This window comes from Streptosporangium minutum, assembly GCF_002149035.1.
Classification (GTDB): domain Bacteria; phylum Actinomycetota; class Actinomycetes; order Streptosporangiales; family Streptosporangiaceae; genus Streptosporangium; species Streptosporangium minutum.
In genome coordinates this window covers 1-51,367 of the sequence record NZ_NGFP01000031.1, presented here as the reverse complement: position 1 = coordinate 51,367, position 51,367 = coordinate 1, and the positions used below count along the sequence as shown (strand labels likewise).

Genomic DNA, 51,367 nt, shown 5'->3' with positions numbered 1-51,367 from the left:
GGCGAACACCGTCAGCGTCGTGGGCTCACCACCGGCGGAGGAGGAGGCCGCGGGGGCGGTGGAGGCCGCGGGGGCGGCCTGGCCGCCGGTGCCGCACCCGGAGAGACCAGCGGTCAGGGCGAGGGCGAGCGGGACCGTGACGGTCCACCGGGAAAGACGCCTGAACAACGGGGCTCCTTACTGGCTCGCCGCGCGGACGCGGTCGGGGATCTCCACGACGACGTTGGTGGACTTGATCACGGCGACCGCCACCACCCCCACCTCCAGGCCCAGCTCGTCGGCGGCCTGGCGGCTCATCAGCGAAACCACCCGGTACGGCCCGGCGGCGATCTCCACCTGGGCCATCACCGCGTCCCTGATCACCTCGGTCACGATCCCGCGGAAGCGGTTACGCGCCGAGGAGTGCCCCGAGCCGTTCTCTTCCTCGATCTGCGAACGCGCGAACGCCGCCAGGTCCGCACCCGCCACCGTCCGGTGGCCCTGCTCGTCCCGGCGGGCCGGGAGGCGGCCGGCGTCGACCCATCGGCGGACGGTGTCGGAGCTGACCCCGAGCAGCGCGGCGGCCTCACTGATCCGGAACGTCGTCACGACAACCACCATACCCTCGTATATTCCGGCCCTGATACCCATATTGCATGGCAATCACGCGATCGATCTGCGTATCGCTCTCGCATCTGCGATATCTGAGGTCGGCCCCCGACCAGCCGTGCCGGCAGCGCCGCGGGTCAACGCATCCAGCCGCGGGTCAACGCATCCAGCGGACGGCCTGCCGCTCGGTCAGGGCGGCGTACCTGCCGCCGAGCCGCATCAGCTCATCGTGGGTGCCCCGCTCGGCGATGCCGCCCGCCTCGACGACGAAGATCTGGTCGGCGTCGCGCACGGTGCTCAGCCGATGGGCGATCACGATGCGCGTCTGGGTCAGCCGGGCGAGGTTCTCCTCGATCGCGGCCTCGGTGGCGGTGTCGAGATGGCTGGTCGCCTCGTCCAGCAGCAGGACCCGCGGCCGGGAGAGCAGGGCGCGGGCGAGGGCGATCCGCTGGCGCTGGCCGCCGGAGAGGCCGCTGCCCTCGGTGAGCATCGTCTCGTATCCCATGGGCATGGTCATGATGTCGTCGTGGACACGGGCCAGCCTGGCCGCCGCCACCACCTGCTCCAGCGACGCGCCGGGAACGGTCAGGCCGATGTTCTCCCTGATGGTCCCGGTGAAGAGATGCGGCTCCTGGGTGACCACGCCGAACCGGCTGCGCAACCAGCGCGGGTCGAGTTCGGCCGCCGGCACCCCGTCGTAGCGGACCTCGCCCTCCACCGGCTGGTACAGGCCCAGCAGGACCCGCCCCAACGTGCTCTTCCCCGACCCGGAGGGTCCCACCAGGGCGATCTTCCGCCCCGGGCCGACAGCCAGGGACACGTGCCTGAGCGTCCACGGAGAACGCGGATCGAAGCGGAATCCCACATCCCGCAGCACCACCTCCCCGTGGAGGACCGGCAGCTTCCGGCCGCCCCGCTCGGGCTCGGCCTCGACGATGTCGGCCAGGCGCTCGAAGTGCGCCCCCGCCTCCTGAAGCTCCTGCAGGCTGGTCAGCAGCGAGGTCAGCGGGGTGAGGGCGGAGACGGCCAGCGCGTTGAGCGCGAGCATCGTCCCCAGGCTCAGCTCCCCGTCCAGCACCTGTGACGCGCCCACGAGCAGCAGCATCGCGGGACCGAGGATCCTGACCCCCGACAGGGCCGCGTCCAGGACCCCGCGCGTCAGTCCCAGGCGCATGTCGGCGTTCATCTGGGCCGTGAACATCCCGGACCACCGCTCCACCGCGCGCCACTCCGCGCTGGACGCCTTGAGCGTCTCGATCCCCCCGATGGACTCGATGAGACGGCCCTGAGTCGTGGCGGCGGCGGTCAGCCCGCGCCCGGTGAGATCCGTGATCCGCCTCCGGGTGGCCAGCAGCAGCACGACCTGGACGGCCGCCACCGCGGCCAGGCACCCTCCGAGGACGGGGTCGCGCAGCAGGATCAGGACCATGAAGACCACGGCCAGCGGGCCGTCGAGCAGCGCGGAGAGCAACTGGCCCGACATCATGGCCCGCAGGTTGGCCGCGCTCTGCGTGCGCATGACCAGGTCGCTCGTGCCGCGGACGGTGAAGAACCGGTAGGGCAGCGCGAACAGGTGGCCGATCACCCCCGCCGTGAGCTCGGTGTCGGCCCGCGCCCGCAGCACCAGCAGCACGGCGCTACGGAGGTAGCCGAGGACCGACTGGGTGAGCACAACGAAGCCGAGCCCCACCGCGAGGATCCGGACCAGGTAGTGGTCCTCACCGGGGAGGACCTCGTCGACGACGAGCGCGGTGAACGCCGGTACGACGAGGGCGAGCACCTGCAGCAGGAAGGAGGCCAGCAGCGCCTGGAGCAGCAGCCCGCGGTGGCGCGCCAGGGCGGCGCGGACCAGGTCCCGGCGCCACGGCCGGCGCTCCGGCGCCTCGACGCTGAACCCTGGGCCGGGCTCGAAGGCCAGGACGACCCCGGTGAACCCGGTGTCGAACTCCTCCGGCGTGAGCCTGCGCCGGCCGGAGGCCGGATCGACCACCTCGACGACGTCCGGACGCCAGCGCTCGACGACCAGGAAGTGGTTGAACTCCCAGTGCACGATGGAGGGGCCCGGCACCGCGGCGAGCTGCTGGGGAGTGAGGGAGAGGGCCTTGGTGCGCAGGCCGTACGACCTCGCGGCCTCCGCGATCGCGAACGCGGTCAACCCGTCCCTCGACACCTGGAGGTGCTCACCGACCTCGCGGACCGTCGTACGGCGCCCATGGTGGCCGAGGACCATCGCCAGGCAGGCCGCGCCGCAGTCGGCGACCGTGCTCTGCCGGATGACCGGCACCCGCCGCCTCATCGCCCCGCCCCGGACATTGTCCCCGTCATCGCCGTCCCCGTCATCGCCCCGGACCCGGTCACCGCGCCGGCCCGAGCACCGGCAGGATCCCGAGCAGCACCACGCCGGTCATCGACAGCGCGAGCAGTCCCACGTAGACCCACAGGCCGAGCAGGACCTTGCCGGGGACCGTGCGCAGATGCTCGACGCGCCGCCGGGAGGCCAGGTGGTGGTGGAGGGCCCTCTCCCGGAACGGAAGCCCGCTCACGTCCCGGTCCGCTCGGCCGTACCCCAGAACCACTCGATCTTCGCGGTGCTCCTGCGCCGCTCGACCCATTCGGCGAAGATCCTCCGCTCGGCCAGGTCACGGACGGCGTCGTCGAGGACGGCGGGCTCCACCGCCAGCACCTTGATCAGCAGCCGGCCCCCCTCGGTCTCGAAGGGCCCGGCCACCGTCCCCGGCTCGGCGCCGAAGACCAGGTCGGCCATGGCGGGGTCCAGTTCCTCCCTCCGCAGGGAGGCGAACACCTCCCCCGGCCTGGCCGTGCCGTCCGCGAACGCCCGCTCCACGCTCTCCAGGAATCCATCGGAATCCGGCACGTGCGGGCCGGCCCCGGCGTCGAGCACGACCTTCGCGACGCGGACGACGTCGAGCCCGCGACCGTGCTCGGCGAACCAGTCCTCGACGTGCCCGGAGGCCACCCGCGAGCGGAGCCGCGCCACCGACGCCTCGACCGCGACCAGCTCCTCCAGCTCGTCGTGGGAGACGCGGTTGCGGTCCATCCACGCCCGGGTCTCCCCGCCGGTCAGCAGCCCGCGCGCCCGGCGGAAGGCGTCCATCGCCCCCTGCAGCTCGGCGTCGGTCAGCGGCTCCGGCTCCTCCTCCATCACCTCGCGCACCAGGCTGTCGGTGACGAGGCGGTCGGCCAGCCGGGAGTCGTCCCAGATGAAGTCCAGGCAGGCGACGGCACGGGCCACGGAGGTCTCGACACCGTTGACCCGGAGCAGCAGATGCTCACCGGCCCGGTGCACCCCTCGCAGCGGCCAGGGCAGCGCCCGTTCGGGACACCAGGACAGGGAGACCGTGGCGCCGTCGCCCTCCTTGAGGAGCAGGGCGTGCTGGAGCGATCCGTCGTACTCCTCCCGCTGGCTGATCAGCCGTACCCGCACCTCGGGATGGGCCGCCCTGAACCCGTCCAGGTCCCGCTCCGCCGTACCGCCGCTGAGCAGGCCGACCGCGTCGGCGAGCATCCGCCCGTCCGCCATCACCTCACCCCGCTCATGAGCAGATCGCCGATCGCCGCGCCGATGGGCAGCCCGGTCGCGTCCTCGATCCAGAGGAACTGACCGTTCGGGTTGATCTCAAGGAAGACGTGGCGGCCGTCCGGGGTGAGGATCAGGTCGATCGCGCCGTAGGTCAGCCCGAGCCGCTCGACCAGTGCCGCGCACCGCACGGAGATCTCCTCGGGCAACTCGTGCGCCCGGATGGGCGTGGCCCCCGGGTCGTAGTGCCGCCAGTCGTAACGCGTGTGGTTGCTCACCTGGGAGTGGATCTCCGCGGCGAAGACCTCCTGCCCGACCACGGTCACCCGCAGCTCGACCCGCTTGGGCACGTAGGCCTGGACGATGACCGGGCAGAAGCGCAACGCGTCCGCGTGCGCGACGTCCGCCGTCGAGACGGGCGCCGCGAACCGGCCGAACCGCTCTCCGCCCGCCTCCAGCCGGTTGCCGTGCACCGGCTTGGTGATCACGCGCCCCTCATGACGGTCGTAGAAGTCGAGGAAGCTCTCGGGGTCGGTCGTGACCAGCGTCGCGGGCAGCTCGAAGCCCAGCCGCCGAGCCTGTTCGAGCTGGTACGGCTTGTGCCCGGCGCGGTCGATGACCGGCCGGGAGGCGGGGACCGTGAGGCAGTCGAGGCTGTCCCAGAGGCTCTCGGCCATGATCTGGCACTCCTCCTCGACGTAGGCGCGGGCGGCGACCCGCGGATGCGCCACCGGGCTCAGCGGCCGGCGGTACCAGAGCGCGGCCAGGTCGTCGAGGACGAGCCGCCGGCCGCCGGCGTCGAGCACGCGGCCGGTCGAACCGTCCCCGGAGTGGCTGATCTCCAGGGTGGCGGCGGTCGGGTAGGAGGCGGGGTCGAAGACGACGACGTCCGCGCCGGCGGCCGTGAGCGGTTTCACGACCCGGTCGGCGTGGTCGTCTCCGTCAGAGGTCAGGACGAGGATCATCGCTACGGCTCCCACGGGTCGTCGCTGCGGCCCGGCGCGGGGGCGCGGCGCGCGCGCCCCCGCGGCGGATCAGTTGCTGTCGCCGGAGGTGTGCGAGTGGTTGCCGTGGATCGTGATGACCTGGCTCTTCGCCCCACCGCTGACCTGGAGAAGCTGCCCCTCGTCGAGCTCGGGACCGAGAGCCGCGATGTCGTCGAGCGTGGTACGCGTCCTGCTCATATGTATCCCCCAACTTTCTGCCGGCCGGATCACACGGCGTGATCCGTCTCGCCGAGCAAATTAGGCGGGGAGAACGCGACGGGGCGTCCGCCGCGCGATTGATCCTCCGTCATCCTGGCAGCGGACAAGGGTGGGAGGCCCGGGACCGGCGCCGCGTCCCTCCGGGGGCCGGGTCCCCTCACCGGGTCACCACGGCTCTCCGGGCGCGAGTTAGCCTGGAACGGTGAGCATCACCGCTGGCAGCCACCCCTTGGGGCCCGAATCCGGCCGGCTCCTCGTGCATACGACCCGCACCGGACTGGGCGCGAAGGCCGGTCATGACCTCACCATCGAGGTCACCCGCTGGCGCGGCGACGCCACGGTCGACCCCGCCGACCCGGCAGGCTCCTCGGTGACCGTCGAGGCCGACGCCGAGTCGTTCGAGGTCCGGGAGGGGACCGGCGGCGTCAAGCCGCTCAGCGACTCCGACCGCCGGGAGATCAAGAGGATCCTCCAGGAGAAGATCCTCAAGGTCGAGCGCCACCCGACGATCACGTTCCGGTCGACGCGGGTCAGCGGGACCGCGGAGTCGTTCCGCGTCGAGGGCGATCTCACCATCGTCGGCGTCACCCGGCCCGTCACGGTGCAGGGCGCGCTGGCCGAGGGCCGCGTGCGCGGTTCGGCGGTCATCGCGCAGACCGGATGGGGGATCCGGCCCTACTCGGCGTTCTTCGGCACGCTCAAACTCAACGACGAGGTCGAGGTGCGGTTCGACGTCGGCCTCACACCGGAGCGGTGACCCGGCCGGGCTGAACCGGCCCGCACACGCTTGCGGGAAGGACGCGCGCTTCCGGGGAATCCGCACGTGCTTCCGGCGGACATGTGCTTCCGGGGAACACGTCCTTCCGGGGATGACGTGTGCGCTTCCGAGCGCGCCTGTGGAAAGGCGTGGGGCTTCCCCGCGCGCCTGAGGGAAAGGCGTGCGCCGCTGAGGCGGCGCCCTACAACCTCTCCACCCGGCGCAGGAACCCGCGCACGTCCAGGAAGTCGGCGAGCGGCCGGCGGTGCTCCTCGCAGGCCGCCCAGACCTTCTCCCGCTCCGGCGTGTGAATCCGGGGATTGTTCCAGATCACGGCATACGACGCCGCCGCCCGGCAGCCCTTCGCCGAGCAGACCGCCGGCTCCACCGGCTCCACCTGCTCGCTCATCCGCGGCGTCCCTCCGCCCGCGAGACGGCGACCCGGCGGTGCCGCCCGTAGGCCCTGACCGCCTGGAGAACCTCTGGCTGAAGCGTCGACTCGTCCACGGGCTCAGCCTGCCACGTCAGCGAGGAACCCGGCCACGGCGGGTCCGGGCGCGGTCCGGTGCGACGGCTCGGAGGCCGAGCCGGCCGCGCAGACCTGCGGCACGGCGCCGGGGCGCCCGGTCGTGTCCTACGCGGCCGGGTCTCCGGTCCAGACATCGACGAAATCGAGCATCGTCACGGGCGGCTCGGGCGGGCGGAAGCCCAGTGCCTGGGTGACCACCCGGTCGACGACCGGATGGAGGCGTTTGTCCACGAAATCGAGATAGGCCTCCTTGGACTCCCACACCTCCACGTAGCGCAGACCCTGATCGGTGTTGTGGGCGAGGTGAAGGATCATGCCGGGCTGCGAACCGGGCCCCAGCTCGTCCTTGATCCGGGCGTAGGTGTCGGGGCCGATCGGGACTTCGTAGGTGAACGCGTACGGCATCGCGACTCTTCCATAATTTGATCCGAGACTGTCTCGGATCAATAATGCGAGCATGACCGCTGACGACAAACGCGTCAAGAGGCGCTACGACACGAGCCTGCGACACGCGACCGCGGGCCGTACCAGGCAGGCCATCCTCGACGCGGCCACCGCGCTGTTCCTCGAGCGGGGCTACGCGACCACCACCATGGCCGCCGTCGCCAGGAGCGCCGGGGTCAACACCGACACCGTCTACGCCTCGGTCGGCGCCAAACCCGCGCTCTTCCGCCTCCTCGTCGAGGCGGCGATCTCCGGAGAGGACCACGCGGTGCCCGCTCCGGAACGCGACTACGTACGGGACATCCGGGCCCAGCCCGACGCGGCACGCAAGCTGGCCGTCTACGCGGCCGCGATGAGCCGGATCCACGCCCGGCTCGGGCCGCTGTTCGGCGTGCTGCAGACGGCCGCACCGGCCTCACCCGAACTCGCCGAGCTGTGGCACGAGATCGCGGAACGACGGGCCGCCAACATGCGCCTGCTGGCCGCCGACCTGGCGGCGACGGGCCGGCTGAGGGTCGAGGTCGAAGAAGCGGCGGACGTCATCTGGGCGACCAACTCCCCCGAGCTCTACCTTCTTCTCGTCCGCGACCGCCGGTGGACGCGTGAGCATTACGAGCGATGGCTCGCCGACTCCTGGTGCCGGCTCCTGCTCGCCTGATCCCCGGCCTCGCCGAGGGCGCCGTCGGCGTCGATCCGGTGCCGCGCCGGACGCGAGCGCCGCGGCAGCGGTGGGCGCGAGCGCCGCGGCAGCGGTGGGCCGGGCGGGGCGCGTCCGAGGAACGGGCCCCGCCCGGCGGCGGATCAGAGCTCGCCGCTCTCGATCGCCTGCTTGAGGGCCGCCTGCGTCTGCTGGTGGGAGGCGACGCCGTTCGTGACGACGAAATCGATCAGCGAGGTGTCCGCGTCGAAGGTGAGACGCTCGGTGACCTCGGTCTTCCCGTTGTCCAGCTCCTTGAAGAGGATCTTCTGGTGCGTGACGACGCCGGGCAGCGACCAGGTGTCCGTCTCGTACCTGAGGCCGGCGAGGTCAATGCGCTGTTGCGCGTGCGTCTTGCTGGTGACGATCGCGCCCTCGTACGGGATCTCTTCGATGGCCGTGAAATCGATGGTGCGCGTGCCGGCCTGAGACCGGTCGCCGTGGGTGACGACGCGCTTCAGGAACGAATGCATGCCGATGTGATGGTTGATATCCGAATACGCGGCGAACACGTGCTCCACCGGGGCGTCGATCTCGATGGAGATGCGGGCCTTGTCCCGGCTCCGCCCCGACCCCGGAAGGGGAGGGGGTGCGGAGTCGTAGAACCTGTGGGTGTCCCAGGCGGTCTGCCACTCGACGGCGAGTTCGGCGTCGCTCTCGGGGACGTCGGCACTGGCGGGGCCGGAGAACGCGGTGAGGACGAGGGCCGCGGCGAACAGCGGGGTAGCAAGAAGTCGAAGGAGCTTCTTCACATGTACCTCAAAAAGAGATGATAAGGACAAACGATCTTTTATCGCATCTCATCGTGATTTAGAACCCTCAGAGGGATTTAGACCCCTCGGCTCCGAAAATGCGTCCCGGCGAGGCGCCGGACCCTCGTCGGATCTACCGCTGTTCCGCGAGCCACTCGTCGAAGGTGGTCGGCGCGATGCGGGCGCCCTCGCCGGGCAGCAGCACGTTGCCGGCCATCGCCGGGCCGAACAGCGCCGACCACGTCGGCACGAGCTTCACCGCGCGGCCGCGCGCCTCGTTGCTGCGCCGGGCCATGTCCACCAGGTCCTGCGGTTCGGGCCCGGCGACATCGGCGTAACGCCCCTGCGGCTCGCCCACCGCGATCTCAGCGAGGATGCCGGCCACGTCCGCTGGCGCGATCGGCTGCACGAGCAGCGGCGCGATCGTGGCGACACCGTCCCGCTCGGTCCAGCTCGCCACCATCGCGGCGAAGTCGTGGAACTGCGTGGCCGGGACGATCGTCCACGGCACCGGCCCCGCGGCCACGAGGCGCTCCTGCTCCCGCTTGCCGGCGTAGTGCGCGTTGCCCTCGACGCGGTCGATCCCGACGATCGAGAGCAGCACATGGTGACGGACACCGGCCCGCTCCTCGGCGGCGAGCAGGTTCCGCGTGGTGGTGCCGAGGTACGCCACCGTCCCGGCCCGGTCGGTCACCGGCCCGTTGGTCGCGTCGACGACCGCCTCGACACCGGCCAGGGCGTCGTCGAGCCCGTCACCGGTCGTCAGGTCCACGCCGAGGGAGCGGCTGACGCGTACGACGTCGTGTCCGCCCCGTTCGAGGGCGGCGACAGTGAGGGCCCCGATGTTCCCCGTCGCGCCGGCGACTGCGATCCGCATGATGATCTCTCCTTCTCTCGCTGTCGAGCAGACGGTATCATGGACTAAACGGGTCCATAATATCTGCGATAGACTCGGGACCGTGAAGCTGCCTGTGAGCACCGAATGGGTTCTGCACTGCGCCACGACGCTGGCACAGCTCGATCCGGGAGCCAGCGCGTCGGCGGCACAGCTCGCGCAGTACTACGACCTCCCGGTGGCCTATCTCACCAAGCAGCTGAAGGCGCTCGTCAGAGCCGGCCTGCTGGCCGCGACCACGGGCCCGCGGGGAGGATTCCGGCTCGCGCGACCCGCCTCCGAGATCACACTCCTGCAGATCGTCGAGGCCGTCGACGGCACGTCCTCGCCGTACGAGTGCCGTGAGATCCGCCAGCAGGGACGGGGGGCGCTGTCCCCGGAGGAGTGCCGCCGCACTTGCATCCTCGCCGAGAAAATGGCCGACGCGCACGAGGCGTGGCGGCGCAGCCTCGCCGGGGTCACCCTCGCCGGCATCCTCGCCGCGCTGCCCCCGTCGGCGCCGTCCCGCACCCGGCTGCGCCTGACGGGGACGGCGGAGCCCGTCCACGGCTCTTCGGGACATCAGTAGCTGAAGGCGGTCGCGCCCTCGTCGCCGATCCACTGCCACAGGCGCGGCAACCGCCGGTTCGACGGCCGTTCCTGTCGTAGGCGGTTGCTAGCCTCCGGCCATGTTGAAGGTCGGGGATACCGCAGCCGTGCTCCTGCCGCTGGGGGGATACGGTGCCTGCCAGGTGAGCGGGATCGACGCCGACGGCTGGGTGACGGTGTGCGTGCTCGACTGGTGCTCCGACGCGATGCCCACGCTGGACGATCTGTCCTCGGCGGGTCCCCTGCTCCGCGACCACCACAGCTGGTCGGCGGAACCGGAAGCCCTCAGGATCGACGGCTCCGATGCCCCACCGCCTGATTTCGTATGGCTCGGACAGCTGCCGATTCACCCGGACGTCCCGCGCGAGATCGATTCCTTCGGTGGCTGGGAAGGCCTGCCGCTGCAGATCGTCTACCAGCGGCGATGGGATCTGCAGGTGCCCGCGGAGGCCAAGGCGGCCTACAAGGACTCCGCCAGAGGCCCGGTCGTGGTCGATCTCGGTGACGCGCCGCGGACCATGGACGCCACGACGTCGAGTATCGACCTTCCGGCTCACCTCGCGGAGGTCCGCTGGTCGGGCCTGGACGCGCTGCCACGTCTGACCGGCCTGAGATGGTCGGGAGCCGATCGCGGTCTCTCCGAGGCCGTCGCCGGCCGACCCATGATCCAGTCTCTGATCTGGGACGACCCACCGGCCGTCGTGGATCTGAGCACGACGCACCTGACCGAGCTCGCCATCTGGGGCGCCGGGCTGCGGCACCTCCGTCTCCCGCCCGGCCTGATGGGTCTCCGGCTGACCGCCGAGCCACCCGAGGTCGTCGAGGCGGCCGAGGAGGGCCGATGGATCCAGCTCACCATGACCTCACCCGCTCCCGTCCCGAGCGGCCTGCGCGGGATCCGTGACCTCGACCTGCGGGTGACAGGCGACCTGTCCATGGCCGCGCTGGGCGCCCTGACCGACCTGGAGTCGTTGCAGATCTGGTGGTCCCGACCGTACGGCCGGCTGCTGGACGCCGCCGACCCGGGCCGACTGCAGCGGTTGCACACCCTGCGGCTCACCGACGCGTACGGCGTCGACGCCTCCTCCCTGCCGCTCCCCGCGCCGTCCCTGCGCCGTCTGAACCTGGCGGGGATCCGGCGCAGCCAGGTCAGACCGATCAAAGCCCGCTACAAGGACGCGCCCGTGTGCGTGACCATCCGGGGCGCCAAGTCCGACGCCTGGCTGGCTGCCAATGTCGACAACCCGCTGCGCGACTGGGTCGATGACGACGAACGGGCAGGCAATGCCGCGTGCAAGGCCTACGCGTCCGCACTCCGCGCCGTCGAACGCCTGCCTGCCTGCGATCCCGCCAGAGCGGCCGGCGCGCGGCCGATCCTCCAGAGCCTCGTCGAGAGACTCAACGCGATCGACGGACGCTACGAGATCATCGACACGGTCAGACGGGAGGAGGCCGCGGACGCGTTCTTCGAGCTGGCACGGCGCGCCGGTGTCCCGGACTCCGAGACGGCCGCCTGGTTCGACGAGTGGCGCGACTTCTAGGACCGTGGCAGCCGGGCGGTGGCAGACGGAGCGCCAGGAAGCAGGTGTGCGTGACGCGGAGCCGGCCCCGCCACGACACCGGCTCCTGGCCCCGCTGAACCGCCGCTCATGTCGTGCGTGGTAATGGCCGACGGACACGAAATACTTCGCCTTTATCACCCTTTGAGGCATAATAACGACACGTCCGTATTGAGCGGCGGTGGACGCAAAGGGAACGGGCCACAGGTGAGCGCTGAACCAGCCGGGCTCCACTTCTCCGTCCTGGGCCCGCTGATGGTGACCCGCGAGGGAGCACGACTCGACCTCGGGGGCGCCCGTGTCAAAGCCCTGGTCGCCACACTGCTCATCGCGCAGGGCAAGATGGTGACGACCGACCGCATCGTCGACGCGGTATGGGGAGAACAGGCCCCGAACAGCGGCATGGTCACCCTGTATTCGTACATCAGCAAGTTGCGGAAAGTCCTGGAACCGGACCGGCCTCCACGTACGGCCACGGGCCTCCTCGACCGCCAGGGTCCGGGCTACGTCCTGCGTGTCAGGCCGGAATCGGTGGACTCGGAACGCTTCGCCGCTCTGGCGGAGCGCGGCGCGAGACTGCTGTCCGACGATCCGGCGGCGGCGGCGGAAAGCCTCGCGACCGCGCTCGGGCTGTGGCGCGGCCCCGCCTACGCCGACCTCGGCGGCTCCGACGTGGCGAGCGCCGAGATCGCCCGGCTGGAGAACGCCCGGCTGGCCGCCCGCCAGGACCATGCGGCGGCCCGCCTGGCGATGGGCGCGGCCGTCCAGGCAGTGGGCGAACTGGAGTCGCTGGTCCGCGAGCACCCCCTGGCGGAGCGGTCCTGGGAGCTGCTCGCGCTCGCCCTGTACCGGAACGGGCAACAGGGGGACGCCCTGGCCACCCTCCGCGCGGCGCGCGAGCGGCTGATCGAGGAACTCGGTGTGGACCCCGGCCCCTCGCTGCGCGCCATGGAGGCGGCGGTGCTCCGGCAGGACCCGGCCCTGGACCTGCGTGCCCCGAAGGAGGCGGCGACGGTCACCGAGCCCGCCGAGCCGAGGGAGCCCGCCCGCCCGCGGCTTCCGGCGCCGCTGACCCGCCTCATCGGACGTGACGCCGCCGTGGGCGCGGTGAAGGACCTGCTCGCCGCGGACCGGCTGGTGACGATCACCGGTCCCGGCGGCACCGGCAAGAGCCGCATGGCCCTGGAGATCGCCCGGGAACACCCGGACGGGGACGGCCCGTGGCTGGCCCTCCTCGCCGACGTGACGGACGCGGGGCTGCTGCCGGCCACGGTCGGCGCGGCGATGGGTACGGCCATCACGGGCAGCACCGACCACCTCGCCGCGTCGATCGGCGACCGGGAGACCCTGCTGGTCCTCGACAACTGCGAGCATCTGGTCGACGCGGTCGCGCCGCTGGCGGAGACGTTGCTGTCGCGCTGCCCCGGCCTGCGGCTGCTCGCCACGAGCCGGGAGCCGCTGGGCGTCGCAGGAGAGACGACCTGGGACCTGCCGCCGCTGGACCCCGGCGGGGCGGCCGTCGAGCTTTTCCTGGAGCGGTCGCTCGCGGTCCGTCCGGACCGGCGCCCACGGCACGACGAGCGGGAGCTGATCTCCCGGATCTGCCGGGAGCTGGACGGCCTCCCCCTGGCCATCGAGCTCGCGGCGGCCCAGACCCGGGTCCTGTCCCTCGAACAGATCGCCGACGGGCTCCACGACCGGTTCGCGTTGCTGGCCACCGGCCCCCGTACCGCCCCGGCGCGCCATCGGAGCCTGGAGGCGGCCATCGCGTCAAGCGTGCGCCTGCTCACCTCGCCCGAGAGGGAGCTGCTGGGCTGCCTGAGCCTCTTCGAGGGCGGGTTCGATCTGGAGGCGGCCGAACGGGTGGCGGGGCCGCCGGCGGTGACGCACAGGCTGGGCGGCCTCGTCGCCAAGTCGCTGGTCACTGTGGACGGCTCCGCCGTACCCCGGCGTTACCGGATGCTGGAGACCATACGGCAGTACGCCCTCCGCACCCTGTCCGGCGACGAACGGGCCCGGTGGGCCGGCCGCCATCTCGCGTGGGCGGTGGAGCTGGCCGAGACGGCCGGACGGCGTCTGCGCACCTTCGACGGGGAGCTGTGGCTGCGCAGACTCCGGCACGAGCAGGCGAACACGCGGGCCGCTCTCGGCCACGCCCTGGCCACGGGCGACGGGGACTCCGCGCTGCGCATCGCCAGCGCGCTGTCGTGGTTCTGGTACCGCAACGGCGACGTGCACGAAGGCATCGCACGGCTGTCCGAGGCCCTCGACCGCGCAGGCGCCGACCATCCCGCGAGGGGGCAGGCGCTGATCGGGCGGGCGCTGCTCCGCTACCTGGCGGGCGACCCGTTCGCAGGGAACGACGACGTCGAGCTGGCGCTGCGGCAGGCCGAGGCCATCGGCGAGGTCGAGGTCATGGCCCGCGCCCTGCCGTACCGGGCGTACTTCCTCCAGCTCAGCGGCGACCCGAGCCAGGCGCAGCTCGCGCTCACCGAGGGCTGGACGCATGTCCGGGCGGCGGGGCTGACCTGGGTCGAGGCCGAACTGATGATGGTGCGCGGGCAGATCACCAGGGTGGCGGGCGATCCGTTGCTCGCCGCCGGGCAGCTCGTGCAGGCCGCCGACATCGCCCAGGCCTGCGGCCACGACTGGGCGTACTGCTCCTCGGGCTGGATCGGGGCGAAGGTCGCCATGGACCTGGGCGACGCCGGTCGCGCGGTGCAGCAGGCGGCCCGCCTGGTCGTGCACCTCGACCGCATGCAGGACATGACCTCCTGGCTGGCCTGTGCCCACGTGCTCGCCGGAGCCCTTGGCATGGCCGGCCGGGCGGTGGACGGCGCGGTGCTCCTCGGCACGGTCTCGGCCATCGGTTCCCGGATGGGCTACTCCCCCGAGCTCATGGACCCGCTGGACGGCCCCCGGAACGTGGCCGCCGTGCGCGCCACCCTCTCTCCGGAGGCGTACGACGAGGCGACGGCCATGGGGGCGAGCCTCACGAAGGAGGACGCCACCGCGATGGCGCGCCGCCTCATCGTGACCGCCCCGGGCGACGACGGCCGGCGGACGGTCCTGCGCCACGACCGTTCCTGAGCCCCAGTCCGTGCGGCGAGCATGCCGGCCGGAGCTCGATGGGATTCCTTATGGATAATCCAGAACGGAACCAGTGGCTACCCTGGAGGTATGACCGCCATGGCACCCGCCCGTACCGCGCCGGATCTGTCGTTCCTGCTGGACCACGCCGGCCACGTCCTGAGAACCCAGATGGCGTCGGCGCTCGCCGAGATCGGACTGACGGCACGCATGCACTGCGTGCTGGTTCACGCCTTGGAGGAGGAGCGCACGCAGATCCAGCTCGCCGAGATCGGCGACATGGACAAGACCACGATGGTGGTCACCGTCGACGCCCTGGAGAAGGCGGGGCTCGCCGAGCGCCGCCCGTCGAGCACAGATCGGCGGGCCCGGATCATCGCGGTCACCGAGAAGGGCGCGGAGGTCGCGAGGCAGAGCCAGGAGATCGTCGACAGCGTGCACAAGGCCGCCTTGGGCGCGCTGCCCGGAAACGAGGGCGAGGCGCTCGTGCGAGCCATGAACCGCCTGGTGACGGGGCATCTGGCCACCCCCGTCGAGGCGCCTCAAGGGGTACGGCGGGCACGGCAGCGCACAAAGTAAGTCCATAGAGGATCGTCTACAACAAAACTATCTGCTACGGTCACTCCTGTTCCCTTCCGAACAGGAGCCGACGATGTCGCACACCCCACCTTCCCTTCGACCGACCCGCACCGGCACGCCCCGGTCGCGCCGGCTGGCGCTGACCGTGCTGTCCGCCGCGATGCTGATGACGATCCTGGACGGCAGCATCGTGACCGTGGCGATGCCGGCCATCCAGCGGGATCTGGGCTTCTCGCCCGCCGGGCTCAGCTGGACCGTCAACGCGTACCTGATCGCTTTCGGCGGGCTGCTGCTCCTGGCCGGCAGGCTGGGCGACCTCGTCGGCCGTAAAACCATGTTCCTGGCAGGCAACGCGGTCTTCACCGCCGCGTCGCTGCTGGCCGGAGCGGCCACCGGCCCCGGCATGCTGATCGCCGCCCGGTTCCTGCAGGGCGTCGGCAGCGCCATGGCCTCCGCGGTCGTCCTGGGCATCCTGGTGACGTTGTTCACCGGGGCCGAGGAGCGCGCGAAGGCGATCGGCGTCTTCAGCTTCACCGGCGCGGCCGGGGCCTCGATCGGCCAGGTCCTGGGCGGGGTCCTCACCGACGCCCTCAGCTGGAACTGGATCTTCTTCATCAACCTGCCGATCGGGCTGGCCACGATCGTGCTGGCGATCCGGGCACTGCCGGACGAGCGCGGGGCCGGACTCGCCGCCGGGGCCGACATCATCGGCGCCGTGCTGGTCACCGACGGGCTGATGCTGGGCATCTACACCGTGGTCAAGATCGAGCAGTACGGCTGGCTCGCGGCGCACACCCTCGGCCTCGGCGCGGTGTCGCTCGCCCTGCTGACCGCGTTCGTCGCCCGTCAGGCGACCGCCGAGACCCCGCTGATGCCACTGCGGATCTTCCGCTCGCGCAACGTCTCCGGCGCCAACCTGGTCCAGATGCTGACGCTGTCGGCCATGTTCGCCTTCCAGATCATCGTCGCGCTCTACATGCAGAAGGTCCTCGGCTACGGCGCGCTCGCCACCGGTCTGGCGATGCTTCCCGCGGCGGTGGCCATCGGCGGCGTGTCCCTGTCCGTCTCCGCCCGGCTCAACACCCGCTTCGGCGAGCGGGCCGTCCTGCTGACGGGCCTGGCGCTGCTGCTCGGGGCGATGGGCTGGCTCACCCGCGTCCCGGTGAACGCGGACTACGTCACCGACCTGCTCCCGGTGATGCTGCTCATCGCGGGTGGCGGGCTGGTGCTCCCCGCGCTGACCACGCTCGGCATGTCCGGCGCCCGGGCCGACGACGCGGGCCTGGCCTCCGGGCTGTTCAACACCACCCAGCAGATCGGCATGGCCATCGGCGTCGCGGTGCTGTCCACGCTGGCCGCCTCGCGTACCGAGGAGCTGCTGTCGGCCGGCAGCGACGAGGCGGCCGCGCTGACCGGCGGCTACCACCTGGCCTTCGGCATCGCCGCCGCGCTGCTCGTCGCGGCCTTCATCGTCGCGCTCATCGTGCTGCGGCAGCCCAGGCCGGGCACAGCCGGCCGGAACGCGGCCCTTGCCGAGCCGGCGGGCCGGTGAACCGGGGTCCCGTGTGCGGCTCGACTGCTCGCGGGCGACGGGGAACGGGCCCTCAGGAGTTCCGGTGGCCGGTGCCGTCGTCGGGCAGGGAGTCCAGCCAGCGGATGAGGCGGCTCCCCTCGCGGGTCATGATCTCCGGGTCGCGCAGGGCGTTGGCCAGCAGCGACATGCCCTGGTAGGCGCCGACGAGCGTGAGCGCGAGGTTGTCGGGGTCGGACAGTCCCAGCTCGCGGAACTGGCGTTCCACCCAGTCCAGCAACAACCGGATGACCCTGCCCGCCTCCAGGTCCATGCCTCCCTCGGCGCGTTTGTCGAGTTCGACGGCCAGGGTACCGGTGGGGCAGCCGTAGCGGGCCGCCACGTCGCGCTGGCCCACCCACAAGCCGACCAGGGCCTTGAGGCGTTCGAGCGGGGAGGGGAGCTTGTCGAGCTCGCCGGTGAGTTCCGCGAGGTGCCCGGAATGCTCGGCCAGGGCGGCCTGGACCAGCGCGTCCTTGGTCTTGAAGTAGTAGTACACGTTTCCGACGGGAACGCCGGCGGCGTGGGCGATGTCGGCGATGGTGGTGCGCTCCACGCCCTGCTGGTGCAGGACCCGGGCGGCGGCGGCCATCAACTGCCGCCGCTTGTCGGCCCCCCGCGTCCGGGTCTTCGTTGAGTCAGACACCTCACTGACTATAGACATGCGACCGCCGTACTGTGCTACCGTCCAACTAAGTCATTCAACTAACTAACTAGGGATCGACATGATCGTGGTAACAGGAGCGACCGGGAACGTCGGGCGGACGCTGGTGCGGTTGCTGACGGAGGCGGGCGAGCCGGTGACGGCCGTGTCGCGGAACATCACCGGGTCCGACGTGCCGCGGGGAGTGCCTGCCGTTGCCGCCGACCTGGCCGACCCGGCGAGCCTGCGGCCGGCCCTCGACGGCGCCGACGCGATGTTCCTGCTGATCTCCGGCAACCTCACGGCGGCCGTCGGCGACCCGAGCGGCGTCGTCAGCGACCTCCTCGACGACGCGAAAGCCCGGGGAGTCGGACGGATCGTGCTGCTGTCCTCTCAGGGAGTCGCGACCCGACCGGATTCGCCCTCCCACGGGAGCATGGGACAGTCCGTCGAGGACGCCGTCCGGCGGTCGGGCATGGACTGGACGATCCTGCGGCCCGGCGGCTTCGCCTCCAACGCCTACGCCTGGGCCGAGTCGGTCCGCACCCGGCGGACCGTCGCCGCTCCGTTCGGTGACGTCGGCCTGCCGTTCATCGACCCGGCCGACATCGCCGAGGTCGCCGCCGCGGCCCTGCGCGTGGACGGTCACGCGGGACAGGTCTACGAGTTGACCGGGCCCGCCCTCACCACGCCCCGGCAACGCGCCGAGGCGATCGGTGACGCGGTCGGCGAGCCGGTCCGGTTCATCGAACAGACCCGGGAGGAGGCGCGCGCGCAGATGCTGGAGTTCATGCCCGAGCCCGTGGTCGAGACGACCCTGGCCATCATCGGCGAGCCCACCCCCGCCGAGCAGCGCATCAGCCCCGACGTCGAGCGGATCCTCGGCCGCGCGCCCCGCGCCTTCGCCGACTGGGCCCGGCGCAACGCCGCCGCCTTCCGGTAGGGCCGGCACCCGCGCCGCCGGCATCGGCCGAGGCGTCCTCGGGGCGGTTGCCGTCACCCCACCGCGCTTGCCCGAGCGTCGGCGGTGACGTCGGACGATGACCGCGTCTCCCGCCTCACCTCCGACATCTCCCGCTTCACCCCCGACGAAAGTCGGGGGTGACCGATGTCGATCGTGCGATACGACCCTCCCCTCCCGCTTCCTATGGTCGTCCCGTACGGAACAGTGAACGGAGGACATCGTGAGGAAGTTGGCGGCCTGTGTCGGCCTGTCCGGCGTGACCCTGGCGTCGTTGGCCCTGGCGTCCGCGGCGGCTGCCGCTCCACCCGGCGGAGCCCTCGACGCGACCGCCGTCGACAGCTACATGAACGACTATCTGGAACGGACCGGCCTGCCCGGGGCCGTGGTCGCGGTCACCAGAGGTGACCAGGTCATACGTGCCGCCGGATACGGGCACGACGCCGACGGCAGGGCCCTCACGGCGGGGACGCCGATGCCGGTGGCCTCACTCTCCAAGTCCTTCACCGCCCTGGCGGTGATGCAACTGGTCGAGGCGGGCAAGGTGAACCTGGACGCACCGGTGCGTCACTATCTGCCCGAGTTCGAAATGGCGGACCCACGGGCCGGCAAGATCACTGTACGGCAGCTGCTGAACCAGACCTCGGGCATGGCCGACTCCGCCTTCCCCGACCTGACCCTGCCACAGTCCGACACGCTGGCCGGCGCCGTCGCCAGGATGCGCGGCGCGAAGCTGTCCGCCGAGCCGGGCACCAAGATGAACTATCACAACCCCAACTACTTCGTCGCCGCACGGCTGGTAGAGGTCGTGAGCGGGGTTCCGTTCGCGGACCACATGTCCGGCGAAGTGTTCGGGCCGCTCGGCATGAGGGCCAGCAGCACGGTCGACACCACCAAGGACATGCCGGGCGGCGCCAAGGGCTACATCCGCGCCTACGGCCAGGTGATCCCGCGTTCCCATCCTTACTGGTTCGCCAACGGAAGCCAGGGCGTCGTCACCACGGCCGGCGACCTGACCCGCTGGTTGATCATGCAGAACGGCAAGGGCAGGAGCGCGGACGGCCGGCAGATCGTCTCCCCCCGGAGTATCGAGACCATGCGGGAACCCGCCAAGGGCAGCAGCTACGGAATGGGGTGGTCGACCAACAAGCCCGGACAGGGTCCCGTGCGGATCCAGCACACCGGCTGGCTGCTCACCCACAACGCCATGCAGACCCTGCTCCCCGCCGGCGGCTACGGCATCGCCGTCGTCACCAACACGGGGATGAGCCTCGAAGACGACAGCGCGCTCATCACACAGGGCCTGGTGGATCTGACCGAAGGCAAAGCCCCGGAACCCACCTCGCCCTTCACGATGACCACCGACCTCGTGCTCGCGGCCCTCACGTTCCTCGCCCTCGCGCTCGGCGTGCTGGGCGTCCTGCGTTCACGGTCCTGGGCCGGGCGAACGACAGGGCGGCCGTTGTGGCGGGTCGTCCTGCGGCTGGTGCCGTACACGCTCCCTGTCGCGATCTTCGCCGCGCTCGCCGACCTGTTCGGGCTCCTCCTCAACCGGGCGGGCACCATGGATCAGATCACCTACGTCTGGCCCGCCCTCTACGTCTGGCTCGGGACGACCGCTCTGGCAAGCGCCGCAGTGATCACGGCGCGTGGCTTCCACACGGTCCGAGCACGCCGTCGACCAGCCGGTATCACGTCCGACGACTCCCCCGTCGCCGCCGGCGCCGGCCGAGTTCGACGGTGATGCCGGGCTGCCGTCGTGCGCCCGTGGGGGCCGGCGCCGTCGTCAGTCCCACATCCCGTATACGGCGGTGCGGTCCCGGAGCGTTCCGGGAATCCCCGGTGTCAACACCAGCCGCCGCCGTCCGTGATGGAAGAGCTCACGTCCACGTCGTAGTCGTCGCCGCCCTCCTCCGGGAACCACACCGAAAGGTCGCCGGTATGCAACCGCCTGCCCCGCGCGCTCGAAAGCAAGGTCAGGAAGAGCGCGGCGCGGCTCGCAACACGTCGAGTTCCTCGTTCATAGCGTCGAGAAAGGCGGCCACGGCGTGCAACTCCTCCGGACTGAAACGCCGCAGGGCGTTGTCCGTGCTACGGCCGAGCGGGCGGAAGAAGGCCGCGGCGAATTCCTGCGCCGCGTCGAGGTAGTGCAGGTGGACCACGCGCCGGTCGTGTACGTCACGGACCCGGCGGATGTGCCCGGCCCGCTCCAGCCGGTCGAGGCACGCGGTGATGGCACCCGACGTGAGGTTCAGCTCCTCCCGCAACCGGCTTGGAGTGATCGGCGACGGCGCGTCGAAGATCTTGATGAGGGCCTGGACGTCGGTGGTGTGCAGCCCGTGCTCATGGGCGAACTCGTGGGCGATGCGGTTGAACTCGGCGGTCATCCGGCGCAGCCGTACCGCGAAGGAGTGCAGGTCGATGCCCCCCTGGTTATCGCCGTTCATGCCGTCATGCTACATTAACTCAACAATTGAGTATCTTAATAATCGAGTTATATGGCATCACGGAAAGGCGATCTCATGGCGCGGCAACCGATCCGCTGGCTCGTTCCGGCGCTGCTGGTGCTGGTCTGGCTGGCCGTCGGCGGAGGGCTGGGGCCGTTCGCCGGCAAGCTCACAGAGGTGTCCACCAACGACCAGGCCGCTTTCCTGCCGCAGAGCGCGGAGTCGACGCGCGTGCTGGAGGTGCAGGAGAGTTTCCGCGAGGGCGAGACGCAGCCGCTCATCGTGGTGTGGACCGCGGACGGGAAGAGCATCACTCCCGAGCAGAGCGCCGCGGCGACCCGGACGCTCGCCTCGCTGCGCGGCACGGCGGGCGTCGTCGGGACGCCCACCCCCGCCATCGGATCGGACGACGGCAAGGCGCTGCAGGGCGTGGTCCAGCTCGGCGCCGACCTGGAAGGCTCGCTCGGGGAGAGCCTGGACCGGATCGGCTCGGCGCTGGCGGTCGACGGCCTGCGCGCTCAGCTGGCGGGACCGGCGGCCACCCGGGCCGATCTGTCCGACGCTTTCGCCGGGATCGACGGCCTGCTGCTCGGGGTGGCGCTGATCACCGTGTTGATCATTCTGCTGGCGGTGTACCGGAGCGTGCTGCTGCCGCTCGTCATCATCATCGGTGCGGTCTTCGCACTGGGCCTGGCATGCGCCGTGGTGTACTTCCTGGCCGACCGCGACATCGTCCGGGTCGACGGCCAGGTGCAGGGCATCCTGTTCATCCTGGTCATCGGCGCGGCCACCGACTACGCGTTGCTGCTGACCGCCCGCTTCCAGGAGGAACTGGCCGCGACCGGCGACCGCTTCGCAGCGGGCCGCGTCGCGCTGCGACGCTCGTTCGAGCCGATCGTCGCCAGTGCCGCCACGGTGGCACTGGCCCTGCTCGCACTGCTGCTCAGCAACCTGACCAACAACCGCGCGCTCGGCCCGGTGGGCGCCATCGGCATCGCGTGCGCCGCCCTCAGCGCGCTCACCTTCCTGCCCGCGACTCTCGTCCTGCTGGGGCGCGCCGCCCTGTGGCCGGCGAAGCCGCGGCCGGCCGACGCCAAGGCCCGTGGGATCTGGGGCCGCGTGGCCGCCCTGGTCGACCGCCATCCGCGCCGGCTCTGGATCGTGACCGTCCTGCCCCTCATCGGCCTCGCCCTCTTCGCGCCGCAGCTGAACGCCAGAGGCGTGCCGCTGGACGAGACATTCGTGAACGACGCGCCGTCGGTGGCGGCCCAGGCGGCGCTGAGCGAGCACTTCCCCGGAGGCTCGGGGCAGCCCGCGGTCATCGTCGCTCCGGTCGAGCGTGCCGCGGCCGTGGAGAAGGCGGCCGGCGGCGTCGAGGGAGTGTCCGATGCCTCCGCGGTGACCCGGAGCGGACGGCCGGGCGACACCCCCAAGGTCGTCGACGGACGCGTGCTGGTGGAGGCGACGTTGCGCGACGCGCCGGACAGCGACGCCGCCCAGGACACGGTCAAGCGCCTGCGCGCCGCGCTCGCCTCCGAGAGCGGCGTCATGGTCGGCGGGTACAGCGCCCAGCGATACGACACGACAGAGACCGCGAAGAACGACACGCTGCTCATCGTCCCGGTCGTCCTGGCGATCATCCTGCTCATCCTGATCGTCCTGCTGCGCTCGCTGATGACGCCCGTGCTCCTGGTGGTCACCGTGGCACTGAACTTCCTGGCCACCCTCGGCGTCTCCACGCTGGTCTTCACGCACGTGTTCGGATTCACCGGAAGTGACGCGTCCGTGCCGCTGTACGGCTTCGTCTTCCTGGTCGCGCTGGGCGTGGACTACAACATCTTCCTCATGTCCAGGGTGCGCGAGGAAACCGCGCACCACGGGGCGCAGGAGGGTGTGCTGCGCGGGCTCGTCACCACCGGCGGGGTGATCACTTCGGCGGGCGTCGTGCTCGCCGCCACCTTCGCCGCGCTGGTGGTGATCCCCCTGGCCTTCCTCGCGCAGATAGCCTTCATCGTCGCCTTCGGCGTCCTGCTCGACACCTTGGTGGTGCGGTCCCTGCTGGTCCCGGCGCTGGTACGGGACCTGGGCCCGCGGGCCTGGTGGCCCAGCCGCCTGGGCCGTTCCGAGGTACGGCAGGCGTCCCGGGAACTGACCGGAGCGCCGAAGTAGGCGCCCGGCCCGGGTGACGGCCGCGGCCCCCTATGTGGCGAGGCCGCGGCCGTCGAGGCGTTCGAGTTCGACGTGGACGTCCTCGACATCGGATGCATCAGCGAACGGATCCTTCACAAGGGCAGCCGTCACCGACTTCGAACCGCTGCCCTTCGACGGCGACGCCGCCGCCCGCTACGGGACCCTGGTGGCCCTGTCGTCGTCAAGCACAACGAAATCAGCGCTGCTGTCACGGCTCCGCCGGGTCCTGCCGGACCGTTCCGGTCTGGCAGGACCCTGTCCTCATGTCGGTGACCGAGTCCGCCGCCGTGACCGGCGGCACCGCGTGCCTGAGCGGACCGTCCCGGCGGGAGCCCGGACCGGCGTGAACCTCTCCAGCCGTTTCCAGGGCGCGGAGGTTTCCGAAACCGGTCGTTGACCGACGACACGCCACGCCACGCTATAAGAGGGCAAACACCGCCTGAGACGACATAAGACTTGGATCATTTGTTGTCTTGAATCGTTCGTTTTTATGGGGATAAGTTGGCGCCATGATCGCATCCCTGCCCCCGACCACCGCCGAGGAGCTACGCGGGGCCGGCCTGCGTGTGACGGCCGCCCGCGTCGCGCTGCTCGAGACGGTCCGGGACGGTGACCACCTCGATGTCGAGACGATCGCCTCCGGGGTGCGCGATCGCGTAGGTCACATCTCCCTCCAAGCCGTGTATGAGGCCCTCTACGCGCTCACCGCGGCGGGGCTCGTTCGCCGCATCGAACCGGCCGGCAGCCCGGCCCGGTTCGAGGGACGGGTCGGGGACAACCACCACCACGTCGTGTGCCGGTCGTGCGGTGCAGTCGCCGACGTCGACTGCTCGGCCGGCGAAGCGCCCTGCCTGACCGCTTCCGACGACCACGGCTTCTCGATCGACGAGGCAGAGGTCATCTACTGGGGCCTGTGTCCCGGCTGTTCCACCCCCCACGGTGCCTGAGCACAGTGATCAGCTGTCCGGAAGGATTCCCATGTCCGAGAACCATGATGCAATCGTCACAGACGCGAAGACGGAGGGCGGAAGCGGCTGCCCGGTCGCGCACGAGCGCGCCTCGCACCCGACTCAGGGCGGCGGAAACCGCCAGTGGTGGCCGGAGCGGCTCAACCTGAAGATCCTCGCCAAGAACCCCGCCGTGGCCAATCCACTCGGTGAGGGGTTCGACTATGCCGAGGCGTTCAAGAGCCTCGACCTCGCGGCCGTGAAGCGGGACATCGCGGAGGTGCTGACGAGCTCGCAGGACTGGTGGCCGGCCGACTACGGCCACTACGGCCCGTTCATGGTCCGGATGGCGTGGCACAGCGCGGGCACCTACCGGATCAGCGACGGCCGCGGCGGCGCCGGGGCCGGCCAGCAGCGCTTCGCCCCCCTCAACAGCTGGCCGGACAACGGGAACCTCGACAAGGCGCGCCGCCTGCTGTGGCCGGTCAAGAAGAAGTACGGCCGGCAGCTCTCGTGGGCCGACCTCCTGATCCTCACCGGCAACGTCGCCCTGGAGTCGATGGGCTTCACGACCTTCGGCTTCGCCGGCGGTCGTGAGGACGTCTGGGAGCCCGAGGAGGACGTCTACTGGGGCCCCGAGTTCACCTGGCTCGACGACCAGCGCTACACCGGCGACCGGGAGCTCGAGAACCCTCTCGGCGCGGTCCAGATGGGCCTCATCTACGTCAACCCGGAGGGCCCGAACGGCAACCCGGACCCGCTCGCCGCGGCCCGCGACATCCGTGAGACGTTCCGCCGGATGGCGATGAACGACGAGGAGACGGCCGCCCTGATCGCGGGCGGTCACACCTTCGGCAAGACCCACGGCGCCGGCCCGGCGGACCACGTCGGCGCCGACCCCGAGGCCGCCCCGCTCGAGGACCAGGGCTTCGGCTGGAAGAACACCTACGGCACCGGCAAGGGCGGCGACACGATCACCAGCGGTCTTGAGGGTGCGTGGACGAACACCCCGGTGACGTGGGACAACAGCTTCCTTGAGATCCTTTATGGCTACGAGTGGGAGCTGTCCAAGAGCCCCGCCGGCGCGCACCAGTGGAAGCCGAAGGACGGCGCCGGGGCCGGTACCGTCCCCGACGCCCACGACCCGTCGAAGAGCCACGCCCCGACGATGCTGACGACCGACCTCGCGCTCCGCGTGGACCCGGTTTACGAGCAGATCACGCGACGCTGGCTCGAGAACCCCGCCGAGTTCGCGGACGCCTTCGCCCGGGCGTGGTTCAAACTGACCCACCGCGACATGGGCCCGGTCGTGCGCTACCTCGGCCCGGAGGTCCCGGCCGAGACGCTGCTGTGGCAGGACCCCCTCCCGGCGGTGACGCACGAGACCGTCGACGCCGCGGACATCGCCTCCCTCAAGGGCCAGGTCCTCGCCTCGGGCCTGTCGGTGTCCCAGCTCGTGTCCACCGCGTGGGCGTCGGCCTCGTCCTTCCGCGGCAGCGACAAGCGCGGCGGCGCCAACGGTGCGCGCATCCGCCTCGAACCGCAGAGCGGGTGGGAGGTCAACGATCCCGACCAGCTGGCGACCGTGCTGCGCACCCTGGAGGGGATCCAGGAGTCCTTCAACGCCGACCGGACCGACGGCAAGCGGGTCTCGCTCGCCGACCTGATCGTGCTCGCCGGTGGTGCGGCCGTCGAGCGGGCCGCCAAGGACGCCGGCTTCGACGTCGAGGTCCCCTTCACGCCGGGCCGTGTGGACGCGTCGCAGGAGCAGACCGACGTGGAGTCGTTCGCCGCGCTCGAGCCGACCGCCGACGGGTTCCGCAACTACCTCGGGAAGGGCAACCGGCTGCCGGCTGAGTACCTGCTGATCGACCGGGCGAACCTGCTGACCCTGAGCGCCCCCGAGATGACGGTCCTCGTCGGTGGCCTCCGCGTCCTGGGCGCGAACTACCGGCAGGCACCGCTCGGCGTCCTCACCACGACCCCTGGGACGCTGACCAACGATTTCTTCGTCAACCTGCTCGACCTGGGCACGACGTGGAAGGCGACATCCGAGGACGCGAACACGTTCGAGGGTCGCGACGCCGCCACGGGCGAGGTCAAGTGGACCGGCAGCCGTACCGACCTCGTCTTCGGGTCGAACTCCGAGCTGCGCGCGCTCGCGGAGGTCTACGCGAGTGACGACGCGAAGGAGAAGTTCGTGAACGACTTCGTCGCGGCGTGGCACAAGGTGATGAACCTCGACCGGTTCGACCTCGCCTGATCAGGGCGTCCAGGTCGGCCCTCACCGGCCGACCTGGACCCGGGCAGCGTCCTACCGGCAGGTTCTCGTCTCGGGCGAGCAGTGCTTGACCTCGGGGTAGCGGGCCGACGGCTTGTCCAGCAGGGGCTGGGATCTCTTGCGCAGGTGCAGGTCGAAGAAGGCCGCGACGTACCTGCGGGTGATGTCCATCGCGCGGACACCGGGTATGTCGGCGCCGGTGTCGATGCCGATCTGGTCGGCCAGCACGCCCAGGTCGGTGAAGGACGTGTGCTCCGCCCCGGTCACCAGCAGCCAGCGCTTCCAGCCGTTCAGCTGCTTCCAGTCGCGCTCCCAGGTGGCGGCCGCGTCTCCCTCCCCCGGGGTGTAGGTGGCCGGCTTGCCCAGGAACAGGAACGGCCGCGCCAGTCCGCTGTCCGGGATCCGGACCTCTGTGGTGCCGTCGATGTCGATGCCGGCGCGTATCCGGGAGTCCTTGAGCATGGCCGCGATGGTGCTCGCTCCTCCGACGGAGTGGCCGGCCATCGCGATCCTGGAGGTGTCGACCAGGCGGGCGCCCTTCCATTTCGGGTGCGACCCGGTCAGCTGGTCGAGCACGAAGGAGACGTCGGCCGCCCGGCTCCTCGCCAGCTTCTCCCACCACGCCGGATTCTTCTCGATTTCACACGTGACGCAGGTGGTCACCCGTCCGTCGGGGAAGGTGGTGGCGACATTCTCGTAGGTGTGGTCGATCGCGGCCACCACGTAGCCTCGGCTGGCCAGGTCCTCGGCCGGCGCCGTGAGTTCGGTCCGGGGCTTGGTGTGGCCGGGGGAGAGCACGACGAGGGGTAGACCGTGCTTGCGCCCTGCCGGGTCGGCGTCGGTGAAGGCGTTGGTCCGCGTCTTGCTCAGCGTGTCGGCCGGCACGCTGGTGATCCCCCCGCTCTTCAGAAGGAGCTCGGATTCCTTGGGCGTCATGTACGGGGCCCGCTTACGGCCCGGCGACTTGGCCGGGTACCACAGGGAGACCATGAGTTCCCGGGCTTTGACCGAAGGGACCCAGGGGTCGGGGCGGGAGGTGTCTTTCAGGTACAGGGACGTGGTGCCGACCGGATGCGAACCGGTCGGCTCGGGCAGGTAGGGCGTGCTGCTCGATGTCACCGAAAGGCCGGCGGAGGCAGGCACGGACGCGGCCGACGTGGTCGCGGCAGGCCCGGACTGCGCCGCCGTGGCCGACGTGGTCGCGGCAGGTCCGGAGTGCGCGGACGCGGGCGACGTGGTCGCGGCAGCCCCGGACTGCGCGGACACGGCCGACGTGGTCGCCATGGAGGCGAGCAGTCCGGCGGCGACCACACCGACGCGCAGGATCCGGCCCCTTTCGCTCCGGGGGACGCCCCGCTCGGTGGCGGCCGCCCCTCCCCCGGCGGCGTGCACCGGGGCACCCGCGCCGCCGTACCGCCTGCGCCTGTCCGCCGGCGCTGTCACATGACCCATGAACGTGTCCGTCCTTCGATCTAAACGGCCGCTCAGGCGGGAAGTCCCGCGGCGGCCTGATGGCAGGGACGAGGCTAGAAGCGGCCGGTGTCCGTGCGCGTCGGCCGTCGTACCCATATCGGCTACCTCCGGAGGACGGCCCGCCTGCGGTGTCATCCTTGCGATGTACGCCCAGCGGACACCGCCGTGGTCACTGAAGCCGATGTGCGGCGGGTCACGCGAACGCGACAATGTGCCGGTGGCAGCAGACGAACGACGGCTCTGGCGGCAGTACGTGCAGAACATGTTGCGGCCGGAACCACGAACCACCCGTCCGTCTCACAGGGCTGTCGCCGCCGACGTACTGCTCGCGATCTTCCTGACCGTCACCGCGTTGATGGCGGCGGGAGGACTCCAAGGCCCGGTCCATCGCGTCGACGTGCAGTCGCGCCCTCTGATCGAGTTGCTGCAACTGCGGCCTTCTCCGGCGGTTCCGCTTCCTCCGGCGGTTCCGTCTCCCCCAGCGGTTCCGCTTCCTCCGACGGTTCCGTCTCCGCCTGCGGTTCCGCTTCCTCCGGCGGTTCCGTCTCCTCCGGTGTCATCGGGCGCGAGCATCGGCGTCCAGCCGCCCGTCCCCGTGCGGATCAACCCGCCGCACGGCGCCGTCTCCGAGGAGTACGAGCCGCCCATGCTCCTGGTGGCGCTGACCGCCTTGCCGCTGGCGGCCCGGCGCAGGTATCCGCTCACCACCTTCTGGGTGGTGGTGTCCGCGGCGCTGGCCACGAACGGCGGTGAGACCTGGATCACCGTGCTGACCTGCGCGATCGCCGGCTACAGTGCCGTCGCCCACAGCCGCAACCGAGTGCCCGCGGTGGCCGGTCTCCTGCTCGCGGCCGTGCTCGCCGGCGCCGTGGACCGAGACGTCGCGTCCAGCCTCCCCAGTCTCCCCAGTTGGCTGGGGCCTTACGTCGTCCTGCTGAGCGCCGGGGTCTGCGCGAGCATCATCCGGTTCTTGCGGCGGAACCGGGATCGGCTCACCGAACTTCAGCAGGCCCAGGAGGGCGCCATGCGGAAGGCAGTCGAGGCCGAGCGTTCCCGGATCGCCGCCGAACTCCACGATGTGGTGACCCACAATGTGAGTGTGATGGTGATCCAGGCGGGCGCGGCGCGCAAAGTGATGGACGCCGAGCCGGAACTGTCCAAGCAGGCGCTGCTCGCGATCGAAAGCAGCGGTCGAGCCGCCATGGCCGAACTGCGCAACGTCATGGGCCTGCTTGCCGGGCCGGAAGGCGGACGCGTGGACAGCCGGGGCGACGGGCTCGAACCGCAACCCGGACTCGACCAACTCGACGGCCTCGTCGAGCGGGTACGCGCCGCGGGGGTCCCGGTGGACGTCACGCTCTCGCCGCCGAGCCCCCTGCCCGACGGGGTCGGCCTTACTGTCTACCGCGTCGTGCAGGAGGCTCTGACCAACACGATGAAGCACGCGGCCGGCGCGGCGGCGTCCGTCGCGGTCGGCCACAGCGGCGACTGGCTGGAGATCGAGGTCACCGACACCGGCGGCGCGCCGGGCCCCCAGTCGCGGGCCGGCAACGGCCGCGGGCTGATCGGGCTACGTGAGCGGCTGGCCGTCTACGGCGGAACCCTGGTCGCCGGGCCCAGGGGCGGGGGCGGGTATCGGATCACGGCCCGCATTCCGTGGACCGCCGTATGAGCGGGCCGCTGCGCGCGGTCATCGCCGACGACCAGGCGCTGGTCCGCACCGGGTTTCGGATGATCCTCTCCGCCGACGGCATCGAGGTGGTGGCGGAGGCGGCCGACGGAGCCGAAGCGGTCGCCGCCGTGCGGAGCACCAGGCCTGACGTCGTGCTCATGGACATCCGGATGCCGCAGATGGACGGCATCGAAGCCACCCGCCAGATCATGAGCGGTGGAGCGGACGGGACCCGCGTCGTCATCCTGACCACTTACGATCTCGATCACTACGTCTACGCCGCCCTCACCGCCGGCGCCAGCGGCTTCCTGCTCAAAGACGTCAGCCCCGAGCACCTGGTGGCCGCGGTACGTCTGGTGCGCTCCGGCGACGCCCTGCTCTCACCGACCATCACGCGCCGCCTCATCGAGCGTTTCGTACCCCGGGACGAGGCGAAGGCCGATCTCCACCGCGATCTGTCCGAACTGACGCCACGGGAACTGGAAGTGCTACGCCTGCTCGCCACCGGCCTGAGCAACGCCGAACTCGCCGACCGGCTGACTCTCAGCGCGACGACGGTGAAGACCCACGTCGCCCGCATCCTGTCCAAACTCGGCCTCCGCGACCGTGTCCAGGCTGTCGTGCTGGCCTACGAAACCGGACTGATCTCCCCGGGCGGCCCGTCGGGCGCCATCTGACCGGCCTTGCCGGCCACTGAGCTTCCCCCGTAGCCCGGACACCGGCGGTGTGGCGCCAGGCTTCCGGGCCCGGCAGCCAAGCTTCCCGAGCCCGGCGGCCGGGCGTCCTCGACGAGTCGGCCGAGTTCCGGCCCGTCATCTGATTCCTGCTTACTCTTCGAGTAACAGGTAGGGCTGCAGGACCGTCGCCCTGCCCAACCTGCTCCACCCGCACGCCGAAGCGGCACCCCGGTGGAGACGGACGATGTCCGGTGGAGCCGGGGAGCCGTCCACAGTGCCGCCGACCTCGGCGACATGCGCTTTCACGACCTCCGGCACACCTGCGTGCCCCTGCCGCTCAACCTCGGCGTACCGCCCCAGGTCGTCCGCGACATCATCGGCGACAATCGCATCGCGCCGCGCCTTCTCCCTGGTCAGGGCAGGACCACCATTACTCAGGCCGTACCCGTACAGTCGGCTTTCCCTTGGAGCTACAACTGACGCAGCACCTGCATGGCGTCCCTCTCGATACGTGAAAGGTCGTGGAGGATGACGCCGGCCTGCTCGAGGTACCCCGCGTCGCCGCTCTCTCCAGCCTTCGCGATCAAGGTGGACACGTCCGTCCACAGGTCGGCGGCCTCGGCGTACAGCCTGTGACCGGTGCGGAGGTTGCCGTCGTCGATCAGCCGGGTGCACTCGTCGAGGAAGTCGCGATAGAGGGCGCGGAACAGGGCACCGCCGGTGCCGCCCTTCTCCATCAGGAGGGCGGCCTGCGGCAGGTCTTGCTGCGGCTCGCCGGCGCGTAGCAGCCATCCGGGCACCTGTTTGCCGGCTTTCTCGATGCCGCGGTGGCCCAGGTTCGCGATGGGAGCGGCGAGGAAGGCGTCGGCGCAGTCTTTGACGGCGGGGATGATCCGGTCCTGCCAGGAAAGCGGGTGAGCCGGCAGGGTGATGGTGAAGGATCGGTTCCTGGCGGTCATCGGGCCCCGTTCGGCCCGCGCCATGGCGAGGCTGGCCCGGCTGGTGCGCACCGCTCCTCCCTGCTGGTCGGTGTCCACAAGGTGGACGTCGTGCTCGTCGTAGCCGTACATGGCGACGACATGACCGCCGAAGTGCACCTTGGCGCGGAAATAGTCCAGGTGGTAGCAGTCGAGTTGGAGGCCGACCGGCCGACCGGCGTCGATGGGGGCGGCCACGTTCTCCCACGCCTTGCGCGGTGAGGTGGTCTCCTCGGCCGTCAACGTCAGCCCCAGCCTGGCGGCCAGGTTCCTGGTGAGTTCGAAAGGCTTGACGCGGCCTCCGAGAAAGGGGAACGCCATGCTCTTGCTGTCCCAGTAGATGAAGGACAGGCCCGAGCCCAGCCCGAACAGCATGGGCTCGGACAGATCAAGTCCCTCATGCCGCAACAGCACCCCCAGCGCCGTCGTCTCACAGTGGTGCGTGCCGCGGGCCTCGATGTCCTTCACGATGGTCATGCGTCGCTCTCCTCATGCTGACACGGCGAAGGGTCACACCGTCCCCACCCCCGACACCTTCATGATCAACCACTGGGGACCGACGGGAGTAAGCATGAGGCCTCCCACAGGGGGAGAGTCCACCCGAGACCGGACTCACCCTCGGCACTCCGGCAAACCCATGACCGGCTCCACGAATTCAACCTGTGTGACGGCTGAACTGCTCGATCATCCACCGCCGGAGCGTTCATCAACGTCGAAGACTTCCTCAAGGATGTACTCGTCCGGATCCTCTTTCGGCTGGACGTGCCTCTCAAAGCTCTTTCGACTGGACGTGCCTCTCAAAGCGCCGAAGCGGATCGAACTCGAGATCTTCGCCTGGTCTGTAGACCGCACAGCGGATGAGCCATTCACCAGCCGCCTGATCGTGAATGCCATCGCGAGACCCGCCGACCTTCCGGATGCCCGCCGACGACCAGGGCTGGTGCAGGCTCGCCCATGGTTCGCCGACCGGTTCTCCGATGCTCGACGGCGGCGAAGTTGTCAAGCCGGCCCAGCGGCTCGACCGCGCGTTCCCTCACTACCTCATCGACGCCTCAGCGGCACCCTGGAACCTTACAGGTTGCCAAAATCGCAACTAAACAGTGATCGTTATCTAGGTTCCACAAGGCAACAGTTAATCCTAGAAAGGATCAACGAGTGATCACCCGTCGAATCAGCGCTATCGCGCTCACGGCAGTGTGCGCCGCTGTGCCGCTGACCACCTTTTCCGCATCCGCGGCCCAGGCCGACACCAGCAGCACGGCAGCCGCTTTCGGCTCGGTGAAGTGTGTCCCCATCGGGGACAACGAACTGTGCGCGCGCGGCATCACCGGCAGTCCGGGCGGTTACAACGTAGCCTATTACAAGAATGCTGGCTCCACGATCACTGCACGGTTCCGCTTGATGTGCATAAACGGTTTCACGAAAGACGATAACGGCCCCTTCTCCATCTCGCCGGGTCAGGTAAAAAGCTTCGTCTTCGCGGTCGGCAACCAGGGGTCGTGCCGGGTGCGAATGCAGGACATTACCAACGGAGGGTACTACTACAGCCCTTACGTGGTTCCCTGAAAAACCAGTGAACAACGATCTGTTCGTGCCCTACCGATAGATTGGTAGATCAAGGAGCCGTCGGATATCGCCTCCTTTCAGGGATGGCGGTAACGGCTTTTTTACAAGCTCCGGCGGCTCCTGCCCCACCGCAGGACCACGACCTGTTCCCACATCCGCATCCCGATGACGTCCGGTCTGTACGGTCCCCGACCATCCCGACCCGGTCCGTCGCTCTTGCTCGTCGGGCGCGTCGTTTTCTCAGCCGTGGGTACGGCGGAACAGCCAGGCGGCGAAGGTGAACGAGCAGGCCGGCACGCCGAAGCGCCAGTAGCAAGGGTGTTAACAAGCGGCTCAGAAGATCCTGAAAACAGGAAGGCCCCTGACGGCGTAACGGTTGCTCAGGGGCCTTCTTGCAACTGTGCGGCCGGAGGTACTCGAAGCCCCGACCTTCTGATCCGTAGGTCCCCAAACGATGTCCAGGGGCGTTCGGACCAGGTCACCGTGCAGGTCACGAACGAGCCACCCGTTCAGACCAGTCCAGCTCGGCCCGGGACCGTACAGCCCGTTGGCTCCCAAGCCGGCTCCCGGAATCGGAGTGCCGACGATTTTACAGTCCGTGACCGTTCTCAATGATCCACGGTCTCCGACCTACGGCGAAGCTCCCCTCCGCGCCGGCGACGCCCCCGGGTCGTCGTACGCATATCGCACGTCTTCCCTGTGCCCGCCATAACGTTCCCTGTGCCCGCCATAACGGCCCGGTGCCCCAGACAGAGCTTGAGGTGTTCATTGAGCACCGGGCCCACCGGATCGGCGAAGGACACCTGTCCGCAGTGTGCGTGGCCGACCAAAGGCGAGCCCCGGGCGGTCATCCCCGGGAAGGCTACGGCGGCGTAGCAGGAGTTCGGCGAATCGGCGCACCGACCCCGTCAATCCTGAATATTGATGTAGGGGTCCCAGTAGTAGTAACCCTGCTTTTCACCTTTGTGGTTGAGAATCATGAAACTGAAGTTGTAGGTGACCGTCCCCGTGTCCAATACTTCGGACTCCCAGTAGTAGCTGTTGATTTTCTGGGTGGTGGGATTCAACGGGTCCTTACTGCTCGGCTGCGGCTCGTTGAGGACCACCGACCTCGGCACGGGGGTGCTGATCAGATCCTGTCCGGACAGGGCGTTGAACCTGTAGAGGACGCTGGTGTACTCGGAGTTCAGAGATAGTGTCGTCTCACGCCACCTGATGATGTCCATGGGGGAGGCGTTGATCGTCAACTCGCTACCCGGAGTACTCCCGAGCTGGTTCTGCCGGGTCGTCATGTAGATCAAACTGCTACTGTCGGGGATCGGCGTGGGACTGTTCGGATCGATGTTCTTGCCGTATTTTCCGAGAATGGTTTCCGCGTCGATGGCGATGAGGACGTTGATGAACTCCGACATACAGAAATTCTCCCTGTGGTGTCCGAAAGCACATACCGTAGTCCAGAATCCTGCAATCACGACTTGGCTGTAAATCGCCCGCACTGGAGATGTTGCCGAGCCGGTGAACCATTGTCAAGATTCATGAATCAAGATTCTTAATTGGAGCTCCCATTGTGGTGCCCAATAAAAGGCGCCATGAGCCACACTTCTTCCTTTTGGGCAACGCAAGAAACGTCATTCCGTAGTGCCCTTAAGCGCCAGGACCTGCACCGTTGAGTCGGTCGACTAATAGGAATCATGATGAATATCAAGACTAGAATGGTGGATTGGAAGGCGGACGCGTAGGCGTGCGCTGCTCAGGGCTCCACGAGCGGGGATGCCTCTGGCGGGTATCAGGGCATGGCCACCGCGCCGACTCGGGGTGATCGAGGTCCGCGAAGCGCAGGCCAAGCCCCACCTCTCACCCGACTGTCGAGGTCATGCCACGTGCTCTGGGCTTGATCCGGTTTGACGGACACCTGAGATCAGGGGCTCGCCCCCGGAAGGGTGTCCATGATGGAGCCACATGAGCATGAAGAAACCACGTCCTCGCCGCTCGTTCACCCGCGAGTTCAAGGCCGAGATCGTCTAGTTGTGCCGACGCGGAGACCGTTCGGTCGGGCAGGTCGCCAAGGACTTCGATCTGACCGAGACCGCGGTGCGCGACTGGATCCGCCAGGCCGAGGTCGACACCGGCCGGCGTGACGGGCTGACCAGCAGCGAACGCGAGGAGCTGGCGGCACTGCGGCGGGAGAACCGCCGCCTGCGCGAGGACGTCGGCATCCTCAAGCGGGCCACGGCTTTCTCCACGGAGACCCGGTGAAGGCGCACCCTTTCATCGAGGCGGACAAGCAGGGCGGTCACAGCGTCAAACGGGCCTGTGGACTGCTGGAGGTCTCCCGTGCCGCCTTCTATCCTCGCCGCGCCGGCGTTCCCGGCCCACGTGCGGTGCGCGACGCGCACCTGACCGAGCGCATCACCCAGGTCCGTCAGCATTCGCGAGGCGCCTACGGTGCCCCGCGTATCCATGCCCTCCCGCACCGGCGAGGAGACGGCCACGGCCGGCGGCGGGCGGCCCGGTTGATGTGCGCGGCCGGACTGCAAGGTCGTCACCGGCGACGCCGGCCGCAGACCACCATCCCCGATCCGGCCGCGACCGTCCGGCCCGACCTGATCGGCCATGACTTCACCCCGGATGCGGCCGCGATCGACACCCGCCGGTGCGGGGATATCACCCACCTGCCGACCCAGGAGGGCCGGCTGTATCTGGCCACGGTCATCGACATCGCCTCCCGCCGGGTGGTCGGCGGGGCCACCGCTGGTCACCTACGCACCGAGCCGGTCGCCGAGGCCCTGCGATCGGCCTGCCACCAACGCCGCCCCACCCAAGGATTGATCTTTCACTCGGACCGGGGCAGCGAAGGCGGATTCAATCACTGCTCGCAACACTTCGTTGTTGGAGGTGTTGCGACGCCCCCTTGAACCCAAGCAATACACCAACAGGGCGTTCGCCGAGCCGGCCGAGCGGCTCGGGGGGCGGCTGTCGGTCGGCCGGACCGGTCGGTGCTGGGACAACGCCCTGGCCGAGTCGTTCTTCGCCACGTTGAAGGGCGAACTACTTGATGGGCGGTCGTGGCCCAGCCGGGCCGCCGCCCATGGTGCGATCTTCGAGTTCATCGAGGGCTGGTACAACCTGCACCGGCCGCACAGCGTGGTCTACGTTAGCCCCGCCGTCTACGAGGCCGTGTCCGCAGCCTGACCACCACACCAAAGGTGCCCGTCAAAGCGGAGCAAGCTCACTCCCCGCGCACGCGGGGATGGCCATTCCGGCTCACCCTGGCAGATGTGCGTGTTGTCGTCAGCGTTGTCGCCAAAGCCAAACAAGAACGCCCCGACCATGATTGGTTCGGGGCATCTTTCCTGCTCAGTTGCTGTGGTCAGGGGCGGGGTCGAACCGCCGACCTTCCGCTTTTCAGGCGGACCAATCGCCCTGGTCGGGTAGCGGAGACCGTGGTCGGAGGGTGATGGACGGTAGCCGGAGTGCGTCCATGTGCGGGGACGTTGCTGTCAGCGCTGCTGTCACCTCGATCGTGATCACCGCATAGCACGTTCCTTCCAGGAACCAGCCGCGGTAGCGACTACCCGGATCGTGACGTGAGTGGCAAGCATCCGGCTTCATGTTGATACCTTCCACCATCAAGAAGAAGATCCGGTCCGTACGGCGCCGCACCCGGACAGCCACGACATCATGACCAGGAGGCTCCCGCTTGCCGGCCACGCGAGTACGTCCCCATGTCGCGCGCGTCCTGGAACGCACCCGCGCCATGCTGTTTGTTTTCGACGGCGTAATCTGCGACCTGTTCGCCGGTGTGGACACGTCGGCGATCGCCGACGACATCCGCGCGCGGCTCCCAGCCCCAAGCCCCCCGCTATCACTGTTGACCGGTGTCGCTTTCCATGTGACCACCGATCCGCTGTGGATGGTGACCTACGCCCACCAGGTCAGCGCCTCCCACGGTGACGAAGCGGAGGACATCCTGCGCGCGGCCGAGACGGCCGCGGTCATGACGGCCGTTCCCGTGCCCGGGGTACGCCAGGTTCTGCTGGCCTGCCAGGCCAGCGGCAGAAGAGTCGCCGTGGTGGGTGGCCGCTATTCCGCCACCATCGAGTCTTACCTGGACCGGCACGAACTGCGGCAGTTGGTGGGGCCGGTCATCGGGCGCCGGCACCACCGTCCTTCGAGCACGTCGATGGGAGCCGCCCTTGTACGCCAGGCGAGGAGGGCACTGGCCATGAACCCCGCCGAATGCACGGTGGTCGGCGCCTCCGTCCAGGCGATGATGGTCGCGGCGGACATCGGCACCCAGGCGATCGGCGTTGCCGGCTTGCGTGAAAGCCGCAAGCACATGGCCAACGTCGATGGCTCGGTCGTCGTCTCGTCCCTGCCCCACTTGGCCGACGCTCTCGCGACGGTCCCCATTGGGGGCGACATCTCAACATCACCCATGTAGCGACTGCCTCCACGTCTCCATAGGGAACGACTCACCCGCATGAGATCACCTATACGGGCCCGCCGAACGAGCGGCTCAGCACGACGAGAGCACTTCATTACGAGTCAGATCACGACCGTCCAGAACCGTCCATGGTTGTCTTCCGGACCTGGTGAGTCGGCCTCTACGGGGTCTCTCGGTCCATGGTCGTCCAGGTCCGTCCAGACCTGTTGTTAGCATCCGCGTTAGCAAGATCCGCAGTTCGCGTCTTTCGACCTCCGGTTTGATCACTGCTCCGCAAGGAGAATCGGAGCACGTCCGTAACGACGTGGTCCACCTCGTGTTCCCGGTCCGGCCATGTCCCTCGGTCGATCCAGACCATACAGAGGCCGGCGGCCCGTCCCCCGCCGATGTCGGCAACAGGGTGGTCACCGACCATCCATCCCCCATCGGCAAGGATCATGCCGCACCGCTTGGCGGCGATCTCAAACAGGCCGACATCAGGCTTGCGGATGCCTTCGAGCCCCGAGAGCGCGTAGGCGTCAACGGCCTCGGCCAGCCCCGTCTGCTGGATCTTGCCGAGCTGGTTGTCCGCCGTTCCGTTGGTGACGATGGCTACCTTCCACCCGGCCGCCCGGAGCAACGTCAGGCCGTCCATCACTCCGGGTCGACAGTGGACGAGGTACGGCATGCGCTTGCGGTAGCGGCCCCACAACTCCTCAACGGACTCGGGGAGGGCGAAGTGCTTGCGCACCATGCCGAAGAAAGCCTCACGATGCGGGTAGCCCGCCTGGTCAAGCGCGATCAACCAGTCAACCGCCTCGGGCCCAAGCCGGTGCTCGTCGACGAACTCCGCAGTCCACACCTGGAACGCCTCGTCCAGGTTCACGAGCGCGTTGTCTAGGTCGAAGAGCACAAATGGCTGCATAACAGCTCACCCTACAAGGGACAGCTAAGCCAGAAACACCTGCATTAGGAGAGTGCGAATTTAGATGCTTGCTCACATGGGCTGCAGAGAAAAATGAGGCAAGGCTTGTACGGACCACTTGATCATTTCTCGCATGTTTCGCACACAATTACAGAAGAGCGCCAACTTTGACCACGCCAAGCTCCATGCGCCAGGAGAACGAGCAAATGTGGAACTGAAAGTCCGGCGCATCCTATGCAAATCGCCCTGCTATTCTGCTGCTCGCAGGTCGCCCGGTCAAGCAATCACTTCACCCTAGACGCCCGGAGCAGAATGAAAGACATTCATTAGTCGGATCATTCGGCAATATATAGAGGATACGCAAGGATGTCGTTCAGCCTCACTTCCTTGCCGTTCACAACCGATGCTTGCTCATCGGTCATTTGGACGATCTTATATACCGTCTCTATTACCCGTTGGCGCCCGACAATCCCGCCAACCTTACTAAGCTTGTCTACGGGATGTATCGCCAAGTCGCGCCCCCATGGCTCGCCGTGTGCACTCACACATGAGTGAATCTGTTCTGGCCGACCACACGGGTCATGCCCGGCAACGAAGTTGACTAGGGCGCATAACGCCGAGATGCCAGACATGAAGTGTTGAAGGCTCGAATCGCGAATCTCCTCTACCAGAAATACGTAGGTTCCCACCCAATCCCACGTCCCACTGCCATCTGCTTCCGTGTCGATAAACCCCACCTCCCCAATGGGTTCACAGACCCACACGGTTAGCATTGAGCCACGCACACCTTGGAGAGGTTCGGGAACTGGGACATATACGGGAGTAGCGACAATATTCAACTCTCGCACATATGGCCGATCAACCAACATGCCATGCTTATATACCTCTCGCGTGCGTTCGGGCCGGTACTCGCGGAGTTGTCCATGCTCTCGCAGAGCCTCGATGGCGCCTTCTATCTGTCGATGCATATTCGCCTGCACGCCATTGGACCGCTTGGTGGAGGCCTTGCGCCCGAAGCTCCCCACGCCAAACGTCACCCTCCCCTCCCACTCGGTGCTGCGTTCGACCGCGTCGAGGTTCTCGACCTGGCTAAGCAGAGATTCCAAGAGCATGTTGTTGACCAGGCGATAGGTCTTGAGCATCTCAGCACCTTCCATGACTGTCGTGATAGCGCCAGGTGGATCATGGTTAAACGTATGTTGCAAGACCGATAGGTTTCAGGCCGCCATCTATAAAACGTGATCTCCCTGCGACGAGTTCCAGGGACGTATGCGTAACCATCCAGGTGCGGCCCTGGACGCGTATCGGGCGCGCTGATCGCAAACGATCGGTGACAGGACGCAACCGAACTTATGGCATGCCCCTGAGTGATGTTCTAGTTGGTGGGCTCTGCTTCCCTGGTCAAGATCGGCGTCCTGGCAGGGTTCGAACTTGCGGTACCACTTTAGGAAGGCGATCATCTTCCTCGGCGATTATTGCTCTGAGCTGCCGTGACCGATCATCTAGTGATCATGCTCCACATACTCCGTTGCTGAGGGCTCGACTACGGTGATCGCCGCGTCATTCGATGGCAAGGGCCGACGAAGGAGGGCCGCGGCAGCCGATCGCCCCAACCGGCTACGACCAGTGCCGAAGTGAGCGATCGTCACGGCCGTCACCACGATGAAACCGGCAAAGAGCCTTCTCGTCTCGCATGGCCTGCCGCCTGGTGATCACACGCGCGTGGGCGGTGCTGGTCGCGACCGGCCGAAGAGCCGCAGCGCGGCCAGCGACCGCCCGACACGCGGCAGGCCGCCGCAGGCGGGCTGCCCTTGAAGACGTGGAGAAAGTTCTCATCCGGCGATCTTGTAGCTTGTCCTGAGCCGATTCGGACGGATGCCGGAGGTTTCTCATGAGTGCATGGGGAGTTGCGCTGTTCTCGGACGATACGGCGTGCGATGTACGGGACGCCTATCGGGAGTTGATCGAAGACGGGGTTGAGGACGAGGAGGCCGTCCGCCGGGTGCTGGACGGGTTCGGTGACGCGCTCGTCGATCCGGATGAGGGTCCGGTCGTCTGGCTGGCGCTCGCCTGGACCCAGTCGAAGGTCGGTCGCTTGGACGCGACGGTGCGCGACAGGGCTCTGGGGGTCATCGAGCGGGGTGAGGGACTGGAGCGTTGGCAGGAGGAGGGGTCAAGGCTCTGGCCGGCCGGCAGGCCGCGCTCGACAAGGTGCGGTCCCAGCTCACCGGTCCTCAGCCGGAGCGCAAGCGCCTGCGTCGTCCGTGGCGGCACGTCACCGATCTGACGCCGGGAGCGGTGTTGGCGTACCGGGTCTCCTCCGGCCGCCTGGTCCTGCTGCGGGTTTCCCACATCGACGATGACCGGGTGGGCTGTGCGCCGATTCTGACGCTGGTGCGCTACCTAGGCGACGCGCTCCCCTCGCAGCAGGAGATCGACCGACTCCCGGACGCGGTGGACGGCTCCTGCCCGCTGGGCATCCCCATTGACGGGGTGATGAACGCGATGGTCTTCCGGGTGGCGGTGCATCGCAAGAAGGACCCCGATTACCGCGCACTCGGTTTCGAACCTTTGGCGGGCGTGCTGCAGCCGCGTCCTGGAGACGAGCGGTTCGACTCTCTCCTGTGCTCGTATACGCACTGGGAGGGGCTCGCGAGCATTATGGAGTGGTACGCGGGCTGCCACTGACAACGCATGCGAGACCAGCCGCTGGGGCCTCGTTGAGGCGAACTGGTCAGTCGGCTACTTCTCCGAGCCGCTGTCGGCTGCGCCGTCCTTCCCCTCGGGGACGCTGACGAAGCTGCCGAGGTTGGGCACGGTGTAGATCTTCCCGGCTTCGCGGAGCCGTTCCATGGCCTTGCGGATGGTCGGGCGTGCGACGCCGAACTCCTCCATCAGCTTGACCTCGGAGATCTTGAACTTGGGTCCCCACTCCCCTGAGTCGATCCGGGACAGCAGGACCTCCAGGATCTGCTCCCAGCGAGAGCGGTCCTCGTCAAACTCCCACGTGCGCGTGTGCTCGACATATCTGGCCACACTACGACCGTAGAAAGGCACTTCATGGCGCCTCACACCGACTCATGAAGCTTCATGAAGCTTCATGGAATAGATAGGTACTTACAGGATGGGCTACTCTCGGTACATGGCATCGGTGAGCAGCGGCTCGGAGTGGGAGCGGGTCCGGGACCACTTCCTCTGCTGGATCGCGTCCCACGGTGATCGTGAAGGGCGTCGTGGGACACGGCCCGCTGCGCTGCTCACCGACGCCTTCCTCACCCCTGACATGCGGACATGGGGAAGGACCACACCCGCACATCGGCTTGAGCGACACGACGGAGCCATCCCCGCGCTCGTCGCCGCCCAGGGCCCGGAAGTGACGCGATGAGCGACCTGGGCGCCGCTTCACCGAAGCCCTGCGCCGCCGCGTCGCCAAGAACGCCGGGCTGACACAGCGGGAGCTCCGCGAGCAGGCCGTGATCTCCTTCGCCAAGGTCGCCGAGTACCAGCGGCGGGGCGTCGTCCACTTCCACGCCGTGATCCGCCTCGACGGCCCGGACGGACCCGCCACACCTCCTCCGGCCTGGGCGACGGCCGACCTGCTGGCCGACGCCGTACGGCATGCCGCCTCCGCCGTAACGGTGACCGTCCCCGAGGTGCCCGGCGAACCCACGCGGGCCTTCCAGTGGGGCGCTCAACTCGACGTCCGCCAGATCACCATGGACGGCGACCTCACCGACCAGGCCGTGGCCGGCTACATCGCCAAGTACGCCACCAAAGCCGCCGAGTGCGTCGGCACCCTCGACCGGCGCATCAACCCCCTCGACGACCTGACCGCCTTCGACCTCCGCGACCACCCCCGGCGACTCATCGCCGAGTGCCTGCGCCTGGGCGTCCTCGACAAGCTGGCCGACTTCCGGCTTGTCCAGTGGGCGCACATGCTCGGCTTCCGCGGCCACTTCTCCACCAAGTCCCGCCGCTACTCCACCACCCTCGGCGACCTCCGCGCCGCACGGACCGACCACATGCGCGACGAGCAGATCAGCACCGGACGACTCCCCCTCTTCGAGGAGGACACCATCCTCGTCATCTCCCACTGGGACTACGCCGGACGGGGCCTGTCGGCCGGTGAACAGCTCCTCGCCGCCGCCTTAACCGGTGCTGCCCTGCTGCCTCCTGAGATCCCGTTGGAGGCTGTGGATGGATGACGAGCAGCTCCTGACCGTCGACGAGGCCGCTGCCCGCCTCCGGGTGAGCCGATGGACCCTCTACTGCCTGATCCGCTCCAACGAGCTCCGAAGTTTGAAGATCCGTCGTCGCCGCCTCATCCCGGCCGACGCGGTGACCGAGTGCATCCACAACCTGATGGAGGCGGCGTGATGACCAGTACAGCGCTCGGCACGCCCGAGGAAGAGCCGAAGCGGCAGAGCAAGCGCCGGATGCGGAAACGCTCCAACGGTGAGGGAAGCATCTGGCCTCGCAAGGACGGCCGGTACGGCTACGCCGCCTTCGTGCCTACGACGGGCGGAGCCGTGAAGCGGGTGCAGGGCTCGGCCCGTTCCCAGGAGGAGGCGCGGAAGAAGCTGACCGAGCTCCTCAAGAACTCCGACGAGGGCATTCCCGTCTCCTCGGAGAACTGGACCGTCGCCGACTACCTGAACTACTGGCTCACGCACATCGTGCGTGCGGAACGGCGTCCCAAGACCTACCAGGGCTACGAGGGCGTTGTCCGGCTCCACCTGATCCCCGGACTCGGCAAACGGCGGCTGAACAAGCTCAACGCCCAGGAGGTCCGGCTGTTCATCACCCGGACCCGTACCGAGTGCCAGTGCTGCAAGCACGGCTGGGACGCCTCTCGGGAGACTCCCGTCTGCTGCGCGCTCAAGAACGGCGGATGCTGCGAGTCCCGGCTGTCCATCCGCATGGTTCAGTCCGTGCACGCCGTACTCCGCAACGCCTTGGAATCCGCGGTGCGCGAGGAGATCATCCCGCGCAACGCGGCCAAGCTCGTCAAGGTCCCGGTGCCCAAGTACAAGGTCAATCGCGGTCTGACCGTGCCCCAGTCCCGCCTGGTCCTCAAGGCTGCCCAAGAGCACCGGCTGTCGGCTCTCTACGTCCTGGCGCTCTGCCTCGGCCTACGGCGTGGGGAGTTCCTCGGGCTCCGCTGGGTGGACGTCGACCTCGACGGCGCGAAACTTGAAGTGGTCCAGACCCTTCAGCGTGTCGAAGGTCGTCTCCAGTTCGTCCGACCGAAAACCAACGACTCCGAGCGGACCGTCCCACTCCCCTCGATCTGCGTCGAAGCGCTCCGAGCACATCGCAAGCAGCAGTTCGCCGAGCGCTCCGACCGCTGGAATGACTGGGAGGAACACGGCCTGGTCTTCCCGTCCCGACGCGGTACCCCGATGGAGCCGGACAACCTCCGGCGTAGCTGGGGAGCCATCCGCAAGGCCGCCGGCCTCGGGGACATGCGCTTTCACGATCTTCGCCACACCTGCGTGACTCTGTTGCTCAACCTCGGCGTACCGCCCCAGGTCGTCCGCGACATCGTTGGACACAGCGACATCGAGGTGACCATGACCATCTACGCCCATGTTTCCCTCGACGACAAACGGCGCGCCCTCGGCAAGCTCGGAGATGCCCTCGACTGAAACCAAATTTCTAGATCGCCTTGGCCGCTTCGGTCAGGGCGGTCTTTGTTCGCTGGGAAGATCTCTCGGAAGTTCGGCATATACCGAATGCGGCGCAACCCCGTGTTCTAGCCTAGGACGGCTACACCAGTGGGACAGCGCCCACACCACTTCCTCGTCGCCCGTAGTCGATGCCAACGACTTGGCTCCGACAGCGAGAGGAGGTGATGTATGTGGCTGGAAAACACCGACGTCCGCGCCAACCGTGGATGTGGGTGTGGCCCGCCCTGAACGCCGCGACAAGGCTTGCCCCCTTGGCGGCGACGCTGCTGGCTCTCCTTGAGGGCTAGCGGACGGACCATCCCCTTGTAGCCCGGTCCGGCTCGACTGCCAGTCGAGCCGGGCCTCTTCTTTTCTGCTGTTGCTAGCGGTACCGCTAGCGAGTTGCAGGCATTTAGCGTAGCCCGAGCATGGGTCATGCTGTGCGTAAAAACGGTTCTTGCGCGCAAGAACGCATCCTGCGCGCAGGATGCGTAGAGGAATGGCGTTGCTGTCAGCGTTGCTGTCACTGGAGATCAAAAAAGCCCCGAACGATGATCGTTCGGGGCATCTTTCCTGCTCAGTTGCTGTGGTCAGGGGCGGGGTCGAACCGCCGACCTTCCGCTTTTCAGGCGGACGCTCGTACCGACTGAGCTACCTGACCTCGGTGGTGGATCGAACACCTACCAGAGCGGTCCTGACGGGACTTGAACCCGCGACCTCCACCTTGACAGGGTGGCGAGCACTCCAAACTGCTCTACAGGACCTTGCTTGGTCGGAAGTTTTCGCTTCCGTCCTTCTTGCCTTACTTAGCTTACCAGTTCTTCGGAGGTCTGCGACCTGCCGTTTCCCTGGCGAGCATCTGCTCGGCCGTGCCCCCAACGGGATTCGAACCCGTGTCGCCGCCTTGAAAGGGCGGTGTCCTAGGCCACTAGACGATGGGGGCTCGGAATTCTCATTCCGTTCCGTTGCCGTCTTCCGCTGGAGACCTCTGAAGCATAGGGGACTTTTGCCCCGATGCCAAAGCGGCTTCCCGGCTTAAGGCGACGTGGTGCCGCTGACCGATCCCGTCGGAGACGGGACGGACGTTGGCCCAGGAGAAATTGTACGGCCAGGCTCGGTCTCAACGTGACGTTCGATCTGAACCGACTGCTCTCCGAGCCCTCCAAGGGTGATGTCGTCCCAGGCCTGCAGGCGATGCGTCTTGCGATCGAAGTACAGAACCGAGGCCGCGACCGGGGTCGGCTCGTCGTGTTCGAGGGCACGCAGACCGGCGCCGCCGGTGGAGCCCTGGACCAGGACGCGGGTGCCGGAGGGCAGCAGTTCGGTGGAACGCTCGTGGGAGTGGCCGGTGAGGATCATGGGGGCCGCACCGGAGAACGCGCGGGCGATGGTCGGGTCGTGCACCGCCACGAGGTCCACCGGCTCGAAGGCCTGACCGAGCCGCGTGGCGTGGGCGCGCCCGAGGGCGGCGAGGGACTCGGGGTCGGAGTCGACTGCCACGGACTTGTCGGGGGTGAACCGGGGATCGCCCAGGCCGTAGATGCGCAGCCCCGCCACGGTCTTGGCGGAGTCGTCGAGGACGACCGCCCCCTTCTGCCTGGCCACGGCCCGCTGGGTGGCCTTGGAGTCGTGATTGCCCCTGACGAAGACGTACGGCACGCCGAAGCTGTCGATCTCCTCGACGAACTTGTCCTCGGGGCCGGTCCCGTGATCGGTCAGGTCGCCGGTGTCCACGATCGCGTCGATCTTGAACTGGGCGGTGACCGAGTGCATGAGATTCCACGCGATGGGGCTGAGATGGATGTCGGAGACGTGCAGCACCCGGATCGACGCGGGATCGGAGTCGTAGACCGGCAGGGCCGAGACCGTGTCGTAGAGCTGGGAGACGTTGTTGACCAGCTTCGCGAGCTGGACCCGGTAGGACTCGAACTTGGTCACGATCGACTCGGCGTCGCCGACCAGGGAAGGCGCCCCGGCGAGCAGGCCCGTGTATTTCGGCTCCACCACCGAGTCCGGCCGGAACGTCAGGGCGATGGCCGCGCCCGTACCGGTCATCAGGACGGCGGCGCTCAGCAGACCCGCCAGGGCCGGGCCGGGGCGGTGGAAGACGATCAGCGAGGTGATGAGGGCGCCCGCCAGGCCGCAGAGGGCGGCGCGCAGGATCAGCGTCCTGACCCCCTCGCTGAGCTCCTTCTCCAGCAGGGCGGGGAGCTGGTCGGAGAACCGGGGATCCTCCAGCAGCGCGCCGGCCCGGGCGGGGTTGATGTTCTCCAGGGTGATGCGCAGGCCGACCGGGGCGTTGTGGGTGTCGAACAGGAGCGTGCCCAGCGGGTGCGCGTCCACGACGGTCTCCCCCGCCCACGAGGGCTCCGCCGACATGCCGATCTCGACGGGGCCGACGGCGGCGCGGACCGGGCCGCCGAGCATGATGCCCAGCCAGGCTCCACCCACGGCCACGAGCACGACCGCCACCGCGCGCGAGGCACGCCCCGTCGCGAACCGGCGGAGTCTCTGGGTCCAGTCTGTGAAGTCCATGCGGCTCCCCCTTACCCGAAAACACGGGGCACAATGGCAGGTGTGATCGAGGTCTCGAGAGAGAAATTCGAAGAGCTCGTGGCCGACGCACTGGACACGATCCCCCCCGAGCTGACGAGAGTCATGGACAACGTGGTCGTGGTGGTCGTGGACGACCCACCTGAGCCGGACCTTCTGGGTCTTTACACGGGCATACCTCTCACCGAGCGCGGCGACTGGTACGCAGGAGTGCTACCCGACCGGATCGAGATCTACCGCAACCCGATCTGTTCGATCTGCGAGACCGAGGACGACGTGGTGCAAGAGGTACGGATCACCGTGGTCCACGAGATAGCCCACCACTTCGGCATCGACGATGACAGGCTGCACACCCTCGGCTGGTAGCCAAAGCCGTATTACATATCGACCTTCCCTATGCCCGAGATTTCCCGATTTACAATTACAGCTTGCATGAGGTTGATTGCTTTCAGTTGCGCGCCGACTCTTCAGCGGGCACCGTAGGTTACGCACCGAACACCCACAGTCAATGCGCCTGTAAGCCCAGCGGAGTCCTATGGCGGCCACCAGGCCCGGCCGGCTACCCGGGCGGCACCGCCGCCCGGCCGAACGCCAAGCGACCTACGGCGAGGTCATCGCCATCAGGGAGTTTCGCGCGCTCTGGATCGGCCAGGCACTCTCTCTCCTCGGCGACCAGCTCTCACGAGTGGCGCTGTCCGTGCTGGTGTTCCAGCGGACGGAATCGCCACTGGCGACCGCGTCGGTCTACGCGCTGACCTATCTGCCGCCCATCATCGGGGGCCCGCTGCTCGCGGGTCTCGCCGACCGCTACGCCCGGCGGCGCATCATGATCTTCTGCGACCTGCTCCGGGCCGTCCTGGTCGCGCTCATGGCCATCCCCGGCACGTCGTTCACCGTACTGTGCGCGCTGGTCTTCTGCGTGGTGCTGCTCAGCGCCCCGTTCTCGGCCGCCAGGGCGGCGCTCCTCCCCGAGCTCCTCAAGGGCGATCGCTATGTCGCGGGCTCGGCGCTGCAGAACATGACCAACCAGGGCGCGCAGATGCTGGGCTTCGCCCTCGGCGGCGCCTTGATCATGGGGATGGGGCCGTACCGCGCGCTCGCACTCGACGCGTTCACGTTCCTCGCCTCCGCGCTGATCCTGGTCTCGGGAGTACGGCGGCGCCCCGCTCCCCTCGCCACCGACACCGACCGGCCCTCCATGTGGACCATGACCCGTGCCGGATCCAGGCTGGTCTTCGGCGACCCCCGGTTGCGGACGCTGGTGCTCTTCGCCTGGCTGTGCGGCTTCTACGTGCTCCCCGAGGGGATCGCGACCCCCTACGCCGACGTCCTGGCCGCCGACAGGCAGCAGGTCTCGCTCGTCGCCGGCCTGCTGATGGGCTCGATGCCGACCGGTACGGTCGTGGGAGCCTTCCTCTTCAGCCGATACGTCAACCCGTCGAAACGGCTCCGGGCGATGGGCTGGATGGCGATGCTGACATGCGCGCCGTTGATCCTGTGCGCGATGGAGCCGCCGCTCGCCGTGGTGCTGGTCCTGTGGTTCGTCTCAGGCGTCGGCGGCGCCTACCAGCTCGCGGCCAACGCCGCGTTCGTGCAGTGCGTGCCCGCCGAACGGCGGGGTCTGGCATTCGGTCTCGTGCAGTCAGGCCTGCTGGCCTCTCAGGGCGTCGGCATCCTCATCGGCGGTGCCGCCGCCGATGTGCTCAACCCCGCGCACGTGGTGGCGATGGCCGGCGCGGCCGGTCTGTCCGTCGCGGCCGCGCTGACCGTTCTCTGGGCCGGGTCCTGCAAGGAGATCATCGAGAGGGTTCGCGCGGAGGCGACCGTCTGAGTCACGCCTGGGGCTTGGGCTCGTCGCCGTTCTGCGGAGCCGGGTTCTGCGGGACCGTGTTCTGCGGAGCCTGGTTCTGCGGAGCCGCCGGGGCGGTGTAGTGCGGAGCCGGGTCCTGGTGGGTGGGGTAGTGCGGCGCCTGGTCATGGGGGGCCGGATACTCCGGAGCCGGGCCCGGGTGGGTCGGGTGGTGCGGCGCCCGGTTCTGGGTGGTCGCCTTGGCCCAGCTCTGCTCGGCCTTGGCCCAGCCCTGCTCTGCCTTGGACCGCGCGTCCTGCCAGACCGGGTTGTCCTTGTTCTTGTCGACCAGATCCTGGACGATCGACCTGTCCTTGCTCTCGTCGGGGAGGAGGAGCCAGCCGATCGCGTAGATTCCCACGCCCAGGCCGCCGAAGAAGGTGGCGATGGCGAGGGCCGCACGGATGATGTTGGGGTCGATGCCGATGTAGCGTCCGAGACCGGAGGCCACACCCGCGACGATCCGTCCGTCCTTGGTCCTGCGGAGCTGTTTGACGCCCGAGAAGTCGTTTTCGTTCATGTCTTCAGACTGCCCAATGCGGAGCCCCTGTCACATCGGGATTCCCCCTGGCACGACCCTGACATCCCACCCCGGAGCACCGGCAATACCCTGACAGGGGCCGACGAGAGAGGAACACCACATGGACGACCTTCTGCGCATCGACGACGGGCTCTCCGAGGAGCAGCGTCTCATCCGCGACACCGTGAAGACGTTCGTGGCCGACAGGATCCTCCCCCACGTGGGCGACTGGTTCGAGGAGGCCGTCTTCCCCGCCCGCGAGCTCGGCCCGGTCCTCGGCTCGCTCGGCGTGCTCGGCATGCATCTCGAAGGGTACGGCTGCGCGGGCCTGGACGCCGTCTCCTACGGCGTCGCCTGCCGGGAGCTGGAGGCGGGGGACTCGGGACTGCGGTCGTTCGTCTCCGTGCAGGGCTCGCTCGCCATGTTCCCGATCTGGAAGTACGGCTCCGCGGAGCAGAAGGAGGCGTGGCTGCCCCGGATGGCCGCCGGTGAGGCGATCGGCTGCTTCGGCCTGACCGAGCCCGACCACGGCTCCGATCCGGCGAACATGCGCACCCACGCCAAACAGGACGCCTCCGGCGACTGGATCCTCAACGGCGCCAAGATGTGGATCACCAACGGCTCCATCGCCGACGTCGCGGTGGTCTGGGCCCAGACCGAGGACGGCATCCGCGGCTTCGTGGTCCCCACCGACACACCTGGTTTCTCCGCACCGGAGATTCACAAGAAGATGTCGCTGCGGGCCTCGGTGACCTCGTCCCTGTACTTCGACGACGTCCGCCTCCCCGCGTCCGCCGTACTCCCTGAGGTCCGTGGCCTGAAGGGGCCGCTGTCGTGTCTGTCCGAGGCCCGTTTCGGCATCCTGTGGGGCGTCGTGGGCGCGGCCCGCGCCTGCCTGGAGTCGGCCGTCGACTACGCCACGACCCGCGTCCAGTTCGGCAAGCCCATCGGCGGCTTCCAGCTGACCCAGGAGAAGCTCGCGTGGATGTACGTGGGGCTGGGGCAGTCCCAGCTCACCGCACTCCATCTGGGCCGCCTGAAGGACGCCGGCACCCTCACCCCCCAGCAGGTCAGCTTCGGCAAGCTCGCCAACGTCCGCGCCGCCCTGGACATCGCCCGCCGGTCACGCTCGATCCTCGGCGGCAACGGCATCACCCTGGAGTATCCGGTGATCCGGCACATGACCAACCTGGAGAGCGTGCTGACGTACGAGGGGACGGAGGAGATCCACCTCCTCACCCTGGGCAGGGCGCTCACCGGGCTCGACGCCTTCCACTGAGGCGTGCCTCCCCGCTTGTCGAGCTGCGCGTAACCGCCTACCGCCGCCGGGGCTGCCGCTGGGGCAGGCCGCAGGGACGCCAGTCCGGGGCCTGAGCCGCCCTGTCGAGCTCGTCCTGCCAGGAGAGACCCCGGCTCAGGTAGAAGCGGAACAGCTCGGCGGTGGCACGGGCGTCGGCCAGCGCGGCGTGGGCGTTCGAGAACGGGATCCCCGCGCGTTCGCAGCAGGCGCCGAGAGCCCACTTCCCGTCGGGGACGAGGCCGGGGGCGAGCCGCTGCGTGCACAGGGTCTCGGTCAGCCAGTGGCTGCCGGGAAGGACACTGAGGAAACGCAGGTCGAAGGAGATGTTGTGAGCCACCAGGACCCGCCCGGCGATCCGCTGCCACACCTCGTCCAGCACCTCCTCGATCACCGGCGCGCCCTCGACCATCGCTCCGGTGATGCCGTGGACATGGACGGCTCCGGTGCCGCGACGGGGATCGACCAGCGAGTGCCACTCGTCGACGGTGGTGCCGTCGGTGTCCAGGGAGACGAGCGCGATCTCACAGATCCGGTCTCCCTTGGCCGGTGAGAAGCCCGTGGTCTCCACGTCGACCACGACATATCCCTGCCTCGCTGACAGGCGGACACTGCGGGCGGGATCAAGCCCCGAGCTCGTCATGAGTGCCACTGTATGAGAGCCGACTCCCCGTTCTGTCAGCTATTGGGTAAACAGGTGATCGCCCGCGGGCCTGGCGACGGGCGTTAGTGGACACTATCCTCGGTACGCTGTCTCCAGCGGGGCGTTAGCTCAATGGTTAGAGCTGCGGACTTTTAATCCGTAGGTTCTGGGTTCGAGTCCCAGGCGCCCTACCAGCAAAAACAGCCGCTGTTGATCTTTCGTGGAAGGCGCTTGCAGCCACCTTCCACAGCCAAGAGCCGGACCCCACCGGGAGTCCGGCCCTTTGTGCTTTCCGTAATCACCCGAGCAGCCTCTTGGCGAGCGCGTCCACAGCCGCCCGTTCGATGTCCGGGAGCACGTGCGTGTACGTGTTCACGGTCAGCCCGATCTGACTGTGACCTAACGTCTTCATCACGGTCCGAGGTGAGGCCCCGGAGGCGAGCAGGAACGAGGCGCAGGCGTGACGGAGGTCGTGAAGCCTCAGCCAGTCGAGCCCCGCTCTCTTCCGGGCGACCCGCCACCGGGTGCTGAGGTTGCCCGGTTCGATGGGGGTTCCGATCGTGGGGGGTGTCCCTATGGTGTTCGTCAAGCGGCCGCGGGCTTTCGGGTGTGGTTCTTCCGGCGGGGCTGGTAGGGCTTGCGGTCGCGGAGCATGGCGTAGATGACGTCTGAACGGCGACGGGCGAGGCAGATCAGGGCGGCGTTGTGCTTCTTGCCCTCGGCGCGCTTCTTGTCGTAGTACTCCCTGCTTTCGGGGTCGGACAGGGACGCGAACGCGGCGAGGAACATGGCCCGTTTCAGTGCCTTGTTGCCGCCTTTGGGTGGGTGTTCACCCTTGATCGAAGAACCGGATCGGCGGG

General features: G+C 68.6%; 49 protein-coding genes, 5 tRNA genes and 2 pseudogenes. 28 read left to right on the top strand and 28 right to left on the bottom strand.

The window, feature by feature from the left end:
- Positions 1–177 precede the first annotated feature (177 nt).
- The 6 genes from CA984_RS09830 to CA984_RS45975 all read right to left on the bottom strand — a co-directional run bounded on the left by CA984_RS09830 (position 178) and on the right by CA984_RS45975 (position 5,310).
- Entirely contained in the window at positions 178–588 is a 411-nt protein-coding gene (locus tag CA984_RS09830; protein ID WP_086570473.1) for a TOBE domain-containing protein, read from the bottom strand.
- A gap of 157 nt (positions 589–745) precedes the next feature.
- The gene (locus tag CA984_RS09825; RefSeq protein ID WP_242675842.1) at positions 746–2,872 is read right to left on the bottom strand and encodes a peptidase domain-containing ABC transporter; all 2,127 of its coding nucleotides are present in this window, start codon (positions 2,870–2,872) and stop codon (positions 746–748) included.
- A 70-nt stretch (positions 2,873–2,942) separates the two neighbouring features.
- Complete coding sequence (locus tag CA984_RS09820) at positions 2,943–3,131, bottom strand: hypothetical protein (RefSeq protein WP_133061597.1); 189 nt, start codon at positions 3,129–3,131, stop codon at positions 2,943–2,945.
- On the bottom strand, positions 3,128–4,129 hold the full coding sequence (locus CA984_RS09815; protein ID WP_086570456.1) for a TIGR04500 family putative peptide maturation system protein: 1,002 nt from the start codon (positions 4,127–4,129) through the stop codon (positions 3,128–3,130). Before CA984_RS09815 ends, CA984_RS09820 begins: the two co-directional genes overlap by 4 nt.
- A complete protein-coding gene (locus tag CA984_RS09810; protein ID WP_086570455.1) occupies positions 4,129–5,091 on the bottom strand; it encodes an MvdC/MvdD family ATP grasp protein in 963 nt (320 codons plus the stop codon). The genes CA984_RS09815 and CA984_RS09810 overlap by 1 nt, the downstream gene beginning before the upstream one ends.
- Before the next feature lie 69 nt (positions 5,092–5,160).
- Positions 5,161–5,310, bottom strand: a complete 150-nt coding sequence (locus CA984_RS45975; RefSeq protein ID WP_156055948.1) for a hypothetical protein — start codon at positions 5,308–5,310, stop codon at positions 5,161–5,163.
- A 223-nt stretch (positions 5,311–5,533) separates the two neighbouring features.
- On the opposite strand from CA984_RS45975, the gene CA984_RS09805 reads away from it, so the two are divergent.
- Positions 5,534–6,088 (top strand): YceI family protein, encoded by a 555-nt coding sequence (locus CA984_RS09805; protein ID WP_086570453.1) that lies wholly within the window; start codon positions 5,534–5,536, stop codon positions 6,086–6,088.
- Between the two features lie 202 nt (positions 6,089–6,290).
- Here the strand turns inward: CA984_RS09805 and CA984_RS09800 are convergent, their stop codons facing one another.
- Together CA984_RS09800 and CA984_RS09795 are read right to left on the bottom strand one after the other, a co-directional pair.
- Entirely contained in the window at positions 6,291–6,497 is a 207-nt protein-coding gene (locus CA984_RS09800; protein WP_086570451.1) for a hypothetical protein, read from the bottom strand.
- Positions 6,498–6,722: 225 nt separating this feature from the next.
- Complete coding sequence (locus tag CA984_RS09795; RefSeq protein WP_086570449.1) at positions 6,723–7,022, bottom strand: hypothetical protein; 300 nt, start codon at positions 7,020–7,022, stop codon at positions 6,723–6,725.
- A 52-nt stretch (positions 7,023–7,074) separates the two neighbouring features.
- Between CA984_RS09795 and CA984_RS09790 the strand changes: the two genes are divergently transcribed.
- On the top strand, positions 7,075–7,719 hold the full coding sequence (locus CA984_RS09790) for a TetR/AcrR family transcriptional regulator (RefSeq protein WP_086570446.1): 645 nt from the start codon (positions 7,075–7,077) through the stop codon (positions 7,717–7,719).
- A 143-nt stretch (positions 7,720–7,862) separates the two neighbouring features.
- Here the strand turns inward: CA984_RS09790 and CA984_RS09785 are convergent, their stop codons facing one another.
- On the bottom strand, positions 7,863–8,510 hold the full coding sequence (locus CA984_RS09785; RefSeq protein WP_086570444.1) for an SRPBCC family protein: 648 nt from the start codon (positions 8,508–8,510) through the stop codon (positions 7,863–7,865).
- Between the two features lie 133 nt (positions 8,511–8,643).
- Complete coding sequence (locus CA984_RS09780) at positions 8,644–9,387, bottom strand: SDR family oxidoreductase (protein ID WP_086570442.1); 744 nt, start codon at positions 9,385–9,387, stop codon at positions 8,644–8,646.
- A gap of 82 nt (positions 9,388–9,469) precedes the next feature.
- Here CA984_RS09780 and CA984_RS09775 point away from each other — a divergent pair, with 82 nt between their 5' ends.
- The 5 genes from CA984_RS09775 to CA984_RS09755 all read left to right on the top strand — a co-directional run bounded on the left by CA984_RS09775 (position 9,470) and on the right by CA984_RS09755 (position 16,773).
- The gene (locus tag CA984_RS09775) at positions 9,470–9,973 is read left to right on the top strand and encodes an RrF2 family transcriptional regulator (RefSeq protein WP_086570440.1); all 504 of its coding nucleotides are present in this window, start codon (positions 9,470–9,472) and stop codon (positions 9,971–9,973) included.
- A gap of 100 nt (positions 9,974–10,073) precedes the next feature.
- Positions 10,074–11,534, top strand: coding sequence for a hypothetical protein (locus CA984_RS09770; RefSeq protein WP_086570438.1), 1,461 nt, complete (start codon positions 10,074–10,076; stop codon positions 11,532–11,534).
- A gap of 225 nt (positions 11,535–11,759) precedes the next feature.
- A complete protein-coding gene (locus tag CA984_RS09765; RefSeq protein ID WP_165781184.1) occupies positions 11,760–14,642 on the top strand; it encodes an AfsR/SARP family transcriptional regulator in 2,883 nt (960 codons plus the stop codon).
- Between the two features lie 90 nt (positions 14,643–14,732).
- Positions 14,733–15,221: a MarR family winged helix-turn-helix transcriptional regulator gene (locus CA984_RS09760; RefSeq protein WP_086570434.1), complete on the top strand. Its 489-nt coding sequence runs from the start codon at positions 14,733–14,735 to the stop codon at positions 15,219–15,221.
- Positions 15,222–15,294: 73 nt separating this feature from the next.
- Positions 15,295–16,773 (top strand): DHA2 family efflux MFS transporter permease subunit, encoded by a 1,479-nt coding sequence (locus CA984_RS09755; protein ID WP_086570432.1) that lies wholly within the window; start codon positions 15,295–15,297, stop codon positions 16,771–16,773.
- 52 nt (positions 16,774–16,825) lie between these two features.
- Here CA984_RS09755 and CA984_RS09750 read toward each other — a convergent pair whose 3' ends face one another.
- Positions 16,826–17,437, bottom strand: a complete 612-nt coding sequence (locus tag CA984_RS09750; protein ID WP_242675841.1) for a TetR/AcrR family transcriptional regulator — start codon at positions 17,435–17,437, stop codon at positions 16,826–16,828.
- A 79-nt stretch (positions 17,438–17,516) separates the two neighbouring features.
- On the opposite strand from CA984_RS09750, the gene CA984_RS09745 reads away from it, so the two are divergent.
- Positions 17,517–18,377, top strand: coding sequence for an SDR family oxidoreductase (locus CA984_RS09745; RefSeq protein ID WP_086570430.1), 861 nt, complete (start codon positions 17,517–17,519; stop codon positions 18,375–18,377).
- A 241-nt stretch (positions 18,378–18,618) separates the two neighbouring features.
- Positions 18,619–20,139, top strand: a complete 1,521-nt coding sequence (locus tag CA984_RS09740; RefSeq protein ID WP_207620801.1) for a serine hydrolase domain-containing protein — start codon at positions 18,619–18,621, stop codon at positions 20,137–20,139.
- A gap of 232 nt (positions 20,140–20,371) precedes the next feature.
- Here CA984_RS09740 and CA984_RS09735 read toward each other — a convergent pair whose 3' ends face one another.
- The gene (locus CA984_RS09735) at positions 20,372–20,842 is read right to left on the bottom strand and encodes a MarR family winged helix-turn-helix transcriptional regulator (protein ID WP_086570428.1); all 471 of its coding nucleotides are present in this window, start codon (positions 20,840–20,842) and stop codon (positions 20,372–20,374) included.
- A 75-nt stretch (positions 20,843–20,917) separates the two neighbouring features.
- Between CA984_RS09735 and CA984_RS09730 the strand changes: the two genes are divergently transcribed.
- The 3 genes from CA984_RS09730 (at position 20,918) to katG (ending at position 26,242) form a co-directional block, all read left to right on the top strand.
- On the top strand, positions 20,918–23,011 hold the full coding sequence (locus tag CA984_RS09730) for an MMPL family transporter (protein ID WP_086570426.1): 2,094 nt from the start codon (positions 20,918–20,920) through the stop codon (positions 23,009–23,011).
- A 530-nt stretch (positions 23,012–23,541) separates the two neighbouring features.
- Positions 23,542–23,979, top strand: a complete 438-nt coding sequence (locus CA984_RS09720) for a Fur family transcriptional regulator (protein ID WP_086570424.1) — start codon at positions 23,542–23,544, stop codon at positions 23,977–23,979.
- Positions 23,980–24,010: 31 nt separating this feature from the next.
- Complete coding sequence (gene katG / locus CA984_RS09715; protein ID WP_086570423.1) at positions 24,011–26,242, top strand: catalase/peroxidase HPI; 2,232 nt, start codon at positions 24,011–24,013, stop codon at positions 26,240–26,242.
- A 51-nt stretch (positions 26,243–26,293) separates the two neighbouring features.
- Here katG and CA984_RS09710 read toward each other — a convergent pair whose 3' ends face one another.
- Positions 26,294–27,712, bottom strand: coding sequence for an alpha/beta hydrolase family protein (locus CA984_RS09710; RefSeq protein WP_242675840.1), 1,419 nt, complete (start codon positions 27,710–27,712; stop codon positions 26,294–26,296).
- 574 nt (positions 27,713–28,286) lie between these two features.
- Between CA984_RS09710 and CA984_RS09705 the strand changes: the two genes are divergently transcribed.
- The 3 genes from CA984_RS09705 to CA984_RS09695 all read left to right on the top strand — a co-directional run bounded on the left by CA984_RS09705 (position 28,287) and on the right by CA984_RS09695 (position 30,562).
- Positions 28,287–29,405, top strand: a complete 1,119-nt coding sequence (locus tag CA984_RS09705) for a sensor histidine kinase (RefSeq protein WP_242675839.1) — start codon at positions 28,287–28,289, stop codon at positions 29,403–29,405.
- A complete protein-coding gene (locus tag CA984_RS09700; protein ID WP_086570421.1) occupies positions 29,402–30,082 on the top strand; it encodes a response regulator in 681 nt (226 codons plus the stop codon). Before CA984_RS09705 ends, CA984_RS09700 begins: the two co-directional genes overlap by 4 nt.
- 231 nt (positions 30,083–30,313) lie before the next feature.
- Positions 30,314–30,562 carry a site-specific integrase gene (locus CA984_RS09695; protein ID WP_086570419.1) on the top strand — a complete coding sequence of 83 codons (249 nt, stop codon included), beginning with the start codon at positions 30,314–30,316 and terminating at the stop codon, positions 30,560–30,562.
- Here CA984_RS09695 and CA984_RS09690 read toward each other — a convergent pair.
- Positions 30,553–31,536, bottom strand: a complete 984-nt coding sequence (locus tag CA984_RS09690) for a BtrH N-terminal domain-containing protein (RefSeq protein WP_086570417.1) — start codon at positions 31,534–31,536, stop codon at positions 30,553–30,555. The two genes, CA984_RS09695 and CA984_RS09690, sit on opposite strands and share 10 nt — an antisense overlap.
- Before the next feature lie 207 nt (positions 31,537–31,743).
- Complete coding sequence (locus CA984_RS47065; RefSeq protein ID WP_133061596.1) at positions 31,744–31,953, bottom strand: hypothetical protein; 210 nt, start codon at positions 31,951–31,953, stop codon at positions 31,744–31,746.
- A gap of 261 nt (positions 31,954–32,214) precedes the next feature.
- Between CA984_RS47065 and CA984_RS09685 the strand changes: the two genes are divergently transcribed.
- Positions 32,215–32,625 (top strand): hypothetical protein, encoded by a 411-nt coding sequence (locus CA984_RS09685; RefSeq protein WP_086570415.1) that lies wholly within the window; start codon positions 32,215–32,217, stop codon positions 32,623–32,625.
- 908 nt (positions 32,626–33,533) lie between these two features.
- Here CA984_RS09685 and CA984_RS09680 read toward each other — a convergent pair.
- A complete protein-coding gene (locus CA984_RS09680) occupies positions 33,534–34,037 on the bottom strand; it encodes an inclusion body family protein (RefSeq protein ID WP_086570413.1) in 504 nt (167 codons plus the stop codon).
- A 613-nt stretch (positions 34,038–34,650) separates the two neighbouring features.
- Between CA984_RS09680 and CA984_RS09675 the strand changes: the two genes are divergently transcribed.
- From CA984_RS09675 to CA984_RS09665, 3 genes are read left to right on the top strand one after another with little or no spacing between them, the layout of a single operon-like run.
- Positions 34,651–34,881 carry a transposase gene (locus tag CA984_RS09675; RefSeq protein WP_086570411.1) on the top strand — a complete coding sequence of 77 codons (231 nt, stop codon included), beginning with the start codon at positions 34,651–34,653 and terminating at the stop codon, positions 34,879–34,881.
- The gene (locus tag CA984_RS09670) at positions 34,878–35,540 is read left to right on the top strand and encodes an IS3 family transposase (RefSeq protein ID WP_086570409.1); all 663 of its coding nucleotides are present in this window, start codon (positions 34,878–34,880) and stop codon (positions 35,538–35,540) included. Before CA984_RS09675 ends, CA984_RS09670 begins: the two co-directional genes overlap by 4 nt.
- The gene (locus CA984_RS09665) at positions 35,521–35,817 is read left to right on the top strand and encodes an integrase core domain-containing protein (RefSeq protein WP_165781183.1); all 297 of its coding nucleotides are present in this window, start codon (positions 35,521–35,523) and stop codon (positions 35,815–35,817) included. The genes CA984_RS09670 and CA984_RS09665 overlap by 20 nt, the downstream gene beginning before the upstream one ends.
- Positions 35,818–35,992: 175 nt before the next feature.
- On the opposite strand, the gene CA984_RS09660 is transcribed toward CA984_RS09665, so the two are convergent.
- Positions 35,993–36,049 (bottom strand) — tRNA-OTHER (locus CA984_RS09660).
- 276 nt (positions 36,050–36,325) lie between these two features.
- On the opposite strand from CA984_RS09660, the gene CA984_RS09655 reads away from it, so the two are divergent.
- Positions 36,326–37,069, top strand: coding sequence for an HAD family hydrolase (locus tag CA984_RS09655; RefSeq protein ID WP_133061595.1), 744 nt, complete (start codon positions 36,326–36,328; stop codon positions 37,067–37,069).
- 163 nt (positions 37,070–37,232) lie between these two features.
- Here CA984_RS09655 and CA984_RS09650 read toward each other — a convergent pair whose 3' ends face one another.
- Positions 37,233–37,964, bottom strand: a complete 732-nt coding sequence (locus tag CA984_RS09650) for an HAD family hydrolase (protein ID WP_242675838.1) — start codon at positions 37,962–37,964, stop codon at positions 37,233–37,235.
- A 347-nt stretch (positions 37,965–38,311) separates the two neighbouring features.
- A complete protein-coding gene (locus tag CA984_RS45375) occupies positions 38,312–39,118 on the bottom strand; it encodes a hypothetical protein (protein ID WP_133061594.1) in 807 nt (268 codons plus the stop codon).
- A 1,015-nt stretch (positions 39,119–40,133) separates the two neighbouring features.
- On the opposite strand from CA984_RS45375, the gene CA984_RS09635 reads away from it, so the two are divergent.
- Positions 40,134–40,664, top strand: a complete 531-nt coding sequence (locus CA984_RS09635; RefSeq protein ID WP_133061593.1) for a hypothetical protein — start codon at positions 40,134–40,136, stop codon at positions 40,662–40,664.
- A 54-nt stretch (positions 40,665–40,718) separates the two neighbouring features.
- On the opposite strand, the gene CA984_RS09630 is transcribed toward CA984_RS09635, so the two are convergent.
- Positions 40,719–41,012 carry a GntR family transcriptional regulator gene (locus CA984_RS09630; protein ID WP_086570394.1) on the bottom strand — a complete coding sequence of 98 codons (294 nt, stop codon included), beginning with the start codon at positions 41,010–41,012 and terminating at the stop codon, positions 40,719–40,721.
- 371 nt (positions 41,013–41,383) lie between these two features.
- On the opposite strand from CA984_RS09630, the pseudogene CA984_RS09625 reads away from it, so the two are divergent.
- The 3 genes and pseudogenes from CA984_RS09625 to CA984_RS09615 all read left to right on the top strand — a co-directional run.
- Positions 41,384–42,181: pseudogene (locus tag CA984_RS09625) on the top strand (replication initiator); the annotation flags it as partial.
- Positions 42,174–42,353 (top strand): excisionase family DNA-binding protein, encoded by a 180-nt coding sequence (locus CA984_RS09620; protein WP_086570392.1) that lies wholly within the window; start codon positions 42,174–42,176, stop codon positions 42,351–42,353. The pseudogene CA984_RS09625 and the gene CA984_RS09620, both read left to right, overlap by 8 nt.
- Positions 42,353–43,624 (top strand): tyrosine-type recombinase/integrase, encoded by a 1,272-nt coding sequence (locus CA984_RS09615; RefSeq protein WP_207620800.1) that lies wholly within the window; start codon positions 42,353–42,355, stop codon positions 43,622–43,624. The genes CA984_RS09620 and CA984_RS09615 overlap by 1 nt, the downstream gene beginning before the upstream one ends.
- 608 nt (positions 43,625–44,232) lie before the next feature.
- Here CA984_RS09615 and CA984_RS09610 read toward each other — a convergent pair.
- From CA984_RS09610 to CA984_RS09595, 4 genes are all read right to left on the bottom strand, one after another.
- Positions 44,233–44,306: transfer RNA gene (locus CA984_RS09610), tRNA-Phe, on the bottom strand.
- Positions 44,307–44,334: 28 nt separating this feature from the next.
- A tRNA-Asp gene (locus tag CA984_RS09605) sits at positions 44,335–44,409 on the bottom strand.
- Positions 44,410–44,515: 106 nt separating this feature from the next.
- A tRNA-Glu gene (locus tag CA984_RS09600) sits at positions 44,516–44,588 on the bottom strand.
- A gap of 92 nt (positions 44,589–44,680) precedes the next feature.
- Positions 44,681–46,180: a metallophosphoesterase family protein gene (locus tag CA984_RS09595; RefSeq protein ID WP_086570390.1), complete on the bottom strand. Its 1,500-nt coding sequence runs from the start codon at positions 46,178–46,180 to the stop codon at positions 44,681–44,683.
- A 33-nt stretch (positions 46,181–46,213) separates the two neighbouring features.
- On the opposite strand from CA984_RS09595, the gene CA984_RS09590 reads away from it, so the two are divergent.
- Both CA984_RS09590 and CA984_RS09585 read left to right on the top strand, forming a co-directional pair.
- Positions 46,214–46,564: a metallopeptidase family protein gene (locus CA984_RS09590; RefSeq protein WP_197048381.1), complete on the top strand. Its 351-nt coding sequence runs from the start codon at positions 46,214–46,216 to the stop codon at positions 46,562–46,564.
- Positions 46,565–46,733: 169 nt separating this feature from the next.
- Complete coding sequence (locus CA984_RS09585; protein WP_086570388.1) at positions 46,734–48,029, top strand: MFS transporter; 1,296 nt, start codon at positions 46,734–46,736, stop codon at positions 48,027–48,029.
- Between the two features lies 1 nt (position 48,030).
- On the opposite strand, the gene CA984_RS09580 is transcribed toward CA984_RS09585, so the two are convergent.
- Complete coding sequence (locus tag CA984_RS09580; RefSeq protein ID WP_086570386.1) at positions 48,031–48,567, bottom strand: PspC domain-containing protein; 537 nt, start codon at positions 48,565–48,567, stop codon at positions 48,031–48,033.
- A 121-nt stretch (positions 48,568–48,688) separates the two neighbouring features.
- Between CA984_RS09580 and CA984_RS09575 the strand changes: the two genes are divergently transcribed.
- A complete protein-coding gene (locus CA984_RS09575) occupies positions 48,689–49,846 on the top strand; it encodes an acyl-CoA dehydrogenase family protein (RefSeq protein ID WP_086570383.1) in 1,158 nt (385 codons plus the stop codon).
- Positions 49,847–49,883: 37 nt separating this feature from the next.
- On the opposite strand, the gene CA984_RS09570 is transcribed toward CA984_RS09575, so the two are convergent.
- Positions 49,884–50,507: a 3'-5' exonuclease gene (locus CA984_RS09570; RefSeq protein ID WP_086570381.1), complete on the bottom strand. Its 624-nt coding sequence runs from the start codon at positions 50,505–50,507 to the stop codon at positions 49,884–49,886.
- Between the two features lie 118 nt (positions 50,508–50,625).
- Here CA984_RS09570 and CA984_RS09565 point away from each other — a divergent pair.
- Positions 50,626–50,701: transfer RNA gene (locus CA984_RS09565), tRNA-Lys, on the top strand.
- Positions 50,702–50,805: 104 nt separating this feature from the next.
- Here CA984_RS09565 and CA984_RS09560 read toward each other — a convergent pair.
- Both CA984_RS09560 and CA984_RS09555 read right to left on the bottom strand, forming a co-directional pair.
- A complete protein-coding gene (locus CA984_RS09560) occupies positions 50,806–51,096 on the bottom strand; it encodes a tyrosine-type recombinase/integrase (protein ID WP_207620799.1) in 291 nt (96 codons plus the stop codon).
- A pseudogene (locus CA984_RS09555) lies at positions 51,093–51,367 on the bottom strand (IS110 family transposase); the annotation flags it as partial. The gene CA984_RS09560 and the pseudogene CA984_RS09555, both read right to left, overlap by 4 nt.

Bases quoted from the DNA above. Each gene is read 5' to 3' on its own strand.
- CA984_RS09815 (WP_086570456.1), bottom strand. From the start codon at position 4,129: ATGGCGGACGGGCGGATGCTCGCCGACGCGGTCGGCCTGCTCAGCGGC.
- katG (WP_086570423.1), top strand. From the start codon at position 24,011: ATGTCCGAGAACCATGATGCAATCGTCACAGACGCGAAGACGGAGGGC.
- CA984_RS45375 (WP_133061594.1), bottom strand. From the start codon at position 39,118: ATGCTCAAGACCTATCGCCTGGTCAACAACATGCTCTTGGAATCTCTG.
- CA984_RS09595 (WP_086570390.1), bottom strand. From the start codon at position 46,180: ATGGACTTCACAGACTGGACCCAGAGACTCCGCCGGTTCGCGACGGGG.
- CA984_RS09690 (WP_086570417.1), bottom strand. From the start codon at position 31,536: ATGACCATCGTGAAGGACATCGAGGCCCGCGGCACGCACCACTGTGAG.
- CA984_RS09800 (WP_086570451.1), bottom strand. From the start codon at position 6,497: ATGAGCGAGCAGGTGGAGCCGGTGGAGCCGGCGGTCTGCTCGGCGAAG.
- CA984_RS09795 (WP_086570449.1), bottom strand. From the start codon at position 7,022: ATGCCGTACGCGTTCACCTACGAAGTCCCGATCGGCCCCGACACCTAC.
- CA984_RS09590 (WP_197048381.1), top strand. From the start codon at position 46,214: ATGGCAGGTGTGATCGAGGTCTCGAGAGAGAAATTCGAAGAGCTCGTG.
- CA984_RS09730 (WP_086570426.1), top strand. From the start codon at position 20,918: ATGGCGCGGCAACCGATCCGCTGGCTCGTTCCGGCGCTGCTGGTGCTG.
- CA984_RS09790 (WP_086570446.1), top strand. From the start codon at position 7,075: ATGACCGCTGACGACAAACGCGTCAAGAGGCGCTACGACACGAGCCTG.
- CA984_RS09700 (WP_086570421.1), top strand. From the start codon at position 29,402: ATGAGCGGGCCGCTGCGCGCGGTCATCGCCGACGACCAGGCGCTGGTC.
- CA984_RS45975 (WP_156055948.1), bottom strand. From the start codon at position 5,310: ATGAGCAGGACGCGTACCACGCTCGACGACATCGCGGCTCTCGGTCCC.
- CA984_RS09810 (WP_086570455.1), bottom strand. From the start codon at position 5,091: ATGATCCTCGTCCTGACCTCTGACGGAGACGACCACGCCGACCGGGTC.
- CA984_RS09720 (WP_086570424.1), top strand. From the start codon at position 23,542: ATGATCGCATCCCTGCCCCCGACCACCGCCGAGGAGCTACGCGGGGCC.
- CA984_RS09770 (WP_086570438.1), top strand. From the start codon at position 10,074: ATGTTGAAGGTCGGGGATACCGCAGCCGTGCTCCTGCCGCTGGGGGGA.
- CA984_RS09570 (WP_086570381.1), bottom strand. From the start codon at position 50,507: ATGACGAGCTCGGGGCTTGATCCCGCCCGCAGTGTCCGCCTGTCAGCG.
- CA984_RS09680 (WP_086570413.1), bottom strand. From the start codon at position 34,037: ATGTCGGAGTTCATCAACGTCCTCATCGCCATCGACGCGGAAACCATT.
- CA984_RS09575 (WP_086570383.1), top strand. From the start codon at position 48,689: ATGGACGACCTTCTGCGCATCGACGACGGGCTCTCCGAGGAGCAGCGT.
- CA984_RS09755 (WP_086570432.1), top strand. From the start codon at position 15,295: ATGTCGCACACCCCACCTTCCCTTCGACCGACCCGCACCGGCACGCCC.
- CA984_RS09735 (WP_086570428.1), bottom strand. From the start codon at position 20,842: ATGAACGGCGATAACCAGGGGGGCATCGACCTGCACTCCTTCGCGGTA.
- CA984_RS09710 (WP_242675840.1), bottom strand. From the start codon at position 27,712: ATGGGTCATGTGACAGCGCCGGCGGACAGGCGCAGGCGGTACGGCGGC.
- CA984_RS09580 (WP_086570386.1), bottom strand. From the start codon at position 48,567: ATGAACGAAAACGACTTCTCGGGCGTCAAACAGCTCCGCAGGACCAAG.
- CA984_RS09615 (WP_207620800.1), top strand. From the start codon at position 42,353: ATGACCAGTACAGCGCTCGGCACGCCCGAGGAAGAGCCGAAGCGGCAG.
- CA984_RS09585 (WP_086570388.1), top strand. From the start codon at position 46,734: ATGGCGGCCACCAGGCCCGGCCGGCTACCCGGGCGGCACCGCCGCCCG.
- CA984_RS09780 (WP_086570442.1), bottom strand. From the start codon at position 9,387: ATGCGGATCGCAGTCGCCGGCGCGACGGGGAACATCGGGGCCCTCACT.
- CA984_RS47065 (WP_133061596.1), bottom strand. From the start codon at position 31,953: ATGGCATTCACGATCAGGCGGCTGGTGAATGGCTCATCCGCTGTGCGG.
- CA984_RS09620 (WP_086570392.1), top strand. From the start codon at position 42,174: ATGGATGACGAGCAGCTCCTGACCGTCGACGAGGCCGCTGCCCGCCTC.
- CA984_RS09760 (WP_086570434.1), top strand. From the start codon at position 14,733: ATGACCGCCATGGCACCCGCCCGTACCGCGCCGGATCTGTCGTTCCTG.
- CA984_RS09745 (WP_086570430.1), top strand. From the start codon at position 17,517: ATGATCGTGGTAACAGGAGCGACCGGGAACGTCGGGCGGACGCTGGTG.